The organism is Cyanothece sp. BG0011, from assembly GCF_003013815.1.
GTDB lineage: Bacteria > Cyanobacteriota > Cyanobacteriia > Cyanobacteriales > Microcystaceae > Crocosphaera.
Genome location: NZ_PRLH01000049.1, coordinates 1 through 54,038 on the forward strand (window position 1 = coordinate 1; position 54,038 = coordinate 54,038).

Annotated in this window: 47 protein-coding genes and 2 pseudogenes; 32 read left to right on the forward strand and 17 right to left on the reverse strand. The window is 36.8% G+C overall.

What is annotated here, in order from left to right; all coding sequences use genetic code 11:
- From C4E06_RS28650 to galE, 3 genes and pseudogenes are all read left to right on the forward strand, one after another.
- Nucleotides 1-292 (forward strand): annotated as a pseudogene (locus C4E06_RS28650) (glycosyltransferase family 2 protein); the annotation flags it as partial.
- 179 nt (nucleotides 293-471) lie between these two features.
- Nucleotides 472-1,371, forward strand: a complete 900-nt coding sequence (locus tag C4E06_RS06755) for a sulfotransferase (RefSeq protein ID WP_107667367.1) — start codon at nucleotides 472-474, stop codon at nucleotides 1,369-1,371.
- Nucleotides 1,372-1,470: 99 nt separating this feature from the next.
- The gene (gene galE, locus C4E06_RS06760; RefSeq protein ID WP_107667368.1) at nucleotides 1,471-2,472 is read left to right on the forward strand and encodes a UDP-glucose 4-epimerase GalE; all 1,002 of its coding nucleotides are present in this window, start codon (nucleotides 1,471-1,473) and stop codon (nucleotides 2,470-2,472) included.
- A 52-nt stretch (nucleotides 2,473-2,524) separates the two neighbouring features.
- Here the strand turns inward: galE and C4E06_RS06765 are convergent, their stop codons facing one another.
- The 7 genes from C4E06_RS06765 to C4E06_RS06795 form a co-directional block, all read right to left on the reverse strand.
- Nucleotides 2,525-2,878, reverse strand: a complete 354-nt coding sequence (locus C4E06_RS06765; protein ID WP_107667369.1) for a hypothetical protein — start codon at nucleotides 2,876-2,878, stop codon at nucleotides 2,525-2,527.
- 53 nt (nucleotides 2,879-2,931) lie between these two features.
- On the reverse strand, nucleotides 2,932-3,867 hold the full coding sequence (locus C4E06_RS06770; RefSeq protein WP_107667370.1) for a DNA cytosine methyltransferase: 936 nt from the start codon (nucleotides 3,865-3,867) through the stop codon (nucleotides 2,932-2,934).
- A 28-nt stretch (nucleotides 3,868-3,895) separates the two neighbouring features.
- Nucleotides 3,896-5,107, reverse strand: coding sequence for a 2'-O-glycosyltransferase CruG (gene cruG / locus C4E06_RS06775; RefSeq protein ID WP_107667371.1), 1,212 nt, complete (start codon nucleotides 5,105-5,107; stop codon nucleotides 3,896-3,898).
- Nucleotides 5,108-5,120: 13 nt separating this feature from the next.
- Nucleotides 5,121-6,011 (reverse strand): gamma-carotene 1'-hydroxylase CruF, encoded by an 891-nt coding sequence (gene cruF, locus C4E06_RS06780; RefSeq protein WP_107667372.1) that lies wholly within the window; start codon nucleotides 6,009-6,011, stop codon nucleotides 5,121-5,123.
- Nucleotides 6,012-6,141: 130 nt separating this feature from the next.
- Complete coding sequence (locus C4E06_RS06785) at nucleotides 6,142-6,747, reverse strand: RDD family protein (RefSeq protein ID WP_107667373.1); 606 nt, start codon at nucleotides 6,745-6,747, stop codon at nucleotides 6,142-6,144.
- An 11-nt stretch (nucleotides 6,748-6,758) separates the two neighbouring features.
- On the reverse strand, nucleotides 6,759-7,427 hold the full coding sequence (locus C4E06_RS06790) for an N-acetylmannosamine-6-phosphate 2-epimerase (RefSeq protein WP_107667374.1): 669 nt from the start codon (nucleotides 7,425-7,427) through the stop codon (nucleotides 6,759-6,761).
- Nucleotides 7,428-7,459: 32 nt separating this feature from the next.
- Entirely contained in the window at nucleotides 7,460-9,709 is a 2,250-nt protein-coding gene (locus C4E06_RS06795) for an ATP-binding protein (protein ID WP_107667375.1), read from the reverse strand.
- Between the two features lie 107 nt (nucleotides 9,710-9,816).
- Here C4E06_RS06795 and cobN point away from each other — a divergent pair, with 107 nt between their 5' ends.
- The 5 genes from cobN to C4E06_RS06820 all read left to right on the forward strand — a co-directional run bounded on the left by cobN (nucleotide 9,817) and on the right by C4E06_RS06820 (nucleotide 17,008).
- Nucleotides 9,817-13,572 (forward strand): cobaltochelatase subunit CobN, encoded by a 3,756-nt coding sequence (gene cobN, locus C4E06_RS06800; RefSeq protein ID WP_107667376.1) that lies wholly within the window; start codon nucleotides 9,817-9,819, stop codon nucleotides 13,570-13,572.
- Between the two features lie 420 nt (nucleotides 13,573-13,992).
- A complete protein-coding gene (locus tag C4E06_RS06805) occupies nucleotides 13,993-14,565 on the forward strand; it encodes a Uma2 family endonuclease (protein ID WP_107667377.1) in 573 nt (190 codons plus the stop codon).
- A gap of 2 nt (nucleotides 14,566-14,567) precedes the next feature.
- Nucleotides 14,568-15,065 carry a TIGR00725 family protein gene (locus tag C4E06_RS06810; RefSeq protein WP_198648385.1) on the forward strand — a complete coding sequence of 166 codons (498 nt, stop codon included), beginning with the start codon at nucleotides 14,568-14,570 and terminating at the stop codon, nucleotides 15,063-15,065.
- A gap of 356 nt (nucleotides 15,066-15,421) precedes the next feature.
- On the forward strand, nucleotides 15,422-16,024 hold the full coding sequence (locus C4E06_RS06815; RefSeq protein WP_107667379.1) for a superoxide dismutase: 603 nt from the start codon (nucleotides 15,422-15,424) through the stop codon (nucleotides 16,022-16,024).
- A 126-nt stretch (nucleotides 16,025-16,150) separates the two neighbouring features.
- Entirely contained in the window at nucleotides 16,151-17,008 is an 858-nt protein-coding gene (locus C4E06_RS06820; protein ID WP_107667380.1) for a 3'(2'),5'-bisphosphate nucleotidase CysQ, read from the forward strand.
- A 158-nt stretch (nucleotides 17,009-17,166) separates the two neighbouring features.
- Here the strand turns inward: C4E06_RS06820 and cobM are convergent, their stop codons facing one another.
- Nucleotides 17,167-17,967, reverse strand: coding sequence for a precorrin-4 C(11)-methyltransferase (gene cobM, locus C4E06_RS06825; protein WP_107667381.1), 801 nt, complete (start codon nucleotides 17,965-17,967; stop codon nucleotides 17,167-17,169).
- A complete protein-coding gene (locus C4E06_RS06830; RefSeq protein ID WP_107667382.1) occupies nucleotides 17,960-19,687 on the reverse strand; it encodes an alpha/beta hydrolase in 1,728 nt (575 codons plus the stop codon). The genes cobM and C4E06_RS06830 overlap by 8 nt, the downstream gene beginning before the upstream one ends.
- Nucleotides 19,688-19,912: 225 nt before the next feature.
- Here C4E06_RS06830 and C4E06_RS06835 point away from each other — a divergent pair, with 225 nt between their 5' ends.
- A complete protein-coding gene (locus C4E06_RS06835; RefSeq protein WP_107667383.1) occupies nucleotides 19,913-21,259 on the forward strand; it encodes a glycosyltransferase family 39 protein in 1,347 nt (448 codons plus the stop codon).
- A gap of 12 nt (nucleotides 21,260-21,271) precedes the next feature.
- Here C4E06_RS06835 and C4E06_RS06840 read toward each other — a convergent pair whose 3' ends face one another.
- Nucleotides 21,272-21,928, reverse strand: coding sequence for a type IV pilin-like G/H family protein (locus C4E06_RS06840; RefSeq protein WP_107667384.1), 657 nt, complete (start codon nucleotides 21,926-21,928; stop codon nucleotides 21,272-21,274).
- Between the two features lie 282 nt (nucleotides 21,929-22,210).
- On the opposite strand from C4E06_RS06840, the gene C4E06_RS06845 reads away from it, so the two are divergent.
- Nucleotides 22,211-22,819 carry a hypothetical protein gene (locus C4E06_RS06845; RefSeq protein ID WP_107667410.1) on the forward strand — a complete coding sequence of 203 codons (609 nt, stop codon included), beginning with the start codon at nucleotides 22,211-22,213 and terminating at the stop codon, nucleotides 22,817-22,819.
- A gap of 84 nt (nucleotides 22,820-22,903) precedes the next feature.
- Here C4E06_RS06845 and C4E06_RS06850 read toward each other — a convergent pair whose 3' ends face one another.
- The 3 genes from C4E06_RS06850 to C4E06_RS06860 form a co-directional block, all read right to left on the reverse strand.
- Nucleotides 22,904-24,529, reverse strand: a complete 1,626-nt coding sequence (locus C4E06_RS06850) for an NADP-dependent glyceraldehyde-3-phosphate dehydrogenase (RefSeq protein WP_107667385.1) — start codon at nucleotides 24,527-24,529, stop codon at nucleotides 22,904-22,906.
- A 71-nt stretch (nucleotides 24,530-24,600) separates the two neighbouring features.
- Nucleotides 24,601-25,596 (reverse strand): L-lactate dehydrogenase, encoded by a 996-nt coding sequence (locus tag C4E06_RS06855; RefSeq protein WP_107667386.1) that lies wholly within the window; start codon nucleotides 25,594-25,596, stop codon nucleotides 24,601-24,603.
- A gap of 74 nt (nucleotides 25,597-25,670) precedes the next feature.
- Nucleotides 25,671-28,193 carry a glycogen/starch/alpha-glucan phosphorylase gene (locus C4E06_RS06860; RefSeq protein ID WP_107667411.1) on the reverse strand — a complete coding sequence of 841 codons (2,523 nt, stop codon included), beginning with the start codon at nucleotides 28,191-28,193 and terminating at the stop codon, nucleotides 25,671-25,673.
- Nucleotides 28,194-28,662: 469 nt separating this feature from the next.
- Here C4E06_RS06860 and C4E06_RS06865 point away from each other — a divergent pair, with 469 nt between their 5' ends.
- From C4E06_RS06865 to C4E06_RS06920, 12 genes are all read left to right on the forward strand, one after another.
- Nucleotides 28,663-29,871 (forward strand): bifunctional sterol desaturase/short chain dehydrogenase, encoded by a 1,209-nt coding sequence (locus C4E06_RS06865; RefSeq protein ID WP_107667387.1) that lies wholly within the window; start codon nucleotides 28,663-28,665, stop codon nucleotides 29,869-29,871.
- A gap of 3 nt (nucleotides 29,872-29,874) precedes the next feature.
- Nucleotides 29,875-30,387, forward strand: a complete 513-nt coding sequence (locus C4E06_RS06870; RefSeq protein WP_107667388.1) for an adenylate kinase — start codon at nucleotides 29,875-29,877, stop codon at nucleotides 30,385-30,387.
- Between the two features lie 193 nt (nucleotides 30,388-30,580).
- Entirely contained in the window at nucleotides 30,581-30,970 is a 390-nt protein-coding gene (locus C4E06_RS06875) for a DUF1351 domain-containing protein (RefSeq protein ID WP_107667389.1), read from the forward strand.
- Nucleotides 30,971-31,078: 108 nt separating this feature from the next.
- Nucleotides 31,079-31,654 (forward strand): bis(5'-nucleosyl)-tetraphosphatase (symmetrical) YqeK, encoded by a 576-nt coding sequence (yqeK, locus tag C4E06_RS06880; RefSeq protein WP_107667390.1) that lies wholly within the window; start codon nucleotides 31,079-31,081, stop codon nucleotides 31,652-31,654.
- An 85-nt stretch (nucleotides 31,655-31,739) separates the two neighbouring features.
- Nucleotides 31,740-32,642, forward strand: coding sequence for a hypothetical protein (locus C4E06_RS06885; protein WP_107667391.1), 903 nt, complete (start codon nucleotides 31,740-31,742; stop codon nucleotides 32,640-32,642).
- Between the two features lie 16 nt (nucleotides 32,643-32,658).
- On the forward strand, nucleotides 32,659-33,156 hold the full coding sequence (locus C4E06_RS06890; RefSeq protein ID WP_107667392.1) for a gluconokinase: 498 nt from the start codon (nucleotides 32,659-32,661) through the stop codon (nucleotides 33,154-33,156).
- An 11-nt stretch (nucleotides 33,157-33,167) separates the two neighbouring features.
- Nucleotides 33,168-33,911, forward strand: a complete 744-nt coding sequence (locus C4E06_RS06895) for a Uma2 family endonuclease (RefSeq protein ID WP_107667393.1) — start codon at nucleotides 33,168-33,170, stop codon at nucleotides 33,909-33,911.
- Between the two features lie 301 nt (nucleotides 33,912-34,212).
- On the forward strand, nucleotides 34,213-36,495 hold the full coding sequence (locus tag C4E06_RS06900) for an ATP-binding protein (protein ID WP_107667394.1): 2,283 nt from the start codon (nucleotides 34,213-34,215) through the stop codon (nucleotides 36,493-36,495).
- Nucleotides 36,467-36,913 carry a response regulator gene (locus C4E06_RS06905; protein ID WP_107667395.1) on the forward strand — a complete coding sequence of 149 codons (447 nt, stop codon included), beginning with the start codon at nucleotides 36,467-36,469 and terminating at the stop codon, nucleotides 36,911-36,913. The genes C4E06_RS06900 and C4E06_RS06905 overlap by 29 nt, the downstream gene beginning before the upstream one ends.
- Nucleotides 36,914-36,934: 21 nt before the next feature.
- The gene (locus tag C4E06_RS06910; protein ID WP_198648381.1) at nucleotides 36,935-37,120 is read left to right on the forward strand and encodes an element excision factor XisH family protein; all 186 of its coding nucleotides are present in this window, start codon (nucleotides 36,935-36,937) and stop codon (nucleotides 37,118-37,120) included.
- Nucleotides 37,108-37,443 carry a XisI protein gene (locus C4E06_RS06915; RefSeq protein WP_107667397.1) on the forward strand — a complete coding sequence of 112 codons (336 nt, stop codon included), beginning with the start codon at nucleotides 37,108-37,110 and terminating at the stop codon, nucleotides 37,441-37,443. The genes C4E06_RS06910 and C4E06_RS06915 overlap by 13 nt, the downstream gene beginning before the upstream one ends.
- Before the next feature lie 338 nt (nucleotides 37,444-37,781).
- The gene (locus tag C4E06_RS06920; RefSeq protein WP_107667398.1) at nucleotides 37,782-38,966 is read left to right on the forward strand and encodes an aspartate aminotransferase; all 1,185 of its coding nucleotides are present in this window, start codon (nucleotides 37,782-37,784) and stop codon (nucleotides 38,964-38,966) included.
- Nucleotides 38,967-38,968: 2 nt separating this feature from the next.
- Here C4E06_RS06920 and C4E06_RS06925 read toward each other — a convergent pair whose 3' ends face one another.
- Together C4E06_RS06925 and C4E06_RS06930 are read right to left on the reverse strand one after the other, a co-directional pair.
- Entirely contained in the window at nucleotides 38,969-39,805 is an 837-nt protein-coding gene (locus tag C4E06_RS06925; protein WP_107667399.1) for a hypothetical protein, read from the reverse strand.
- 53 nt (nucleotides 39,806-39,858) lie between these two features.
- Nucleotides 39,859-40,950, reverse strand: coding sequence for a hypothetical protein (locus tag C4E06_RS06930; RefSeq protein WP_107667400.1), 1,092 nt, complete (start codon nucleotides 40,948-40,950; stop codon nucleotides 39,859-39,861).
- Between the two features lie 48 nt (nucleotides 40,951-40,998).
- Here C4E06_RS06930 and C4E06_RS06935 point away from each other — a divergent pair, with 48 nt between their 5' ends.
- The 5 genes from C4E06_RS06935 (at nucleotide 40,999) to C4E06_RS06955 (ending at nucleotide 44,872) form a co-directional block, all read left to right on the forward strand.
- On the forward strand, nucleotides 40,999-41,745 hold the full coding sequence (locus tag C4E06_RS06935; RefSeq protein ID WP_198648382.1) for a hypothetical protein: 747 nt from the start codon (nucleotides 40,999-41,001) through the stop codon (nucleotides 41,743-41,745).
- Nucleotides 41,746-41,926: 181 nt separating this feature from the next.
- Nucleotides 41,927-42,175 carry a hypothetical protein gene (locus tag C4E06_RS06940; RefSeq protein ID WP_107667401.1) on the forward strand — a complete coding sequence of 83 codons (249 nt, stop codon included), beginning with the start codon at nucleotides 41,927-41,929 and terminating at the stop codon, nucleotides 42,173-42,175.
- Complete coding sequence (locus C4E06_RS06945; protein WP_107667402.1) at nucleotides 42,172-42,585, forward strand: TIGR02281 family clan AA aspartic protease; 414 nt, start codon at nucleotides 42,172-42,174, stop codon at nucleotides 42,583-42,585. The genes C4E06_RS06940 and C4E06_RS06945 overlap by 4 nt, the downstream gene beginning before the upstream one ends.
- 145 nt (nucleotides 42,586-42,730) lie before the next feature.
- The gene (locus C4E06_RS06950) at nucleotides 42,731-43,849 is read left to right on the forward strand and encodes an alanine--glyoxylate aminotransferase family protein (protein WP_107667403.1); all 1,119 of its coding nucleotides are present in this window, start codon (nucleotides 42,731-42,733) and stop codon (nucleotides 43,847-43,849) included.
- A 156-nt stretch (nucleotides 43,850-44,005) separates the two neighbouring features.
- Nucleotides 44,006-44,872: a tRNA (5-methylaminomethyl-2-thiouridine)(34)-methyltransferase MnmD gene (locus tag C4E06_RS06955; RefSeq protein WP_107667404.1), complete on the forward strand. Its 867-nt coding sequence runs from the start codon at nucleotides 44,006-44,008 to the stop codon at nucleotides 44,870-44,872.
- Nucleotides 44,873-44,894: 22 nt separating this feature from the next.
- On the opposite strand, the gene C4E06_RS06960 is transcribed toward C4E06_RS06955, so the two are convergent.
- A complete protein-coding gene (locus C4E06_RS06960; RefSeq protein ID WP_107667405.1) occupies nucleotides 44,895-45,335 on the reverse strand; it encodes a hypothetical protein in 441 nt (146 codons plus the stop codon).
- A gap of 342 nt (nucleotides 45,336-45,677) precedes the next feature.
- Between C4E06_RS06960 and C4E06_RS06965 the strand changes: the two genes are divergently transcribed.
- The 5 genes and pseudogenes from C4E06_RS06965 (at nucleotide 45,678) to C4E06_RS06985 (ending at nucleotide 53,043) form a co-directional block, all read left to right on the forward strand.
- Nucleotides 45,678-46,706, forward strand: coding sequence for a hypothetical protein (locus tag C4E06_RS06965; RefSeq protein WP_198648383.1), 1,029 nt, complete (start codon nucleotides 45,678-45,680; stop codon nucleotides 46,704-46,706).
- A gap of 63 nt (nucleotides 46,707-46,769) precedes the next feature.
- The gene (glsA, locus tag C4E06_RS06970) at nucleotides 46,770-48,629 is read left to right on the forward strand and encodes a glutaminase A (protein ID WP_107667406.1); all 1,860 of its coding nucleotides are present in this window, start codon (nucleotides 46,770-46,772) and stop codon (nucleotides 48,627-48,629) included.
- 538 nt (nucleotides 48,630-49,167) lie between these two features.
- Nucleotides 49,168-49,917: a DUF928 domain-containing protein gene (locus tag C4E06_RS06975; protein ID WP_107667407.1), complete on the forward strand. Its 750-nt coding sequence runs from the start codon at nucleotides 49,168-49,170 to the stop codon at nucleotides 49,915-49,917.
- Between the two features lie 51 nt (nucleotides 49,918-49,968).
- Nucleotides 49,969-52,211 (forward strand): annotated as a pseudogene (locus C4E06_RS06980) (CHASE2 domain-containing protein).
- 64 nt (nucleotides 52,212-52,275) lie between these two features.
- Nucleotides 52,276-53,043: an MBL fold metallo-hydrolase gene (locus tag C4E06_RS06985; RefSeq protein ID WP_107667408.1), complete on the forward strand. Its 768-nt coding sequence runs from the start codon at nucleotides 52,276-52,278 to the stop codon at nucleotides 53,041-53,043.
- Between the two features lie 311 nt (nucleotides 53,044-53,354).
- On the opposite strand, the gene C4E06_RS06990 is transcribed toward C4E06_RS06985, so the two are convergent.
- Nucleotides 53,355-53,891, reverse strand: a complete 537-nt coding sequence (locus C4E06_RS06990) for a tetratricopeptide repeat protein (RefSeq protein ID WP_107667409.1) — start codon at nucleotides 53,889-53,891, stop codon at nucleotides 53,355-53,357.
- Nucleotides 53,892-54,038: the final 147 nt, after the last annotated feature.

Consider the following 54,038-nt stretch of genomic DNA (forward strand, 5'->3'; position numbering starts at 1 on the left):
TTGCATAATTCTAAATTTTGTGTCAAATAATTTTAAGGTTATTACTGAGAGACAAAAATCTAGTTATTTCAGTTTAACTAAAAGCTGGAGCAATATAATATCATTATTAGATTTTCTGAGAGTTAATTTTTGGAAACTAATTTATTATCATTTAAAAAATGAACCATCATCACTTACGCATGGAAATTTAATGTCAACAAATATAATCAAAAATACTAAAGTTGATTTGAAAGAAATTCTAAGAATAAATCAACATAATATTAAGTCTACTAAACAAAAAATTAACCCATGAAATGTCTATAAGTTAGAGTACCTAGTATATTCTCTATTCCTTCTTTTTATCTACTATTAGTAAAACGAGATTGTATTCTTCACTCTCCTAGAAAAATATTGACGTTTAAGTTTCACCTATTTTATTTTATAATAACAAACAAGAAGATTTTCCCTTAAAAAGTTATTTATATAAAAATTATGTCCTTTGTTGATTTTATGATTATTGGAGCGATGAAAAGTGGCACGACAACTCTAAGTCAGATTTTATCTCAACATCCTGATGTTTATTTTTGTCACGAAAAAGAACCACATTTTTTTAGTAAAAATCCTAATTGGGAGACTAATCTTAATAACTATCGCGCCCTTTATTCTCCTAAAAATCACCAAATTTGTGGAGAAGCCTCGACTACTTATACCTGTTATCCTGAATTCAATCAAGATATCTGGAATTCCCTTTATAAATTTAATCCTAATTTAAAACTAATTTATATTATGAGAGATCCTGTAGATAGGATAGTTTCTCATTGGATGCATATGTATTTGCGAGGATATACATCAGAAGCTTTGGAAAACAGTATTTTTAAAGATCCTTCTTATATTAATAGAACAAGATATTATCTGCAAATTAGACCCTATTTAGAAAAATTTGGTCATGAACAAGTTTTACTATTGACTTTCGAGGAATTTATCAATAATCAAGCTACAGTATGCCAAAGAATTGCTGATTTTTTATCTATTGACTATCCTTTTCAAAAGGAAAACAAAATAATTCATGCTAATATTTCTGTGGGAAAATCAAAAGAAAATATCATTATTGATCAAATCAAAAGTAATCAAAGTTTCCAATTAATTAAAAATTTACTTCCTAATAATTTTAAGACTTGGGCTTACCGAAATATACGTAATTTAACCAATAAAAAAATAGATCAGCGTCCAGTTATTTCTGAAAATTATAAAGAAATAATTTGGAATTTATTATATTTAGATGTAGAAAATATTGAAAAAGTCATGGGCAGAAAGTTGATTGAGTGGCAATCTCAGAATCAGCAAAATATATCCGATTTATCTTTACCTCAGTCCTCAGTAGATTCTCTTTAAAATAGCGGGAGATCGAGCTTTTTTCAAATCTTTATGATATAAAGATAATATAAATTTTATAATCTGACTCAATACTAATACTCAATTCAAACAACAATTATGTCATCTAATCAAAGTCAAATTTTAGTAACAGGAGGAGCCGGATATATCGGTTCTCATGCTGTTTTAGCCCTCAAAAAAGCGGGTTATGATGTGATTATTCTCGATAACTTAATCTATGGTCATCAAGATTTAGTGGAAACGGTTTTAAAAGTAGAATTAATAGTAGGTGATCTTGGCGATCGCTCCCTACTTGATGATCTATTTAAACGGTATTCTATTGATGCGGTTATGCACTTCGCAGCCTTTGCTTATGTGGGAGAATCGATTAAAGAACCTCAAAAATATTACCGTAATAATGTTGCTAATACCCTCACTTTATTAGAGGCGATGAAAGCAGCTTCTATTAATAAATTAGTCTTTTCTTCTACTTGTGCTACCTATGGAGTTGCTCAATTTTCTCCCATAACAGAAAAACATCCCCAAAACCCCATTAATCCTTATGGTGCTAGTAAATTAATGGTAGAACAAATCTTACAAGATTTCTCAAAAGCTTATGACTTAAACTATGTTTGTTTCCGCTATTTTAACGCAGCTGGAGCGCATCCAGACGGGTTATTAGGGGAAGATCATGATCCTGAACCCCATTTAATTCCTTTAGTGCTTTTCACCGCCTTAGAAAAACGGAAATTTATTTCCATTTTTGGCACAGATTATCCGACTCCTGATGGGACTTGTATCCGTGATTATATTCATGTTCTTGATATTGCTCAAGCTCATCTTTTAGGATTAAACTATTTACGACAAGGCGGAAAATCTGATGTTTTTAACTTAGGAAATGGTAACGGATTCTCGATTCAAGAAGTCATTGATACCGCGATAAAAGTAACCCAAAAAGACATTAATGTTAAAATTGGCGATCGCCGTCCAGGTGATCCCCCTATTTTAGTAGGAAGTGGCGAAAAAGCTACTAAAGTTTTAGGCTGGAATCCTCAATATTCTAGTTTAGAAGATATTCTTTCCCACGCTTGGAAATGGCATCAAAAAAGACATATTGAGTAATTAATAATTGAATAATTTAACTGAAACATATGGGTAAGTTTAGTTATTAAATTTAAGGTCTAGGTAGATACTGAAAGACTATTTTATTATCCATAACTACAATTATTATCGGAGGGTTAAAGCTCGTTACATATCCAACGTTTCCAATCTCCTGGCCATCGGACTTAACAGCAATAGAACCTTCCCCTGTATTTGAAACAGCAAAAGTCGTCAAATTTCTAGGCTGTATGTTTGCCTTTGTTGATTCTCCCGAAGGAAAAGTAAGCTCAATTATTTTATCTTCCTCAGTCCCATTAATTACGTGACAATAACCATTATAAAACTTTAAGTCATCGTATACGCCTCTTGCAAACCACGATCCGATAACAGCTACTGTTGTTAAAATGACATATTTTTTTTTGCTCATAGATACCTATATGTATATATAAGTTGATTTCTTTTATCACTTCCTACATAATCTCAAAATATAGGTAAGCATAACTGTTGAACTTGGATAATATTGGATGTAGCAAAATAATCAAGAATAGCATTAGCTACATATTCAGCTAATCTAACAGGGACTGCATTACCTATCATTTGTTCTAAATTTGTTTTTGAACCTTCCCAAATAAAGTTATTAGGAAAGGTTTGAAGATAACTTCTTTCCTGAGTGGTTAGAGGACGAACATTTGAGGATAAAGGAACAACATCACCAGGATGTTTTTGATAGGTTTTAGGAATTGGTCGATTAACACCTCGTATAGTTGGACTAGGTTCGTCAATACTAAAAATTCCCCGTCTTTTATAACTTCTAGGATGTCTATAATAATAATCTATTCCCAAACTATCCCCTAAATAGTCTCTAACTGTCATGGATTTTTTAGATAGATTTTTTTCTAAGTAGGGAATCAGTTCCTTATCTTCTCCTTGATAAATTCCTATCCAAAAAAAACGCTTCCTTTTTTGAGGAACACCGCATAAACTAGCGTCTAAAATTTTTTCTGTGATTCCATATCCTGATTGTTTTAAAATATTTTTAGTTTCTATATATTTATTAGTTTTGTTAAAACGCCCTACATTTTCTAAGACAAAAACTTTAGGTAAAATATAGGTTATAATTTGAGCAAAAGCAATGGTTAAATCGCCTCTGCCTAAATTTTCATCACGTTTTCCTGCGCTTGAAAAATCTTGACAAGGAGGCCCTCCCATAATTAAATCAGGATTTAAACTTTTAAACTTTTCTAAATATAATTCATAGTCACTGAGATCCCATCGATAAATTGGATGTTTAAAATTTTTGCCATAAACATTAACAGCAGGTTCCCAGTTATCGCAAGCAGCAAGTATGGTATATCCTGCATTTTGAAATCCTAATGAGAGTCCACCACATCCTGCAAATAAATCAATTACTTTCATGTATAACAAACTTAATTACATACTCTATCTATCTATAGCTTCTACCTCGCCATTGTTTCGGTGTTTGTAAAGAGGATAAAAAGATTCTTAAAACCGCTAAAGGATCAGCTAAAGGCGATAACCAAAAGAATAATGATTTGCCTAGCGAAGACTTATCTTTGTAATAGGAAGGAAAAACAGCAAACAGTAACGCAAACCGAATAATAACTAAAATAAGATTTAAAGCGATCGCCAATTCTAAACTCAGGAAACTATAACCAACGAACCAAAAACCAACAAAAATAATTAACAAAAATAAAGGTAACCCTTGAGTCAATAATAATAAAGCTAAATCACCCCAAACTTGAGGAGTCGAAGCAGCATCTTTAAGATCCAGCGATCGCCCCCATTCGTTCCAGGTTTCTGTGATCCCTTCGTACATCCTCACCCGAATCAGGTTCTTACCGTCTAAAAAACCCACCTTAAAGCCCTGTTTAGCGGCTTCACGGGCCAGAGTGACATCATCACAAAAAGAACCAGCAGCGCAGCTATATCCGTCCAATGCTTCTAAAACAGAACGACGAGACAAGAAACATTGACCATTGGCCATCACCCGATCGGGGGTTTGGTTTCTCACGCCAGCCGAATCAAACCGATACAATAAGGTCATTAATAAAGCAGGTTGTAACCACCACTCTCCGGCATCTTTGAGGATAAACTGAGGGGATAACGAGACCATATCATAACCCTCTTCCTCGGCCGCTTTCACTAAACTCGCCACTAACCCCGGTTGGGGTTGGGTATCGGCATCAATGCCCAATACCCATTGACTGCGAGGAGAAGTGTTTAAAAATCCATTATGGAGGGCCCAGGGACGGCCAACCCATCCCGAAGGCAAAGGATCATCGGTGATCAGGCGAAAACGGGGATCGTGTAATCCTGCGGTTTTTACCAATTCTTGGGTTCCATCTTGAGAATGACTATCAACGACAATAATTTCTCGAACTTCATAACTTTGTTGTCCTAACCCTTGTAAACAAGGCGTAATTCGTTCTGCTTCATTGAGGGTAGGAACGACCACACTCACGTTACCCAACATTTCAGGATCAGGTAATTGGGGTTTTAAGGGGGGGCGACGCTTAGCCCCTTTGAGCAGACGAGACAACAAAATAAGGGTTGCTGTTCCTTGAGACAGTAACACAGACAGAGAAATAAGGCCGATAACCGTATCATTCAACAAAATAGACACTCCGTGATCCATAATCCATTGTCAATTATCCATTATTAAAAGACACCTTGACGAGATTTTCAGGAATATCAGCCTCTGTTGGGGTATCAGCGAGACGATACAATACCAAGACAGGAATTAAACCAACTATTAACCCTAACAAAACTGGAATATAAATTCCGGCCGCTAAACTCATAATCATGGCAAAAGCAAAATTGCTGACATAGATGGCGAAAGGTAGTCCTAAGTTATGTTGAGGAAAATTCAAGGGTTTAACTTTCCAAATTAAGGTAGCAACCGTCATAAAGATTGCCCCGGTACCGAACCAACCGGCAAAATTTTGATAAGGCATTCCAAAAAATGCCCCCGGTTGATCCCAAACCCAAAATGGCATGGTGGTTTGACTCATGGCGGGATCTAAAACAAAATCCCAAGCCGTTAAGAAAATGGAACCAAGGACTATAGAAGCGACTATTTTAAGCCAATTTTGAGAAATTTTATTATTTAATCCGGCGCGGGCAATTAAATAAGCACTAAATCCTAAATAGAACCAAGATAAGGGGATGGTAAAGGGAACTAACCCGGCAATTTTATAACCTAATCCTGTTAAATAGCGATAGTGACCAAAGGGGAACCCGGTACTGGTTCCGAGTAATTCACTGGTTAGGGAAATGGCTAAAGCCGGTAACATAAAGCCTAACCAATGCCACACCCCAAGGGTCCGATAAGCATAGACGGTTACGGCCGCCATTCCTAACAACATATACATCACACCACCGCCGGCCATGGACCAAGCAAAGGCAGTTTTACCAATGGGGGGTAAACTGGCAACAAAATCAGGATTAGGCAACACTAACAATAATCCTGCTAAACCAAAAGCCATAGAGAAAATGTGGCCGATGACAAGAATGCGTTCTACGCGCATAAGGGTATTCATGAGTTTTTATCGATAGTCTGTGGGTTAAATTCTAGTTTACAAAACTTTATAAAAAAAGATAATAGTTTTCCTTGGGGTTCGGGGTTCGGTGTTCGGAGTTATGATTTAAGACTGGTCACTGATAACTGGTTTAATATCGATCATTGTAGTCGTCGTAATCATCATAGTCATCATCTTGATAATTCTTTCGTTTATTTTGACGACTTTGTATTTTTGCTTTGATAATTTTCCATAATTTCTTTAAGCGTAAATCTAAGGAAAAGCCCCTTTCGGTTTGAATAACAATGGTGTTGCCTACTCTATCATGAAACGCTTGATTATATTCTTCATCTCCGATAGCAATCCCACAATCGATAATTAAAGGGGTAATAAAGATTAACATCGATAATCCATTTTTAAAATTGATATTTAATCCCACCATAGCTAACATAGCAGCAAATCCTAAAATGGCTTCTCGTTTAGCTAATGCTTGTAAACCGGGAATCCTTAAAAATCGAAGGTCAATTACTTTAATATCAAACGCCCAACTCCCTAAACTTTGTCCTTTATTTTTTCCCACAATAATGATTCGTAAAATTAGCCAAATTCCTAAAAATACTAGGTCTTTAACCAATCCTTGAAAAAAAGAACTCAGAAACCATACTGTTACAAAGTCTAATAAAAAAGCATAAGCACGACGATCAAGAGGAACTTTAGGAAAGCGTCGATCACTGGGTGGTAATTGATTAGAATACATATATTTTTTGCTTATTTAAACATCCCTTGAAAGGCTTTTACTTTTAAATCAATCCCTGTAATGGCCGTTCCCACAACAACAGAATAAGCCCCATAATTCAAGGCTTTTTTGGCATCTTCTGGAGTAGAAATTCCTCCCTCTGCAATAATAGGAACGGTTAATTTTTGACTCATTTCTTCTAATAATGAAAACCCTGGTGGCTGGAAATTTTCAGTTTCTTTAGTATAGCCATAAAGAGTGGTTCCCACAAAATCTGCCCCTGCTTGGGCTGAAGCGATCGCATTTTCTATGGTGTCTACATCAGCCATCACTAATTTTCCTAATTTTTGGTGAATATTGTTAATTAAATCCGCTAATGTTTCTCCTTGGGGACGGTTTCTTAAGGTTCCATCAATGGCAATAATATCAGCCCCGGCCTCAGCGATGGCAACGGCATCATGATAACAGGGCGTAATATAAATATCATACCCTGAATAGTCCTGTTTCCACAGCCCAATAAGAGGAATATTGGGTAATTCTTGTCTCACTTGTTTAACATGATTCGGGGTATTAATTCTTATCCCTTTTGCCCCTTGATTAACGGCCGCTTTGGCCATAGCAGCAATAATTTTAGGGTCAAATAATGGAGAGTCAACCGGTGCTTGACAAGAAACAATTAAGCTGGATTTTGGTATAATCATAAGGCAAAATTAAACTAATAACTGATGAGTAATTACTCATTTTCCGAGTCATTATTACTAAAGATTAAAGCATTAACTCGCTTAAGTAAAAGATTAGGCTGAATGGGTTTGATTAAATAGTCATCAATTCCCATTTGAGAAATTTCCGTCCATTCTTTTGAGGTTATTTCATCTCTTAATACTAACACTTTAGTCCCTTGAGTTTCTGGCAATTGTTTTAAGGATTCATTGATTTTTAATACCTCTGATAAATCTTGATCTAAAATAACGGCTGATGGTTCCAATAATTGCAATTTTTTAATAACTTTGGCTCCATCCATTAACCAGATAAAATGATAGTTTGCTGCGGTTAATAATTCCCCGATCAAAGTAGCAATTTCTTCATTACTTTCGACTAAAATAATCGTTTTATTTTTAGTAAATAATGCTCTATTCTTGTCTAAATGATTTAAAGATTTGTATTGATTTTGAGGCTGATTAGGAAGTCTGACAATAAAACTAGACCCTTGACTAACAATAGATTCAACTTCAATAGTTCCTCCGTGAAGTTCTACTAATTGTTTCGTTAAAGCTAATCCTAATCCTGTTCCTCCATACATCCGTCTTCGAGAATTTTCTAACTGTTGAAATGACTCAAATAATAACGGAATTTGTTCTTCTTTTATCCCTATTCCTGTGTCTTCTACTTCTAGAGAAACCTCATTTTTTTCTCGCCAAACTCTTAAGGTAACTGTCCCATTTTCAGGGGTGAATTTTAAAGCATTATTCAGTAAATGGTAAAGAATTTGTTGAACCCTTTCTGCATCAGCATAAAAGCTATCTTCTTGCTCATTAATTTGTAAATCGAGTTCTAAACTAATGCGACGATGTTCCGCTTCATCACTGACTCTTTGGATAACATTTTTAGCGACTTTGGTTAAAGAAAATTCTCGAACCGCTAACACATACTTTCCTGATTGTAAGTTAGAATATTCGAGAATTTCATTGATCATATCTAACAAATGCTTACCACTATTTTGAATGGTTTGTAAATACTTTTGTTGTTTATCTAAGGGTAAGTTTGTGCTTTCTTGTGACCAATGTAATAAAGTTCCTGATAAGCCAATAATACAAGTTAAGGGCGTTCGTAATTCATGACTCATATTCCCTAAAAATTCACTTTTAGAATGATTCGCTGCTTGAGAAGCCACTAAAGTATCTCTAAGTTCTTGAGTTCTTTCTATGACTCGCTGTTCAAAGGTATTTTTTTGTTCTTGTACTTGAGCATATAATTGGGCCTGATAAATAGCAACCGCTAAATGTTCCCCTATTTGTCCTAAAAATGCTTTTTCACTCTCTAACCATTGTCGTTTTTTAAAGCATTGATGAGCCACTAATAATCCCCATAATTTACCATTGACGACAATGGGAGCAATTAATTTAGAAAGGACCCAATATTTTTCAAGAAATCCACTGAGACATAAAGAAGCTGCGTATCTCATTTCTACATCGTCAATGGCCACAATTTGCCCTTGACGATATTTATGTTTATATTGAGGAATATTGGTAAAACAAGTGTCTTCTGCAACAACATTTAATAAAGAAGGAATACTTTGAGAAACCCGTGACTCGTAGGTGACTAAACTGGACGTTTTTTCTTTAAATTCATAAATAACTAAACGATCAACCTGTAAAAAACTGCGTAATTCCCTAACCGCTGTTTCTAAAATAGCTGATAATTCTAAACTTTGACGAATTTGACCCACCACTTGATTTAAGAGTCTTTCTTGGGCTACTTGTTGACGTAACGCCTCTTCAACCGGTTGGCACACCCTAAGTCCTTCATACATCACTTCTGAAGTCTCGGAGAATTCAGGGACTAAAATATTCCATAAGCGACCGTTAAAATGAGATTGTAGGGGGTTGAATGGGGGTAAATGAACACAATTATAGGGAGCTAAGCGATCGTGCCAAGGAGAGTTAGGATCGAGGTGCTGCTGTAACCTATGGGTAAACTCGGCGATCGCTTGGGGTTCACAAGTAATGGTAACCTGATAAGATAAGGATGAGGCGTTGAGAGTGCCTTGTAATAAAGCACATAACTGGGATGATAACAGCAGATAAAAAGTTTTAGCTCCCAAAATCTCAGAAACATTTCCTATTTCTGAAGAAATGATGGAATCGTTCAGTAATATTGCTCTAGAACCTTCAATCTCCACTAGCTCTCGCCACAGAGAACAAAGTTCCTCAAATATACTGATAGGTAAAGTTCGACGTAAAATAGATTTTGAAATAGAATTCATTACATTGGAGAAGGCTAGAAAAAAAGAGACATAATCCTTAAATAGAATCTCTCCATTGTCCTATCCTATCCTGAAACTTCATTTTATTTAAATGTTAAGGAGTTTTAATGCACCGAATAGCGGCTACCCCTGGAGGTTGGAATGCTCAACAAGAGGGTGTTATTTTTATTGAACAAAATTCAGCACCTATCGTCTTTTTAAGCGCGGCGGATACGGATATTCAAAGTTTAGCTGCTTGTTTACCTTTTTTAGGCGATCATTTCCCGAAAATACGGGCAACCAATATTTTACAATTACAACAACAATTGAGTATTGATACTTATGCTGACACAGTATTATGTAATGCTAAAGTAATTATTTTAAGGTTATTGGGGGGTCAATCTTATTGGCCCTATGGGTTAGAAGTAATTAAAGAAATTGCTGAATTAAATGATATTACTCTCTTTATTTTACCGGGGGATGACCACTTAGATGAAACTTTAATGAGTCATTCGACTGTTACTTTTTCTCACAGTCATAAATTATGGCGTTATTTAAGCCAAGGAGGACAAGAAAATTGGCTGAATGGCTTAAAATTTATCTCGGATATTTGTTGGCAGACTAATTATAATCCTGTTGAACCGAATATTGTTCCTGATTTTGGTATTTATCAGAATAATGTAGACAATAATAATATTTTTCCTAACGCTCTTATTCTCTTTTATCGTTCTCATTATTTGGCAGGAAATTTACACCCCATTGATGCTCTATGTCAAAGTTTATTAGATAAAAAAATAAATACCATACCTATTTTTGTTTCTTCTTTACGTGATCCTGATATTCAAAATCAATTAATTCATTATTGTCAATCTTATTCTAAGCATCCAATACAATTAATCTTAAATACAACCAGTTTCTCCTTAGGTAAAATTGATGATAATACTTGTAGCACTTTATGGCAAACCTTAGATATTCCTATTTTACAAGTTATCTTAAGTAGTGGAACAGTTGAACAGTGGGAAAATAGCTTTCAAGGATTAAATCCTAGGGATGTGGCCATGAATGTTGCTTTACCCGAAGTGGATGGTAAAATTATCACTCGAGCTGTTTCTTTTAAGTCAGTAAAAACCTGGAATGAAAAGTTAGAAACTGATGTGATTGTTTATGAACCGGCATCAGATAGAATCAATTTTGTAACTGAATTAACAGCTAATTTTATTAAGCTGCAAAATACCCCTATTCACGAAAGAAAAATTGCTTTAATTTTAGCTAATTATCCGAATAAAGATGGCAGAATAGCCAATGGTGTGGGTTTAGATACCCCTGAAAGTTGTATCAAAATTCTACAAGCATTACAACAAGAAGGTTACACCATTCAAGATATTCCAAAAACAGGAGATGAACTGATACAACAGTTAACTAAAGGTATCACTAATGATCCTGAAAGTCAAGAAATTCGTCCCATTAATCAATCTCTTTCTTGTTCAGAATATGAACAATATTTCCAAACTTTACCCTTAGAAACTCAACAACAAATTCAACAGCGTTGGAGTCATATCGAAGCCTTAAATAAGGTTACTTCTTATCCCATTTCTGGTATTCAATTAGGCAATATTTTTATTGGGATTCAACCCTCTAGAGGCTATGATTTTGACCCTAGTTTAAACTATCATGCACCTGACTTAGAACCCACTCCTCATTATTTAGCTTATTATTATTGGTTAAAACATCATTTTCAAGCATCTGCTATTATCCATGTCGGAAAACATGGTAACTTAGAATGGTTACCCGGAAAAAGTTTGGCATTATCATCAACTTGTTATCCAGAAATAGCATTAGAAAGTATCCCTAATTTTTATCCTTTTATTGTTAATGATCCGGGGGAAGGTTCCCAGGCAAAACGTCGTTCCCATGCTATTATTTTAGACCATTTAACACCCCCCTTAACTCGAGCAGAATTATATGGTGATTTACAACAATTAGAAACCTTAATTGATGAATATTACGAAGCCCAAACCTTAGATCCTAAACGGTTAAAAATAATCGGCGATCGCATTACAAAATTAGTCACAGAAACCAACTTAAATCAAGACTTAGGTATCAATGACATAAATAATGATAGTTTATCTCAATTTCTAACCCTTGCAGATGGTTATTTATGTGAACTAAAAGAAGCACAAATAAGAGACGGTTTACATATCTTAGGAACTTGTCCCCAAAATACACAATTACGGGATTTAATTATCTCTATTACCCGTTATCCTAGTTTCGATAGAATGGGATTAATTACAGCAATGGCGACAGATTTTAACTTAGATATCAATCCTTTAACGGATAACTTAGAGCAATCTTTTTCTTGTTCAAACTTGTCTCAAGTAATCCCCAAAGAAATTACTTTAAACTTAAAACAATGTCGTATCATTGGGGATGTTATCGAAGTCTTAGAAATCTATGCACAAACCCTAGTTGAAAGTATAATTAATAGTGATAATATTGAACAATTTAATCACTTACCTTATACCCAAAAAGAGCTAAATTGGCTCAAAACTTTTTTACTCCCCAAACTCTATCAAACCCCCCAAGAAATCACTAACTTATTGAGAGGTCTAAACGGAAATTATGTTCCTAGTGGTGCATCTGGCGCACCCACCAGAGGTAGACCAGATGTTCTACCCACCGGACGTAACTTCTATTCTGTGGATATCCGCGCGATACCCACCCAAACTGCTTGGGATGTGGGCAGAAAGGCAGCAGAAGCCCTCATTGAACGTTATACTCAAGATAATGGAGAATACCCCCAAACCCTCGCCATTTCCATCTGGGGAACCTCTACCATGCGAACCGGAGGAGACGATATTGCCCAGGTGTTAGCCTTATTAGGAGTACAACCGATCTGGGATGGCTTATCTCGTCGGGTGGTTGATTATGAAATCCTTAAACCATCAGTGTTAGGGCGACCCCGTGTGGATGTGACGATACGGGTATCGGGATTTTTTAGAGATAGTTTCCCCAACCTACTACAACTACTATACAAAGTGATCAAAGATGTGTCAAGTCTCCCAGAATCAAAAAGTATCAATCCCTTAGCAGCAAAAGTACAAGAAGAAGAGACATTTTGGCGACAACAAGGGTTAACAGAAGAACAAGCAAAATTGAAGTCAGGTTATCGAATTTTTGGGTCAAAACCTGGGTCTTATGGGGCTGGTTTACAAGGATTAATTGAAGCACAAAATTGGGAAAATGAGCAAGATTTAGCCAAAGCTTACATTAATTGGAGTTGTTACGCTTATGATCAAAATGGAGTAGGTCACGGGGTTCCAGAAGTATTTGAAAAACGCTTAAAACAGTTACAAATTGTCTTACATAACCAAGATAATCGAGAACATGATCTCTTAGATTCCGATGATTATTATCAGTTTCAAGGAGGCTTAACCGTTGCGGTGAAAGGGTTGACGGGGAATAATCCTGAGACTTATTTTGGCGATAATGCTATTGCTGCTAATCCGAAAGTGAGACGATTAAAAGAAGAAATTGCAAGGGTTTATCGTTCTCGTGTTGTTAACCCCAAATGGATAAAAGGAGTAATGAGACATGGTTATAAAGGGGCGTTTGAAATGTCAGCAACCGTCGATTATTTATTTGCTTACGATGCAACAGCAAACTGTGTGGAAGATTTTATGTATCAAGGAGTCGCAGAAGCCTACTTATTTGATGAGACAATACAACAATTTATTCAAGACAAAAACCCTTGGGCATTGCGAGATATGGCCGAAAGATTATTAGAAGCAAATCAACGAGGGTTATGGCAAGATGTTGATAGTAATACCATCGATAAATTAAGGAATATTGTGCATCATGCAGAAGGAAAAATTGAGGAAAAATAAAGCTTATGTAGGGGCTTCATAATATTAAGCCCATAAAAAAAGATATTATTAACAAACAAAACCACGTAGGCCGATGCACTGTCCACCTTACAGTCCTTTTATAATCTTTCTTTGTGCTGCTATAGTAATTGTTTTAATTGATTATCAGCTTGATTAGAATTACGAAGTTGATCCAGATAAATTTTAGAGTTACTATTATTTTTTATTACTTTAAGTCTGTATATAAGGAGACGTGAGGTGGGCAATATCTACAATAGTTTCTGAAAGATTTTGTCAGCTTTTTCTTGATATTGCCCACCCTACAGCTTATGTACTTTTATAATATTAAGCCCTCACTGATCTTGTCATAGATATAATAAATATAGAGTACAATTAATGTAGATGGGTACTCAAGGAATAGTCAATATTAAAACATAGATCATGGTAACAAATAATCAATACTTTTATATCTCTCCAGAAACCTATTTAGAAGGAGAAAGAGTAAGTCCTATCAAACATGAATACCGAAAGGGACAAGTTTATGCGATGGTAGGGGCAAAAAAGCCTCATATTGTTTTAGGTGCAAATTTAACAACCTTATTGAATATTCATCTTACAGATAGTCCCTGTCTTGTTTTAAATTCAGATATTAAGGTTAGGTTAGAAGAGGCAAATTGTTATTATTATCCAGATATTGCCGTTGTTTGTGATGAAAGGGAAATTAATAACACCGATGATTTTATTCTTTATCCTATGCTTTTAATAGAAGTGTTATCAAAATCAACAGAAGCATTTGATCGAGGTCAAAAATTCAGTGATTATCAAACTTGTCCCACTTTAAAAGAGTATATTCTTATTCATCAAAATGAAATGAAAATTGAATATTATTATCGTAATCAGTCAGGAAACTGGACAGAAAAAATATATCAAGTAGGGGATGAAGTAGAATTTTTTAGTATTAATTATCGTGGTTCAATTGAAGCTATCTATCGTAAAGTTCCTGGGTTAACCTAATGATGAGAAAAATTATGATTGGAGTCATGGGTCCTGGAGACTCAGCAACAGAAATAGACATTAAAAACGCCTACGAGTTAGGAAAATTAATCGCACAAGAAGGCTGGATATTATTAACAGGAGGGAGTAATGTTGGGGTAATGGATGCAGCCAATAAAGGGGCAAAAGAAGCAGGAGGATTAACTATCGGTATCTTACCATCCAACCATACGAATAATATTTCTGATGCTGTTGATGTTGCCATTCTAACTGATGTAGGAAACGCTAGAAATAATATCAATGTTTTATCTTCTGATGTTATTGTTGCCTGTGGAATAGGGTTAGGAACTATATCAGAAATCGCTTTAGCATTGAAGAATAAAAAACCCGTTATTTTATTAAGTGGCCATCCAGAAAGTCAACAATTATTTAAAAATTTATCTCCTAACTTAACTTTTGTAGCAGTGGATATTCAGGAAACAATTAAACGAATACATAATCTACTCAAAAATGCAAAGTAAAATCATTGAGGTATATATACTTAATTCAAAGGATAGAATATTTTAAAGTGTGGATAAATAGGCCTTCGATTAATGATAAAATCTGAGGGCGAAGGTGACTTGACGTCATATGTCTTTCATATAAACAATAAGACAGTGTGTGGTTCTTAAGGTGCATTTAACCCAACCTTTCTAAAAATCCACCAACCAACCAAACAGATTTATTTGATTTGGATTCCGTCACCTTTTAAGTTAAAATTTAAGTGTTAAGTTTTATTGCAATGACTCAAAACTGCCCTTAATCTGGCAAGTTTAGGTCATAATCTTGCAAACTTAATCAAGATCCATCGCAGCAATCGATAGAGGATAGAATACTTATGGGATACGAACTACCTAAATTACCTTACGACTATACTGCATTAGAGCCTCACATTAGTAAGAGTACCTTAGAATTCCACCACGATAAGCACCATGCTTCCTACGTGAGCAAGTACAATGCAGCCGTAGAAGGCACAGATCATGATTCTAAACCCATTGAAGAAGTTATTAAAGCGATCGCTGGTGATGCTTCTAAACAAGGTTTATTTAACAATGCTGCCCAAGCGTGGAATCACTCTTTCTATTGGAATTGTATGAAACCCGGTGGCGGTGGTCAACCCACTGGTGCCTTAGCTGATAAAATTAACGCTGATTTTGGTAGCTTTGACAAATTTGTTGAAGAATTTAAAAATGCAGGTGCAACTCAATTTGGTAGCGGTTGGGCTTGGTTAGTGCTTGATAATGGCACTTTAAAAGTAGTTAAAACCCTCAACGCAGAAAACCCCATCACTTCCGGACAAACCCCCTTATTAACCATGGATGTCTGGGAACACGCCTATTATTTAGACTATCAAAATAGCCGTCCTGGTTACATTGATACGTTTATTAATAACTTAATTAACTGGGACTTTGTTGCTGACAATATGTCTAAAGCTTCCTAAGTTTACCTGTTAACAACTTTTATCAGTTTAGGGATAGCAAATAACTATCCCTATTTTTATTGTTAATAACGGCCATAACTGACCTAAAATTAAAAACAGTGTAACCAGCAAGGGATTAATTCAACCATGACACAAACCCAAAAATTAGAAGAAATCGAAGTGATTGCCCGCTCTGTGGGTTGGGGGGCTGCTAATATCCTCAGTTCCTATTATCGAGGAGAAGGGGATTTAAAGGTTAACGAAGATAAAAAAGATGGGCCGGTAACTGCTGCTGATCTTGCTGCCAATCGTTACATTTTAGAAAAATTAAAGGCGGTTTTTCATGAAGATCAATTTGGTTATTTGAGTGAAGAAACCCATAAAGGAAGTGAACCCATTCCTCAAGACTGGGTTTGGATTATTGATCCCCTTGATGGAACCAGAGATTTTATCGATAAAACCGGTGAATATGCCTTACATATAGCCCTAGCATATCAAGGCCGTCCAGTGGTGGCCGTCGTTGCTATTCCTGAAGCGCAAAAAATTTATTATGCGAGTAAAGGACATGGTACTTTTGTTGAAACCAAAGACGGTAAAATTACCCCTATTAAAGTATCAGAACGCAATAAATTAGAAGATTTATATTTAGTGGTGAGTCGGACCCATAGAGACGATCGCTTTCAAGCTTTAATTGAAGCGTTACCCTTAAAAGATCGCATTTATATGGGCAGTGTTGGGGGGAAAATTTCCACGTTATTAGAAAAAACTTCCGATATTTATATCTCTCTTTCTGGTAAATCTGCGGCCAAAGATTGGGACTTTGCAGCACCTGAATTAATCTTAACCGAAGCAGGAGGAAAATTTACCCATGAAAACGGCGATCCCCTCATTTATAATCGGGGAGATGTGCGTCAATGGGGGTGTTTAATCGCCAGTAATGGTCATTGTCACGAAGAATTGTGTCAAAAAGCCACCGAACTTTTAGCTAAAATTGATAACCAATAATTAATAATTAAATTATCCGTAGGGTGGGCAATATCTAAAATAGTTTCTCTATGAGGTTTCTCGGCTTTTTAATTGCCCACCTTCCGTTTGCCACCCCCTCTAACTCCCCCTTTTGTGAGGGGGAGAACCCTTGCCACCCCCTCTAACTCCCCCTTTGGTTAGGGGGAGAACCCCTGCCTATTCCCTGTTTCCTTTGGTCTAAATAAATGACTATGTTGAGGATGATAAAGTTGAGAACGATAATTTTGTTGCGTATTTAAAGCTGGACTAATTAAATATAAAGTGGTTCTAATTAAGTTTTCTGCTTCTGTCACTTCTGCCATTTTTTCTAAAGGAACAATGTGTATTTTTTCATCCGGCCAACCAATACGAAAACAAATAGCAACAGGGGTATGAGAAGGATAATATTGTAGTAATTTTTCTTGAGACTTTTTCACATGACGGGCAGCTAAATATAAACATAAACTGGCCTGATGGGCTGCTAAACTTTCTAATTTTTCAGCATCAGGAACTTGAGAGGCACTACCACTAACACGGGTTAAAATAATGGTCTGAACTAAATCAGGAATGGTCAATTCTGCCCCTATTTTCGCTGCTGCTGCTTGAAATGCACTAATTCCTGGTATTAATTCAAAGTCAATATTTTCTTTTAAAAGAATCGAAATTTGTTCATGAATGGCACTATACAGCGTTAAATCTCCTGAATGAAGACGGACGACAGATTGATTATTTTTGACCCGATGGATCATTATTTTCATAATATCTTCTAGGGTTTTATTCCCTGTCGGAATTAAATCACAATCATCACGAACATCTTTTAAAACTTGTTTAGGAACCAAAGAATCAGCGTACAAAATAACATCAGCTTGGCTAATAATTTTGTACGCTTTTAACGTTAATAAGTCTGGATCACCGGGGCCAGCACCAATAAAATAGACACAAGGGTTTAAATTAGTCATGATTAGGAATAAAATTACGGGGATAAATAGCTGGAATTCTTGAAGTTCTTCTACTATTAAATAACTCACTTAAGGGAAATTCGGCCTCATTTCCTACGAGATACATCGGATTAGGTTGTCGACTAATATAATTACCATAACTAGCCGTTAAAAAAGAACGATATTTCTCATTCTTAGCCGTATGAACTTCAGCAAAAGCCACTAATAAAGCATTGCCATAGGTGTCAAGAATTTGCTGTTTAGGCAACTTCAAATCCGGTAAAGAATCTAATACCGCTTGCATTTGACCATCCAATTGAGAAAAGTTAACATGGGCCTGTCCTTCCACTAAGACAAAATATTTATCATCCGTATTAATCCAAACAAACGCTTTTAATTGTTCAATGGCCGCAGGGGTTGCCGGATCACTACTTCCAGCCCCTAACATAACAGGAATGGTCACATTAGAGAGGCCTTCAGCCCCAAAAACCGCGCTAGTGACAGGATTAATCACCAAAACAGAAGTGACTCGTTCATCTCGAAAATTATAGTCTTTTCGAGGTAATTCTAACGCCCGACATTGTAATAGTAAAGAAAGATTAGGTCCCCAAATATCTTGATTACAAGTCTCTTCTAAAGTAGCAAAATTTAGAGAAGCACCGGCAACCGCTAGGGCATTATATCCCCCAAAAGAATGACCCATCACCCCCACATTATTTAAGTCTAATCTTCCTCCAAATTCTCTGCTATTTCTTCTTTCTAATTCATCGATAACATAACTAACATCTTTTGGACGATCAATAAATTCATTAACTTTAAAAACCTCCCGAGAAAAGCCTTGTAACATTGCTTGTAACTGATTAAAATCGCTACCGGGATGTTGAGGTAACGCCACCACAAAACCATAAGAAGCCAACTGTTTAGCCCGTTGTTCAAAATCTTCTGGACGAGAAGCCAACCCATGAGACAAGATAACAACAGGGGTTTTGCCTTCTCGCCATCGTTGTGGTTGCACCAACAACAGATTAAACTCCCGTTGACGACTTTCATCGAATAATCGAAGTTGACGGGTGGGAGCAACCCCATAACTTCCTTGTTGGCGAATATCTCCTAGTGTAGAAAAATCAGGAACCGTCTCCAGTTGTGCTTGTTGAGAAGATAATACTTTCATTTCAGCAACAATAGCATTGGTTCCCTCTCCCAAACGTTCGAGGAGACTGGCGGCTTCAAACACTTCTAAGAGGTTAAACTGCATATTAACCGCTAAATGACGGAGAAAATTAAGCAAGGTTAATCCTTCTTTTTCGTCAAAAGCAGCTTGAACCATTGCCCCTCTCATGGCATATTTACCATTGCGTCCCCCTTGAATAGAAAATAACTTACCCACACGGGTTAACAGTTCTTCTCCCATAGGCGTATTGAAGAAACGGGAGACTTCTACTGGGTCGAGATCGGCTTTTTTCAATAATGCTTGTCGAAAGGCTTCTTTTTGCGCTTCATTGACCCCTGCTAAATTCATATAAAAGGCTAACTCATTATTTACCAATCCTTCCTTGGCAAACAGTTCTAATGAATCAATCCCCAAGGATAAATTAAGAGGAGGATAAATGAAAACAAGTCTTGTTAGTCTTGATTGTGCATAGACAGGCAAAACCACTAAACTCGCTGCAAGGGTTGCTAAGGTAAAATACTTTACCTTTTTATTAAAAACACACTTAAAAGAAGCAATAAAACCAAACATCTTTTTTGACAGAGGCCATCGCCTTAATCTATAGGTACTTTAATATAGCATTCTGTTTTCTCGTCTAGGGATTAAGATTTTTCAAAATTGACAGTGCAGTTTTTGAAGGAGTAGATTAAGATTTTTATAGAGTGGGGTTAGGGTTTCATCCTCTTGCACTTCCTCAATAACAGTGACTAAAAGTAACCTATCTTTAAATTATATTGATAACCTATTCCCGTCCCTATGAACTCGAAAACATTTACTTGGCATCCCTTAAAATCGTTACATCCCCATAGTGAGACTTGGCGTAGTCTGGGTTCTTGGGTCGGTTTATTGGCCATGGCACTTATTTTGTTAGGCTCTAACCTCGATAGTTCCCCCTTATTAGACTCAGAACGCATTATTGGCCAATTGGTTCAAGAAACAGCACAAAAGTCCTTTTTATCAGGAGACTGGCTGTTTCCTACCTTGGCAGGTCAACCCTATCATCAGCATCCCGTTTTAGGCTTATTTTTATTGACCCTAGCTGGTGTTAAAGACGAGATTACCCCAGGAAGTCTTCGTTTCATAGGAGCGATATTTGCTGCCGTCTCTGTGCCATTATTGTACGCCGTAGCACGAGACATTTTTGTCCTCTGGCGACCGGCTGTGTTGAGTGCTTTAGTTTACTTAATGCTCTTTCCCGTGGTCCGTTGGGGCCGTTTAGCGATGTTAGACGGAATTGTCCTGTTTTGGTCAATTCTGACCCTGTTATGTGTATTGCGATCGCGTCGTGATTTTCGTTGGTCTTTAGGGGTTGGTTTAAGTTTAAGTGGGTTATTCTTGACCCAAGGGTTAATTGGCTGTTTAATGACCGTTTTATTAATCATTTTTTTGGCTTGGGATACCCCTAGACTGTTAAGTTCTGTCTATTTTTGGGTAGGGGTTAGTCTTGGGGTATTACCGGCTTTAACCTGGTATTGGATGGAATGGTTAGTTTATGGACAACCTTTTTTAAATGAAATTTTTTTGCACTCATTACAGAGGGGTTGGCATAACTTTTTTGTCTCTTTGACTGATTATCCTTTGGCTATTATTAAATATTCTTGGCCCTGGCTAATTTTTGCGATTTATGGTGTCCGATTAGCTTGTCAATCTCTCAACTGGGGATGGGCTAAATTAATCCTGGTTTGGGGTGGTTTTTATGGAGGAATTATCTTTATTCTTCCTTTGGATACAATGAGTTATCTTTTGCCGTTTTATCCTGCTGTAGCTTTGGCTAGTGGCGTGATGTTAAGTGAAGTCAATAACTGGCCTGGCGATCGCCCTTATCCTCAATCCTGGCCAGTGATTCTCTTAAGCTTATCGGGAGTCATTAGTATCATTAACCTTGGTATTTTTTTTAATTTTCCGTTTGATTTTACCTTACTATCTGATCGCTTTCTCTTAATCTTAACTTTAATGGCGATCGCTTTGACTTGGGCTGTCACTTCAGCTTTAATTATTCGACGGAATCCTCAATTTATTACCGTTTTACTCTGGGGAATGTATGTCAGTTTACTGTTAGTCATTAGTTCCCCTTATTGGACAGGTAATAATGTTTATTTCTAATCAAGAGTCTAGTTATCTCAATTCTTCGACTGTTTCGACTCCGGCACTTTGAACACATTGAGCATTTGTTCCTCCAATTACACCACCAACTCTTCCTGTTCCAAGTGTGGTATCTTGCGATCGTAAACGATTAATTTGATAGTTACTAGCCTGAGAAATGGAACGACAAACAACAGTTTTATAAGTTCTCTCAATCGGATCATAACTCACTGCTGCAGAATAATCGCGGGTTCCATTTGTTGCATTATCTATCCCCTTGGCTCCTTGTAAACCGCCCTGGGTGAAATCATTATTAGAATCCACAAATACAAGGTAATATTTTTCGTTACCAACGGGAACCTCTAACTCTACAGCACTTCGAGCAAAGGTAGCTTTTTCATTAAAATAAGCCTGTTGAGCGCGATTCATTGCCCCTATCAAACTTCTGGCTTCTGATTCTCTACTGCGTCCAATAATTTGTAACATTTGGGGTAGGGCGATGGCACTCAAAACCCCCAAAATAATAATAACCACTAATAATTCAATTAAGGTAAAGCCTTTATTTTGTGAGCGCTGAGGCAAGAGACGTAGCGTATTTTTTAAGACTTGAGTCAATAGTCCTTGTGAGCAGGGTTGATCAGGGGGATATCGAGAGGATAAGTTTTGGGGATATAAGTTGGAGTGGGACATCAGAGGAAACAGTAGAGAATAGAGACCTTCTCCTACAAGATACCCAGATTCATCCTATTTGATATCATATGACTTTAAAGCGATCGTAGTTGCTCCTCCTATGAAAAAAATTCAGAATTGAAGATTTTTTTGTTTAATTTCTGCTCAATATTCGAGAAAACATAAAATTAACTCTCTCGTCTTAATTAGGATGTTGGTGAACCGAAGTTTCCCACAAATGTTAAGATATCTCACAGATTGCTCAAAGTCTCCTTTTATCTTTTTGTTTTATTTAGTCATATCATGTTAAAATCTCGCCTTTTTAGCCTTAGTTTACCTAGTATAATTGCCATTTCTTCTGTTCTAGGGATGGGTGCATTAAGCTCTGTTTCTGCCCAAATAGTCGCCCAGGAGGGTATGCCAGAAGCCACAGAAGTGCCTGACGATGATCCGTCTGATCCCAATAATCTCCGCCCTCTGACTCAAGGAGATAGTCTCTTGAGTTTACAGGGAGGAGAAAAATTAATGAATGAAGCCACCGAAGCCATTAACCAAGAAAATTATGACTTAGCGGTTAATAAATTGCAACAAGCTCGTAAAGTCTTTAACCAGTTATCCAACTTTCATCTACAACTGGCTAATAGCTTTTCTGGTATTAATACCGAGGTTTATGATGCTCAACGGGCCAGTGCGTTGAAAACAGGGGAAATGAGAGACACCGCTACCTATCAGTTAGCCTTAGTCCATCGGGCCCAAGATCAACCGGAATTGGCCGTTCCTCTGTTAGTGCAGATCATCCGTTCTCAAAATCCTACCACCGATTTAGGTAAAAAATCTTATCAACAATTGTATGAATTAGGCTTTGTGGATGTTCCCTTTGCTGATGAGGCACAAGCCGCTACCTCGAATTAAACATCGATTAAGGGTTAAAGGCGATCGCATCAACTGACGTGAACCAACCTCAAACGCGATCGCCCCATTTTAAACCCCCAGAACTTAGAGAATAAAATCTGTTGAGAGAAAGTTAGACTGATGCTCTCTAACAATTTCGGTGATCAGTCGCTTATTAAGAGGAAGTTCTTTAGCGGCGACTAGGGTGCGAATAGAAAAGGCTCGCAGCGCATCATGCACCGATAAGGTTCCTTCTGCTGAGTCTTTTCTGCCGGTAAAGGGAAAGGTATCGGGTCCCCGTTGACATTGACTATTGAGGTTAACGCGACAAACTTGATTGACTAATGGATCAACCAATTGAGAAATGGCTTCTGTATTTTGTCCAAAAATGCTCACTTGTTGACCATAATCAGAATTAACCAAATAGTTGATAGGGGTTTCGATATCGTCAAAGGGAACAATGGGAACCACCGGACCAAATTGCTCAACGGAATAGATTTTCATTTTCTCATTAACAGGGTAGAGAATAGCGGGATAAAAGAAGGTTTCATTAATAGTGCCACCCCCTTCGTTAATGACTTCTGCACCGTGATTTTTTGCGTCTTCTACTAATTCTTGAAGGTAGTCGGGTTTACCCGGTTCTGCAATGGGGGTTAAGAAAACATCGTCCTCCCAAGGCATTCCAAATTTAAGCTGACTAACGGCTGCGGTAAACTTGTCTAAAAATGTATCAATGACGGACCGATGCACAAAAATAATTTTAATGGCAGTACAACGTTGTCCATTATAAGAAAGGGTTCCTAAAATACATTCTTTGACCGTTAAATCTAAGTCAGCGTGGGGTAAAACAATCCCTGGATTTTTGGCTTCTAATCCTAAAATAGAACGCAAGCGATGGGATTTTGGATGTTGTTTTTTGAGATTATTGGCTGCGTGGCTGCTACCAATAAAGGCTAAAGCATCGATTTTTCCGGATTCCATTAAGGGTGGCGTAATGGTTCTTCCTTTACCATAAACGGTATTAACCACCCCTGGGGGAAAAGAGTCTTTAAATGCTTCTAATAAAGGATAATTTAATAACACACCAGGCCGTGGGGCTTTAACAATAACAGTATTGCCCATAATTAAGGCAGGAATTAAGGTGGTAAAGGTTTCATTTAAGGGATAATTAGCCGGTCCCATACTTAGCACTACCCCTAAAGGAGCGCGACGAATTTGGCCAATAACCCCTTGTGAAATTTCAAAACGAGAGGAAACGCGATCGAGATTTTTTAAAGCATCAATGGTGTCTTGAATATAGTTAACCGTACGGTCAAATTCTTTACAAGAATCGGTGTAAGATTTGCCAATTTCCCACATTAATAACTTCACAACCAGGCTGCGCTTTTCTTTCATGCGATAGGCAAATTCTTGGACACATTCAATCCGTTGACCCACTGACATGGTTGGCCATTTTCCTCGACCGTTATTATAGGCTGTAACGGCGGCTTCTAGGGCAGATAAGGCGGCTTCTTGGTTGAGGGATGGAAATTTTCCAATGGTTTTACGGGTTAATTCTTGTTCTGTTTTTAGGTAAATGGGAGAAAGACTTTCTTCTGTGTCTCCTTCCCAAGTTTCCAATTTTCCATTCACTAAATATTCTGTTTGGTTAATGACATGATTGAGTTGAAATTCACTGGGAATAGAATCAAGGGAAGGGAAAATGTTTTGAATTTTGCTGGTAATATTCATGGTTAATGCGATCCAAAAAAGTGGGTAAACAATGCTACAAACGATAGAGTTGATCAATTCTGATCTAAAGATTAGAGATCAAGTTTCTCATAGACTTCTTTCAGCACTTTAGCCGAATGAATCAATTTATTTTTCTCGGTTTCATTGAGAGATAAATTGACAGTTTTTAGGACACCTCGTTCATTAATAACGGTGGGAATACTTAAACAAATATCATTGATACCATAGAGTCCTTTAATTAAGGTACTAACGGTTAAAATTCGCTCTTGAGAACGAATAATCGCTTTAACAATATCCGTCACAGCTAAACCAATGGCATAAGACGTATAGCCTTTTAATCTAATAATTTCATAGGCGGCATTTTTAACTTGACTAAACAGAGAATCTAATTCATCTTTGTCATTTTGAGATAAACTTTCCCAGGTATCAGGAATGATTTTGGCTCCCCCAATATTAGCCATACTCCACACAGGAAATTCACTATCTCCATGTTCTCCCATAATATAAGCATGAACACTTCGAGAATCAATATTAAGTTTTTTCCCAATTAAAGAACGAAATCTAGCTGTGTCTAAAACCGTTCCTGAACCCATCACCCGTGAACTGGGAAATCCTGTGATTTTTAAAGTAACATAGGTCATTATATCCACAGGATTACTAACAATTAATAAAATAGAATTAGGGCAATATTTAATTACATCGTCTAAAATATGACGAAAAATCTTCACATTCTTATCCACTAAGTCTAAGCGAGTTTCCCCTGGTTTTTGGGATGCCCCGGCGGTAATAATCACAACATCAGCATCTTTTCCCTCATCCGCTACTGTACCTCCTTTTAATTCTGTGGGAGGAAGAAAAGGCATTCCATGTAATAAGTCCATGATTTCCCCTTCAACCTTTTCTGTGGCAATATCTTGTAGAATTAACTCATCAAAACAATCTTGAATTAAAAGAGAATAAGCACAGGCCATTCCTACTTGTCCCACGCCAATAATAACCCCTTTTCGAGGACGAATGGGTGTGGGTTTTTCAGCTTCGGGGTTAGGCTTAAAAATTTCTTCAAACACGAAAAAAGTACCTCAATTTAGATTAGTTTAACAATCAGAATTTTTATGGACAAAAAATTGACTACCAACCCTGATTAAATGTTATTAACACTGAGTTGTACTGCTTTTTGAACGTACTCTTTAAGTTTAATAGAAACCGATTGGACATTCCAAATGTTATTACAATAGTCTTGGATGGAGCGATCGCTGGAAAATTTTCCCATCCTGGCTACATTTAAAATCGACATTTTACTCCACTTTTCTGGATCTTTATAAGCTTGAGAAATCTTATTTTGACAGTCAATATAAGATTTGTAATCCGCCAATAAAAGGTAGGGATCATCATAAAGTAAATTATCGACAATGGGCTTAAATAATTCGGGATCTCCGTGGGAAAAGAAACCAGAAGTAATTAAGTCGAAAACCCCTTTTAATTCAGGAATCGATTGATAGTAACGGCGAGGAACATATTCTTGGGCTTTTAAGTTCAAAACCTCTGGGGTAGTTAACCCAAATAAGAAGAAATTTTCGTCTCCCACTTCTTGGCGAATTTCTATATTTGCCCCGTCTAATGTCCCGATAGTTAAGGCCCCATTCATGGAAAATTTCATATTTCCGGTTCCTGACGCTTCTTTTCCTGCCATAGAAATTTGTTCGGATAAATCAGCCGCCGGATAGACTTTTTGTCCTAAACTAACATTGTAGTCGGGTAAGAAAATAACCTTTAAGCGATCGCCGATATCTCTATCATTATTAACCACATCTCCTACCGCCGTAATAAATTTAATGATATGTTTGGCCATCAAATAACCAGGGGCTGCTTTACCGCCAAAAATGAAAGTACGGGGAGGTACATCTAAATTCGGATTACTCTTCATTTGCTTATACAGAGTAATAATGTGTAAGACATTGAGATGTTGCCGTTTATATTCATGAATGCGTTTTACTTGGATATCAAATAGGGATTGGGGGTTAACCGTAATGCCTACTTTTTTTTGAATATAGTTCGCTAAATCTTGTTTAACCGCTTGTTTAGCTTCTCTCCATTGTTGACGGAATGTTTTATCTTCTGCATAAGTTTCTAATTGCTTTAATTGTTGTAAATTCTTAATCCATCCATCGCCAATTTTTGAGGTAATTAATTCACTTAAACGGGGGTTACTTTGAACCATCCACCGACGAGGGGTGACTCCATTGGTAACATTGGTAAATTTTCTTGGCCAAAGAAGATAAAAGTCGTGCAAAATTGTATCTTTAACTAATTGAGAATGTAACTCCGCTACCCCATTAATATGATGGGAACCAATACAAGCTAAATGGGCCATTCTCACGTATCTTTCCCCACTTTCATCAATAATAGAAAGACGAGACATCTTACTATCATCATTAGGAAATTTAATGCGTACTTGTTCTAAGAAACGTCGGTTAATTTCATAGATAATTTCTAACACACGGGGTAATAAATGACCAAAGATTTCTATGGGCCATTTTTCTAAGGCTTCAGGTAATAAAGTATGATTGGTATAAGCAAAGGTTTTCTCAACAATATTCCAAGCTTTACCCCATTCGTATTCGTGAATATCCACTAATAAACGCATTAATTCAGCCACACCTACTGCCGGGTGAGTATCATTTAATTGCACTGCCCATTGTTCATGAAAATTGTCTAAATTTGGATTATTTAATAAATGAATACGAATCATATCTTGAAGGGAACAAGACACAAAAAAGTATTGTTGTTTTAATCTTAATTCTTTTCCTTGAAGGGGTTCATCGTTAGGATAAAGGACTTTTGTTAGGTTTTCTGATCTAACTTTATCATTGACTGCCCCGTAATAATCTCCTGAATTAAAACGTTGAAAATCAAAGGATTCACAAGCTTCTGAACGCCATAATCTTAGGGTATTGACAGTATTAACTCTATAACCAGTAATAGGGGTATCATAAGGAATTCCTTTGACCACATATTCAGGAACCCAACGCACATGAAAGTTATCATATCCATCGACATATTGTTCAGTATAGCCGCCAAAATTAACGGTAACAGAAGCTTCCGGGCGGCAAATTTCCCAAGGGTTACCATATTGTAACCATTTATCGGTTATTTCTACTTGCCAACCGTCTTGAATTTCTTGATCAAAAATACCAAATTCATAGCGTATTCCATAACCAATAGCAGGAACTTCTAAAGTAGATAAAGAGTCCAGATAACAAGCCGCTAAACGCCCTAAACCGCCATTACCTAGTCCGGGTTCTTCTTCAGTTTCAATTAATTCTTTGATATTTAATCCTGATTCTGTGACAGCTTGTGTGACTTTTTCGGCAATGCCTAAATTAATTAAATTATTTTCTAAATGAGGTCCGACTAAAAATTCGGCCGATAAGTAACCCACTTTTTTAACATCTTTTTTTATCTGGGTTTGTAGGGTGTTTAACCATCGTTGCAACAGACGATCTCGGATGGTATAAGCTAAGGCTAAATAAAAGTCATTTTTGGTGGCAATTTCAGGAAATTTACCTTGAATATAGAAGAGATTATCTAATAATGCTCGTCTTAAAGTTTGTATGTCTAATCCTGTGCGATCGTCTTCAATTTTGATGGGATTTTTCCTGACCATATTTCCCTCCATTTCTGTTTATTTTTAGAGAGTAATAATTTTCTCGTTTTTAAATTATAAAATCTTTTATAAGAGACGCTTTAAAACTTTGAATATTTTTAATATTTTTCTTTTCTTGCTTAAAAAAATCTTAATAGTCAATTAATTTTTAGCTAAAAAAGCTTTTGATCTAAACCATGAAGCTTAATCTCATTTTCAATAATAATTAATTTAAACTTAATAAACTGTGGCGATGGAAAGGGATATGATCATTAAAGGCAAAATGTAACATTAGCTACAAAAAAAATTGAGATAACTTAAAATCCCTCATCCTAGTTTAAACGTACTGTAAAAACCCTGATGACACTAGAGTATGCTAAAAGTGGCTCTATTGATTGTGATTAATGGTTGCAGATAAGTTAAACTAAATGAAGTTTGAAAGGACTTTTATTGTTTATTTTAGTTATAAAAACCAAAAATTAGCTGATTTATGGTAAATAATCTCACCGTTGCTATTATCCTTAGCTTAAGTACCATTCTCTGGGTGGAAATCGTTCGGGACTGTTATCATGTCCTTTCTCATTATTGGCAACCCTTATACCGTCTTCATGGTTGGCATCATAAGGTATTTCGTCCCGACTTAACCCCTGTCAGCGAAGAAATTTATCGTAAGGCCCATTGGTATAATGACGTACCAGAAGCCTTGGTTATGCTCACCTTAAGCCTGATTCCTGGGGTTATCTGTTATTACTATAACGTTCCTTTTGGTTGGTTAGCTTGGTCGGGGTCAATTTATACCTTAACCTTTTTAGGGGGTGCGATCGCTCGTGGTGCCGGGGTTCCCTACGTCGACGAGTTAACCGATATTACTCACCGCCCTGGTAATTTTACCACACTTCCTAACCCTTGGTTTGTCAATCGTCCTTATCATTGGCGACATCATTTCGATAACCAAAAGGCTTATTATTGTGGCACATTAATGTTAGTTGATAAGATTATGGGAACCGCTTTATCATTAAAAGGAAAGACAGTTGCAGTGACTGGTGCATCGGGAACATTAGGATTAGCTTTGTTAAAAGAATTACACTTAAATGGGGCAAAGGTTGTTGCTTTCACCTCGAAAAATCAAGAAATTATTTTAGAAAACTCACCTATTAAAACGTTAACTTGGCAAGTTGGAAAAGAAGCAGAGTTGATAGATGAATTAGCAAAAATAGACATTTTAATTATTAATCATGGCATTAATGTTCATGAGAGAAGAGACGAAAACGCTATTTTGGCCTCCTATGAAGTGAATACCTTTTCAGGGTGGCGGTTAATGGAAAATTTCTTTAAAACGGTGAAAACCAATAAGGATAAAGTCTGTAAAGAAGTTTGGATCAATACTTCAGAAGCAGAAGTTAACCCCGCTATTAGTCCCCTTTATGAACTCAGTAAAAGAACTTGGGGCGACTTAATTACCTTGCGTCGTTTAGATGCTCCTTGTGTGGTCAGAAAACTAATTTTAGGGCCGTTTAAAAGTAATTTGAATCCCATTGGTGTCATGTCAGCAGATTGGGTGGCCAGACAAATTATCAAAGGGGCAAAATCAGACATCCGTAATATTATTGTTACCATTAATCCTATTACTTTCATTGCCTTTCCTATTAAAGAATTTTGTCAGAGTCTATACTTTAAAATGTTTACAAAATCATCATAAAACATGAAAAAAGTAGCCGTATTTGGTAACGCTGGTGGGGGTAAATCGACCTTGAGTCGAAAGTTATCTGAAATGACAAATTTACCCCTTTATGTCTTAGATAAAATTCAATATAAACCTGGAGGGGTTCCCATTTCTTATGAAGATTATAAACAAATTCATGAGGAAATTATCAGCAAAGATGAATGGGTAATTGATGGGTTTGGTTCTTTTGAAACCGTATGGTTACGATTGGAAAAAGCAGATACATTGGTTTATGTTGATTTACCTTTAACTGTTCATTTTTGGTGGATAACAAAACGGTTGCTTACAGGTTTTTTTGTTCCCCCGAAAGGTTGGCCAGAAAATAGTCCTTTGTGGAAAAGTTCTATGAATAGTTATAACAATCTTTGGTTATGTCATCAACGGTTAACCCCTAGATATCGTGACTATGTTTTAGAAGTAGGAAAGAGTAAAAAAGTGTATCATCTAAAATCTACAAAAGACATCAAAGATTTTTACAAATTAATCCCTTAATTAAGGAACTTTTGACTTTTGCCTAGCGGTAATAATTTTTATGAAGTATTTAGAGAATTCCACTATATTTTTAAATCACTTTGAGCAATGTTTTGTTTAAAATATTTCACTTGTTCTGAATGACTAATATTTTTGATTTCTATTGCATCTGGTAAAATTAAGATAGTAAACAACATTATTAGGTGAACAACCTATGAGTGACCCCTCCACCGTTACCTATACTACCGCAGAAATCCTTAAACGTATTGAGGATAAGATAGACAGCAACCATAAAGAGATTAGACAAGAGATTAAAGAAATCAATCAGAAAATAGATAGCAACTACAAAGAGGTTAATGATAAAATAGATAGTAACCATAAAGAGATTAAAGAAGAAATTAAAGAATTCCAGAAAGATGTTGATAAACGTCTCAACAATTTAGAAGTTGGACAAGGAACTTTAACCGAGAAAGTTGAGAGTATCGATAAACGACTACAAAATGTAGAAGGAACCCAAAAAAATCAAATTTGGGCATTAATTGTTATCGTTGCTGGTGCTATAATTACCAGTGGAGCAAAGTTATTTTTTACAGCTAATCCTTAATGAAGTCAGAACTCAAAAGTTCCTAAATATAACAGGTAATACACAGTCAACCGACACCACTTGTGTCTTACAATGAAAACTGCGGTAAGTGCTATTTTTTAAATTGTTATGAGAGAAAAAGTTATTGCTTGGTTAAAAGAGAATGTTTCTGAACATCGCTTGCAACACATTTTAGGGGTTGAAAAAATGTGTGAAGACTTAGCAATTCACCATAAAATTGACCCCAAAAAAGCTGCACAAGCAGGATTAATGCACGACTTAGCCAAGTTTTTTCCGCCTCCTAAACTATTAGAAATGGCAAAAAAAGAATACAATGAAATTGATCCAGTTTGTCTAGCAAATCCTCATCTTTTACACGCTGATGTGAGTGCAATAGTAGCTAGAGACACTTTTAATATCACCGATGAAGACATTTTAAATGCGATTCGTCACCATACTTTAGGGAATCCTGAAATGAGTGATCTTAGTTGTCTTGTCTTTATTGCTGATGCGTTAGAACCCAATAGAGGGAATACACCAGAATTAGAAAAAATGCGTAAAATAAGTTATAAAAATCTTCATAAAAGTGTTCAAAAAACTTGTGAATATTCCTTACAATATCTAATAAAAAATAGTAAAACCATTCATCCTAGAGCTATTTTAACCCGTAATTGGGCATTACATCAAGTTAAAGCAAGGAGTTAAAATATTTTCGTTTTTCCCTTGCCTATCGTGACTGACTAATGTAGGATAGGTTAACATTATTTTTATTCTAATTCACTCAACAAAAATGGCAAAAAAAAGCTTTTGTATTCTCGAACAAGGAAAGATAGTTAACGAACCTTGTACCATAGAAAAACGAAAGATGTTTACAACAGAGTTCAGTGATTTCTATCGTCTTAATTGGAATACACCAGACGATCCTAACGCATTCATTCACGAAAAGGGAGTTACTTGGAGTGAAGGAAGAAGCTTATTATATGAGAAAGTTCCTAAAGATTACGACTATTATATTTTTATCGATGATGACGTTCTTTTTCAAGCAGATGAAGGGGTTGATATTCCTAAAAAAATCAAAGAACTATTAGAAGAATATAACCCCATTGCAGGAACCTTTTACGATCATAAATCATGGTGTTTTATTCCTTTAAATGCGACAGATGAAGAATTAAACCGTCGTAAATCTTTTCCCATCGCAGGATACGACGCAGAATCTCAAATTGTTTCAAAAAGCTTTGCTGACATTATGTTTCCTGCTATTTATCACGGGGCCCATCGAACAGACTGGTATCTTCAATGGGTGTGTCATCAAACCTTTCCCTTAAAACAAATGGCTTTTTATGATATTAGATTACTTAATCTTCGTAGTGGTGGCCATAGTAAATTTACAAAACCTCAACATTGTGAACCAACAGAAGCAACCTTTTTATTCAATCGTCATGTTAAGGATAAATCATCCATTCTAAAAACGAAAAATGATGTTATTCAAAATAACATTGATATTTTTAAAGAAACCGTTGACAAAACTCCGATAAACTTTACTATAGAAGACCTCAAAAAAGTTTATAATATCAATAACATTGATTTTAAAATCAGAAAACCTTTAGCCAGTCGTTCCTATTTATATAGAAGACCTTGGAATCGTTTCTGGTGGAAAGTGACACGAAAATTAACTGGTGAATATAGATATTAAAAACTATTGATGACTAATGATTTATTTAATTATGGGAGTATCGGGTTCAGGAAAGTCAACAATTGGTAAAGCATTAAGTCAAGAATTAGGCTATGCTTTCTATGATGCTGATGACTTTCACCCTCCAGAAAATATTGCTAAAATGAGTCAAGGTATTCCTTTAAATGATAGCGATCGCTTACCTTGGTTACTCGCTATAAAATCCCTAATTAATGAACATAACAATGCTGTTATAACTTGTTCTGCGTTAAAACAATCATACCGAGACTTATTAGAAGAAAATACCACAAATATTATCTGGATCTATTTAAAAGGAAGTTACGAAACTTTTTTAAAAAGATTACAACAACGTTCAGAACATTTCATGAAAGAAAATATGTTAATCTCTCAATTTGAAACATTAGAAGAACCCGAAAATGCTATTATTATTGATGTTAATTTATCCGTTGCAGAAATTGTACAAGAAATTATTAATCAAACTTACGCTAAAATAGACAATAATCAGAAATCATAAACGCTATTCTAATGATTACCACTTCAAACCCATCTCAACCAACAGAACAAAACCATGAGATAATTTTTCCTCAAGGAGAATTTTGGAGTGATGAACCCCCTTTGGAAACTTATTTACACCTAACTCAAATTATCTTATTACTGAAATCTTTGGAATGGTTATGGCAAGATAGAGAAGATTATTTTGCAGCAGGAAACTTAACCATTTATTATAGTCCTAAACAGAAAAAATCAGAATTTTTTAGAGGACCCGACTTTTTTGTAGTTTTAGGAACCCCTAGAAACCCGAACCGAAAAAGTTGGGTTGTCTGGGAAGAAGAGGGTAAATATCCTAATGTAATTATAGAAGTTTTATCCGATAGTACCGCAGAAACAGACAGGGTCGAAAAGAAACAAATTTATCAAGATATCTTTAGAACACCAGATTATTTTTGGTTTGATCCGTATACATTAGAGTTTCAAGGGTTTACTTTAATTAGTGGAAACTATCAACCCATTGAATTCAATGATCAAGGATGGTTATGGAGTGAACAGTTACAATTATATTTAGGGATATATGAAGATAAATTACGATACTTTACAGCAGAAGGGGAGTTAGTACCCAGTCCCGAAGAAGCAGCGAGTCAAGCTGAAAATAGACTGATTCAAGAAAGACAACAAAAAGAATATGAACAACGACAAAAAGAATTAGCTTTGCAAAAAATTGAACAATTACAGGAGAAATTAAGAGAATTAGGGGTTAACCCAGAAGAATAGAAAAAGGGGTTAATACCAACATTCTCGTAGGGGCCAACTCTTACACTAATTTAATAAAAAAAATATAATAAAAACCTTAAGATTTCCTCTTTACATTTCATTTTAATTCTTAACCGTTTATCACCTCGATAATATCAATCGTGCGTTATACTAAATTTAATTTGGAGTAAACTGATACAAGATTTTAGTTAAACTATATTCATAAGTAATTAGACCGTTTCAAGCTAGTTTCTATCAGTAATTTACACGCTTTAGATTGAAAATAATTAACTCATTAACCCAGTAAATTGAGGAAAACTTGATGATTAGTCATGTTAAAACCAGTCAAGATATTAATCTGCAAAAATTAGAAGAATTACAAATCCATTTATGGGGAAAAATTCAACCTCACGGAGTCTTATTTGTTCTTGATGAGTCTAGTCTCAAAATTGTGCAAACGAGTAACAACACAAAGCAATTTTTTGGCATTACCCCAGAAGAAATTATTAACTTAACGTTAGATGATATTTTTGATAGTTTCCAAATTGAACAGTTAAAAACAGGATTAGAAAGTAATAACTTAGATTTTATTAATCCTACCAAACTTTGGGCAAGGGTTGATGGAGATAACTATGTGATTTTTGATGGGGTTTTTCATCGCAATATTGAAGGATTCTTGATTTTAGAATTAGAACCAGCCATTTCTCAAGAAAATATTCCTTTTTTAAGTTTTTATCACTTAGCTAAAGCTTCTATTAACCAGTTACAAAGCAATGCCAATTTAACAGACTTTTGTCAAATTATTGTGAAAGAAGTCCGTAAGATGACTGGATTCGATCGAGTCATGTTATACCAGTTTGATGAAGATGATCACGGGGAGGTCATCGCTGAGGATAAACTAGAACAATTAGAACCCTATTTAGGTCTGCATTATCCCGCTTCTGATATTCCTTTACCAGCAAGAAGACTATTTAGTTCTAACTATATCCGTTTAATTCCCGATGCAAAAGCAACTGGAGTCGATTTATTTCCTAAGTTGCATCCTCTTAATGATACAGCCTTAAATTTAACCCACTCTATCCTCAGAAGTGCCTCCCCTTGTCATCTTGAATATCTTCATAATATGGGAGTAGGTGCATCTTTAACTATTTCTTTAATTGACGACGGAAAATTATGGGGACTGATCGCTTGTCATCATTTAACCCCGAAATATGTTCCTTATGAATTAAGAAAAGCTTGCGAATTTTTAGGTCAAGTGGTTTTTGCTGAAATTTCGGCTAAAGAGGAAACCAAAGACTATGATTACCGCATGAAATTAACGGGTATTCAAGGGGGTTTAATTGAATCAATGACCCAAGCAGATAACTTTATTGAAGGGTTATTTAAAAGTAATCAAAATCTGCTAGACTTAACCAGTTCCCAAGGGGTTGCTGTTTGTGTGGGAGATGACTATTCTTTAATCGGAAAAACTCCGAAGGAAGATGACGTTAAATATTTACTACAATGGTTAAAGAAAGAAATTAATGAAGAAGTGTTTTCTACCCCTTCTTTACCTAATTTATATGCAGATGCACGAAACTTTAAAGACGTGGCCAGTGGGTTGTTAGCGGTTAAAATTTCCCAACGTAACTATATCCTATGGTTCCGTCCTGAAGTGATCCAAACGGTTAATTGGGGCGGAGATCCGTCAAAAGCTTACGAAATGGAGAATATTGAGGGAAATTTGAAGCTATGTCCCCGAAAATCCTTTGAATTGTGGAAAGAAACTGTTCGTTTAACTTCTTTATCCTGGAAACCCGTAGAAATTAAAGCAGCATTAGGGTTAAAAGAAGCGATTGTTAACATTATTCTACGACAAGCCGACGAATTAGCCCAATTAGCCCATGATTTGGAACTTTCTAACGCAGAATTAAAGAAATTTGCTTACGTAGCATCCCATGACTTACAAGAACCCTTGAACCAAGTTTCTAACTATGTGCAACTGTTGGAAATGCGTTACGATGAGGCACTAGATGAAGATGCCAAAGAATTCATCAATTTTGCCGTAGAAGGGGTCAGCTTGATGCAAACCCTGATAGATGATGTGTTAGCCTATTCTAAGGTGGATATGCGGGATATCGAGTTTCAACTCACCGAATCCGAAACCGCACTAGAAAAAGCGATCGCTAATCTTCGGGGACGCATTGCAGATAGTAATGCTATCATTACCCATGATCCTCTACCCACCGTCATGGCCGATGGCACCCAATTAATACAATTGTTCCTAAATTTGATTTCCAATGCGATCAAATTCCGTGGTGAAGATACCCCAGAAATTCATATCAAAGCGCAACGGTTAGAAGATGAATGGTTATTCTCGGTCCAAGATAACGGGATGGGGATCGATCCCAGGTTTAGCGATCGCATCTTTATTATCTTCCAACGGTTACACACCCGTGACGAATATCCAGGTACCGGTATGGGTTTGGCCATTTGTAAGAAAATAATGGAGTGTCATCGCGGTAAAATTTGGGTAGAGTCAGAAGTAGGTCAAGGTGCAACATTCTATTTCACCATACCAGTAGGAGGTCAACAACGTGATCGCAAGAGAGGGTCAACAAGATAAAATTATCCTCTTAGTAGAAGATTCTAAGGCAGATATTCGTCTGGTTCAAGAAGTGCTAAAAACCAGTACCGTTCCCCATCAATTAATGATCGTTAGGAATGGAATGGATGCAATGGCCTACTTGCGAAAGGAAGGGGAGTTTAATGAGTCTCCCCGACCTAATTTAATTATTCTTGATTTGAATTTACCTCGCAAGGATGGGAGGGAAGTCTTAGCAGAAATTAAAAGCGATCCTAATCTTAAACGAATTCCGGTTATTGTGTTAACAACATCGAGTAATGATGAGGATATTAAAGAAAGTTATGATCTTTATGTTAACTGTTATATTACTAAATCTCGTAATTTAAAAGACTTGTTTAAATTAGTCAAAGGAATTGAATCATTTTGGTTAGATACCGTTACTTTACCCGATAGTTAGTAAGAAAGAATCAGGTTAAAATTGGCCAGAGACTTAGTACATCAAGCAGTCAAAAAAGCTTTACTCATATCTTTTTTAGCTGTTCCTAGTTTTACTTATGATACTTTTTTATCCTTAGAATTTACTCAGTTAATGATCAAAGAAAATCAATTAAAAATTATTATTTTTGATCCTGATCAGGAGGTTATTATATCATGGATAAATTAACTAAATATCGTCAATTGGTGAAAAATATTTTCTTAGAATATACTCATTATAAATCAGATTCTAATAATTTAGAAATTCAGACAATTTTTGATGAAGAAAGAGAACATTATCAAGTCGTTACTTTTGGATGGGAAGGACAAAAATATGTACATTATTGTCTCATCCATATTGATTTAAAAGCAGATAAAATTTGGATTCAATGGAATATGACAGAACAAGATATTGCTGAAGATTTAGTTAAATTAGGAGTTTCTGCAAAAGATATTGTTATTGGTTTTCATCCTCCTACTTTGCGTAAACTAACTGATTATGCGATCGGGTAAAAATTATGTTTTAAACCCTTGCTTTTCTTGACTTGACATGATATTATAAGGAAGATGGAAAAGGTGTGCGCTTGTAACTTCACTTTGAAAGGATGTCATGTATTGTTTTGATACAATCAGATTTCGGCATCATTTTTTAACGGAATTAATCAATAATGAATAGAAGATTTACAACTATTATCTATTAAGTGCCTAAATTACCTAGAACGAATTTATGAACCCTATGAACATAATATTATATTATTTATCTTCGTAGTTATTAATTAGCAAAATTTGCAGCCGTTTGTAAACTTTGCTAAAATGGAAGTTTACTTACAATTTGTAAAACCCCCGTGACTATGAGTTTGAGTTGGATGCGTCGCGCCGATCGCTTAAAAGCTTTACCTCCCTACGTTTTCGCTAGATTAGATGAACTCAAAGCCAAGGCGAGACAACAGGGATTAGATTTGATAGACTTAGGCATGGGGAACCCTGACGGAATGGCACCGCAACCCGTCATAGAAGGAGCGATCGCCGCCTTACAAAAGCCTCAAACCCACGGTTATCCGCCCTTTGAAGGAACCGCCAGTTTTCGTCAAGCCATTACCGCATGGTATCATCGCTGTTATCGAGTGGATTTAGATCCCAGTAGCGAAGCTTTACCTTTAATTGGTTCAAAAGAAGGGTTAGGCCATTTAGCCTTAGCTTACATCAATCCGGGGGATGTGGTTTTAGTTCCCAGTCCCTCTTATCCGGCACATTTTAGGGGTCCTTTAATTGCCGGGGCTAATCTTTATCCCCTTATTTTATCAGAAGAAAAAGACTGGTTAATTGATCTCAATTCTATCCCCGAAAATGTTGCGAAAGCCGCCAAAATTTTATACTTTAATTATCCCAATAATCCCACCACCGCCACTGCACCAAGAGCCTTTTTTGAAGAAATAATTAAATGGGCAAACCATTACGAAATCATGTTAGTTCATGATCTATGTTATGCCGAATTAGCCTTTGATGGCTATCAACCCACTAGCTTATTAGAAATTCCTGGAGGTAAAAATATCGGTGTAGAATTTCATACCCTGTCTAAAACCTATAATATGGCCGGTTGGCGTGTAGGTTTTGTAGTAGGAAATGCAGAAATCATTCAAGGGTTAAGAACCTTAAAAACCAATCTAGATTATGGTATTTTTTCGGCTGTCCAAGCAGCAGCAGAAACCGCTTTAAACTTACCCGATACTTATATTACAAAAGTTCAACAAAGGTATCAAACAAGACGAGATTTTCTCATCAAAGGGTTAGGAGAATTAGGTTGGAAGATTAAACCCTCTCAAGCAACTATGTATCTTTGGGTTAAATGTCCAACTAATACCAATTCCACCGATTTTGCCCTTGATGTGTTGCAAAAAACAGGGATTGTTTTTACCCCAGGAAATGCCTTTGGAGAAGGGGGAGAAGGGTATGTAAGAATTAGTTTAATTGCGGATTGCGATCGCTTAGGAGAAGCCTTAAACCGTCTTAAACAAGCAGGAATTTGCTATCAATAAGATTAGTAAGGAGCTTGTTTATATTCAAATTGATAGTCATTAAAATCATGAAGTAACTTAGGTTCACTTAGTTGATTAAAACTTTCAATTTTTATTTGATAAAGGCAACCTTTTTCTGCATAATAAATGGACTTATCCCACCATTCTGCCCATTCCCAGTCTGGACTAATTAATGATTTCCCTGTTTGATTGTAAACAATATGTTCATCCCAATAACACCCTTTTCCTGGGGGCGAATCGATTTGTGCATGGCATATTTTTTGTAAAATCCATTGTCGAGATAGCGTTTTTTCAAAGATAGTTTCGCTGTCTAAGTATACCTTTTTTGATCTTTCAATTAGTTGCCAACCGTCCCGTTGTAGTCGATTATAATAAACATTGAGACACTCGCCTCCATAATAATTAGGGGGACGATAAGTTAGATTTCTTTTTACTTCTTTACTATCAAAAGATGACTGATGATTATCAATATAACCCCCATTTAACCAATAGGAATCATCCTCTAAAAATAAACCTCCACCAAACCAACAGTCATTTTTAGGAAAGAAAGCGATCGCTTTTAACCAGGGGACTCTGGCAATAGCAGTCCATGATCCTATATTAGAATATCCTTTACCATTCATTGCAAAATATATCCAATATTTCCCAGACGGAGATATATCGCAACGTCTTTCGTAAATACGTCCTTTTAACCATTGAGACAGTTGAAAAACATGACTTTTTCGATCCCAACCAATCACACAAGTTTGTTTTGACGGGCCTCTTCTAATAATGATAGCTTGGTCGCTATTTCTGGCAATGAGAATATGAAGTCTAGCAGGAAATTTTTCTGGTTTCATTATTATAAAATTGGGTAGACGGGGTCTACCCAAGATCATAAATTAAGCGATCGCTAAATAAGACTACTTTCTGTTGAAGTAGCAAGACCAGTCATTTCAGAAGCAATGGCACCAAAATCGGTAATTGTTTCACTGAGACTATCACTTTGGGAGCCATTTCCTCCACCCATACCGCCACCTTCCCGTTCTAAGATACGGATGTCAATATAGGTAAGATTGTTGACAACGTCAAGCACGGCATTACCACCACCATCCGGAGAACTACCACCGTCATCAGATTCTTCTAACGTGGTTAGGGTTTCAGTTTCTTCTTCTAAAGGAAGGGCGATCTGGGTCAAATCATCAAAAAACGTATTCAGTCCGGTTGGCGCCCCCGTAAGTTCATCATCAAAACTAAAAGTTAGACGATAATAACCAGGGCCTTCATTAAGTTCGCGCACATTCCAGGTATAACCATAGATAATCCGACCTTTTACGTTAATTTCAGCCGAATAATAGCCAGGTCCATCCCCACCTTCATAAACAGCACCATTAAAGATGGCGGGGTTAATTAAATCATCTGCCCCTGATTCTATCCATCCCTCTCCAGGAGACCAAACTAAACTTTCTAATAAAGGACTATCACGGTCAACATTGAGTTTTTGGATGGTAAAACGAGCATTATTTGAGTAAACTGTGGCCTGTGTTCCTTCTCCTAAGATAGGATCACCTCTTTGAGAGACACCGAGGCCGTGGACTTCATCGATTCCCCAACCAGAAGTATGACGCATCTCATAGTCTAAAACCGATGTTGTGAGATTCTTGAAAAGAACCACTTCCGTCCTAACTTGCGATCGCGTATACCAATCCACCGATTCTAGGTTATCACCCCAATCAATGGTATCAATGACCACTTCACCCAAGCCAAACTGATCGGGGGTTCCATTGGTTGCTTGCCAGATGTTGTCGGGATCTTTTTGTAAATAGGCTTTGACCCATCCTGCTCCTGGTGCATTATTGCTGTCAAAGGCACCGTCAACCCCATCATCAAAGAAAGCGTTATTATCAGGATCAGGGGGTTTCGATACATATTCTTCGATCTCGGCTGTATGGGGATCATCTCCTTCCCACCAGTACCACCATTCCCCATTTAATACGGGTTTCATACCAGGATCACCCCTTAACACCTAAGTATTGGGGGATTAGCGGATTTAGTGCCAGGGGGTTTAAAATCTATTGGAGAAGGATTATCTTTTGATGGTAAGTCGGTGGCCTTTTGGGGAGACTGGGGAGACGAAACCTTTACTCAAATTGTCACTTGTCCCGAAGAAGGCAATCGAAACCGGATACAATTCTGTTTAGAAGAGTCGGATAACCCGGATAATCCCAATGGTATCGGTAACGGGATGTTTGAGTTTGATGTCTCGGTAAATCAAGGGATTTTTGTCACCGATATTGATACGATGGAAACTCGTTTAATTGCAGAAACAGGGGATGATTTTTCTAGTTTTGTCTTTTGGAATTTTTCAGGCCGGGTTCCGGGTTCAGAAAATGAGGAAGATGGGGAACTGGCCAGATGGCGTTCTTCTGCCTTTTTAGGGGTGAGTGGTTCTCAAGTGGCCTTTAAAGGGACAACCGGACCAGATGTGGACACAGGAGAAGATGGGATCTATATTCAATTAGGACGTAATTTACCTTTAACCACGGTGGTAGAAACGGGGATGGATGGCAGTATATTGGACCCAGATGCAGCCGGTTTACCCATTACGTCTTTAGCTATCGAACGAGAAGGGTTACGGAACGGATGGTTAAGTATTGCTGCCAGTATGGGGAACGAGGAAGAAAGTTGGGCAGGTATTTATGTGACTCGAACGACCCCAGAACCCTCGGTAAAAGTGGCTTTATTAGCTATCAGTTTATGGGGTTTGGGTGCTATCATTTCTCGGCGCAAACATAATTAACTCTCATCTATTTTGAGATAGTTCGGAGCAACAAAATTCACTAACTAAACTTAATGATACTTCTTAAAAGTTGAGGCGATCGCATTTACTCTTTTGTGAATGATGAAGCGATCGCTTTTTGATTTGATCATTAGAATTGAGATAAGATTACAGCAATCCTATTGATAGAATAAAATTAAAAATGGTTAACACACAAAAGTTCACTCAAGTCATGACAATTGACGAAATTCGAGCAACTTATCCTAATCAATGGGTAATTATTGCCGATACAGAATCCGATGAAGATTTTAATGTTATCAAAGGAAAAGTTCTCGCTCATTCTTCCGAACGAGATAAAATTGATCAAGCCTTAATGGACTATGCTCAAATGCCATCCCTAGCTATTGAATATACAGGTTCAATTCCCGAAGATTATGCTGTAATGCTATGACAAAAGAGAAAATTTATCGCTTATCTCCTTATGGTAACTGTTTAGTGGTTAATGGGGTTGTGGGTGGCAATAATAATCAGATTCGGAAAATTAAGTTATTAGTAGATACAGGTTCAAGTTATACAGTTATTCGCTCAAGTCTTATTAACTCTATCGGATATGCTACTCAACAAAGTTTATCTTCTGTGAAAATTGCTACAGCAGGAGGAATTCTTAATGCTCCTATGACTAGGGTATCTTGGTTTAGTTGTTTAGGACAACAAATTAATAATTGTGCTGTTGTAGCTTACAATTTACCTTCTATTACCTATATGGAAGGTTTGTTAGGCATGGATTTTATGAACAATTTCCCGATGATAATTTACCCTCAAAAAGCTGAAATAAGAGTTAAATTATTTAATCAAGAATAGTAAATTTTTATCTTACTTTTAAGTCCATTTAAGGCGATCACATTTACGCTTCTGTAAATAATTAAGCGATCGCTATTTGAGTTTGACTATGAAAAAATTATCAATTCTTTGGTAAAATACCCCTATTCTTGAGCCATAACTGATCATGACTATTCCTTCTCAACCCCAACCCTTAACCATTCCCCCTCGCTTATTAATGGGTCCTGGCCCGTCTAATGCGAACCCCCGTATTTTATCGGCCATGAGTTTACCTGCAATCGGTCATCTTGATCCATTTTATCTAGAAATGATGGATCAGATCCAAGATTTATTACGGTATGTATGGCAAACTGAAAATGAGTTAACCATTTCTATTAGTGGCACAGGAAGCGCAGGAATGGAGGCCAGTTTAGCCAATGTAGTCGAACCTGGGGATGTGGTATTAATAGGGGTTATGGGCTATTTTGGCCACCGTTTAGTGGATATGGCCACCCGTTATGGTGCAGATGTTAAAACAATAAGTAAACCTTGGGGTGAAAATTTTAGTTTAGCAGAATTAAAAGAAGCGATTGAAACCCATAAACCGGCTGTTTTAGGGTTAGTTAATGCGGAAACTTCTACGGGGGTAAGACAACCCTTAGAAGGGGTAGGAGAGTTGTGTCGAGACCATAATTGTTTATTATTAGTAGATGCTGTCACCAGTTTAGGGGGAGTTCCTTTTTATGCTGATCAATGGGGTGTGGATTTAGCCTATAGTTGTAGTCAAAAAGGGTTAGGGTGTCCTCCCGGACTGTCTCCCTTTACAATGAGCGATCGCGCTTTAGAAAAGTTGCAAAAACGCACAACTTCTGTGTCTAATTGGTATTTAGATATGAACCTCTTAAGTCAATATTGGGGAGAACCCAGAAAATATCATCATACTGCCCCTTGTAATATGAATTATGGTTTAAGAGAAGCGTTAGCGTTAATTGTAGAAGAAGGGTTAGAAAATTGTTGGCAACGACATCAACAAAATGCAGAATTATTATGGGAAGGGTTAGAAAAATTAGGGTTAGTTTGTCATGTGGAAAAAGCGTTTCGTTTACCCACTTTAACCACTGTTCGTATTCCTGAAGGGGTTAATGGTAAAGCAGTTTCTAGTTATCTTTTAAAAGAGTATAATATCGAAATTGGTGGCGGTTTAGGTGAATTAGCTGGTAAGGTTTGGCGTATTGGTTTAATGGGTTATAATTCTCGTCCTGAGAATGTTTTATTATTGTTAGAAGCTTTGAGAAAAGTTTTATAAATGTAGTTATAAAATATAAGCATGGTAGGGTGGGTAAATGAAAAACGTATCTTAGCTATTAATAATAGATGCAATGTTGCCCACCCTACAAAAATATCATAGATATGAGTAATTTGATAGAAGTACATTAGAAAAATACATAAAAAATAATGATAAATGATAGAAAATAAATTGACACCGAAAATAACCGATGATGGTTCTTATACCTTCTTTTCTGATGAATTTGAGGAATTATTTCACTCCCATTCAGGAGCAAAACAAGAAGCACAATATAAGTTTATTGAACCCTGTCAAATCAAAGAAAAAATAACCATTAAAAATACGATAAAAATCCTTGATGTTTGTTACGGATTAGGGTATAATACAGCAACTTGCTTAGAAACAATTTGGGCGATTAATCCGAATATAAAAATAGAATTGTTTGCCTTAGAAAATGATATAAATGTCCCATTACAAGCGATAGATGCAAATTTATTAAATAATTTTTCTCCATCTGTTATTGATGTATTAACAAGCTTAGCCAATAATTATAAAATTGAAACTAAAATCTTTAAAGGACAGTTATTACAAGGAGATGCAAGACAAACGATCCAAACAGTCATTAATCAAAACTTTCAAGCAGACGCGATTTTTTTAGATCCCTTTTCTCCTCCAAAATGTCCCCAACTCTGGACAGTAGAATTTATAAAATTAGTGTCTCAATGTTTAGGAAAAGAAGGATATTTAGCCACTTATTCCTGTGCAGCTTCAGTGAGAACTGCCCTACAATTAACAGGGTTAAAAATAGGCGCAACCCGAAGCATTGGCAGGCGATCGCCTGGTACCCTTGCAAACTGGAATAGTAATAATTTATCCCCTTTATCCCAACAAGAAACAGAACATCTACAAACCCGTGCAGCCATTCCCTATCGAGATCCAACCCTAAAAGATACTGCCCAAAGTATTAAAAAAAGAAGACAAAAAGAACAAGATTGTAGTTCCTTAGAACCCAGTAGTCATTGGAAAAAAAGATGGTTTAATTAATTAATAATTATCCCGATTTTAACTACAATGAAAAACGACGATTATTGTGATCGAACAGTTCAAAAACTTGACGGCAAAAACACTTAAATTTTTCAGCGATATCCGTAGCCGGTTGATAGTTACCTTCCAACTGCCAATTTTCCACTGTTGACAACCGCCATGCTTGTCCCTGATGATTAAAAGTAGTAATTTCTAATCCGATCAATTTTTGGGTTTTATCCACAGGATCTTTATGGAACCTAATCTGCACTAATATACTACGACCTTGAAAACGAGGACTCCACCCAGGCAAATGAAAGCCAATATCAATGGAGTTGGGATCAACCCCTTCAAGGGTATCAGGGTCATTATTCCAGGGTCTAAGATCGGCTTTAGCATCAGGAAAATGGGTTTTAAATAAATGAACGATCGATGCAATTTTTGTTGATATCTCCAAACCTTGGGCTTTTTCTGATGCGTTCATGTTGAGTATCCTCCTCGTTATGGGTCAAAACTGCCGAAATTTCGGCATTATGCGTTACGCTATGACAATATTTTAGTCAGTTTTTCGATTACACAAGATAGCAAACTTGACAGTTTCGTGTATTTTTAGTTTAATAAATCCTTTTTTTCTTTTCAGCAAGGCAAGTCAGACTCAGTCCTGTTATGAAGTAGATAGTAAAGAAAAGCAGGGAGTAGGGAGCAGGGAGTAGGGAGAGAAGGATTACTTTACTATCAAAAGTGGATTGGGTATCAATCGTGATTCTGAAATTCGCACTAACATGATGCTAGGTGTACAGAGCTATGATTGTTAGAGTCTTAAAAAATGATGTTGCGTCGTTTCTTGATTGTCCTCATAGGGTTAATTGTCCTTGCATTGGCTTTACCGGCTTTAACCCTTGATAATACTTCATCACAGAAAACCACCTTTGTGGCCTATGGTGATCTGCCTTATCGGGTGACTTTACCTGATGGTAGAACCGATGAAGACGTTCTTAAAGAAGATATTATACCTACTATTCAACAACGAGAAGATGTGGCCTTTGTGATTCATGTCGGGGATCTCAGTCGTCCTGAATATGCGTGTCATGACGAGTTTCTCTACGAAGTTAAGGATCTTTGGGAAAACGAGATTCAAAAACCCGTTTTTTATACCCCAGGGGATAACGACTGGACCGACTGCGATCGCTCATATCTCCCCAACCCTCAAAGCGAGATAGAAAGACTCGCAGCCATTCGTCAGATATTCTTCAGTGAACCGAAATCCTTAGATCCTCAGTGGCAATATGAACAAAACAGCGATCTCCCTGAAGACGAACTTTGGATTTATAACGGCGTTCTCTTTGTCACAGAACACATGGTGAGTACGGATAATGGTCGAGATGAGATTCTCATCGATGATCCTCAAACCGTTTTAGGGTTAGTTGAAAAACGAGATCAAGCCAATAAACAATGGTTAGATCATGGGTTTGAAATAGCGAAAAGTAAGGAGATTAAAGCAGTTGTAATTGCCAGTCAGTTAGATCCTTTTGGTCCCGAAGATGGAGAAAATACTGCGTTTACTCGATGTACTAATAATGCCGCTTATAAAGGATTTTGTGAACAGGTGCAAACCTTTGCTATCAATGTAAAGAAACCCATGTTATTCGTTCATGGAGACACCAACGCCTATTGTTATGATCAACCCTTTGATGTAGAATTAGCCCCTAATATTTGGCGATTAAATGCCCCTGGAGACTTCAAATACATTGATGCTTCTCTTATTACTTATGACCCGGCCAACCCAGAAAAACCGTTTGAGGTGACTGGGTTACTCTCAGGAGAATCTCCCCCAGATGTTTGTGACTATAATTAACCTAAAACAAAGACTTATAAGTTGATCACCCAAAGTCCTCAGATAATACAAACAATTAAATCCATGAATCATATAAAACTTGATCACTTCAGTCAAGAAAATTCTCCTATTCTCACTTGTATTAAAGATATTTATGAACGCTATCAGCCTATCAATGACGGCAATGTAGCAACTTATATCCCAGAATTAGCTAAAGCGAACCCTGATCTTTTTGGCATTTGTATCACCACTCCCGATGGCCAAATTTATCAAGTGGGTGAGTCTCAAGATTGTTTTACCATTCAGTCCATTTCTAAACCCTTTGTCTATGGGTTAGCGTTAGCGGATCATGGAGTGGATAAAATCATGAGTAAAGTAGGGGTTGAACCCACCGGAGAAGCGTTTAACTCCATTGTCTTTGATGAAGAAAATAACCGTCCCTATAATCCGATGGTCAATGCAGGGGCGATCGCAACTACCGCTTTAGTTAAAGGGGACGGGTATGAACATCGATTTAACCGCATTTTAACCATGTTTGAAGGGTTCGCCGGCCGTTCTTTAACCGTCGATGAAGCGGTGTTTCAGTCCGAAAAGTCAACAGGCCACCGTAACCGGGCGATCGCCTATTTAGAGTTAAATGCAGGGATGTTAGAGGGCAACCTAGAGGAACATTTAGACCTCTATTTTCGCCAATGTTCTATCCTAGTAACGGCCCAAGATTTAGGGATTATGGCCGCCACGTTAGCCAATAATGGCATTAACCCTATCACAAAACAACAAGCGGTTAACCCAGAAGAAGTTCGCGCTATTCTCAGCGTCATGGCCAGTTGTGGAATGTATGATTTTTCGGGAGAATGGCTTTATCGCATCGGTTTACCAGCGAAAAGTGGAGTGGGAGGCGGTATTATTGCCGTTTTACCGGGTCAGTTTGGCATTGGAACTTTTTCCCCCCTTTTAGATCCTAGAGGAAATAGTGTGCGCGGGATTAAAGTTTGCGAGGAACTCTCCCAACGCTTCAAGTTTCATTTATTTGATAGTCATCCGGTGTCTCAAACCTGCGTTAGTCGCACCTATACCGGGGCGATGGTATCCTCAAAACGACAAAGACGAGGGTTACAAAGGGATTTTTTAGACCAAGAAGGGGAGAAAATTTTAGTTTATGAACTGAAAGGGGATCTTTATTTTGCCACCCTAGAAAAGCTAACTCGTCAGTTACAAAGTAATCAACAAACGGCTCAATTTATTATTCTAGATGGCCGCCGGGTGGGTAATGTTAATAGTAGCGCCATTACGTTACTATCAGAAATTAAACAATGGGGTTTAAGTCAAGAAATTGCTTTGATGTTAACAGGATTTGAACATAAAACCATAGTACGTCTTCAAGACAATGGTTGGACAGATGAGATGTTTGTAGACAATATTGATACGGCCTTAGAATGGTGTGAAAATTGTTTATTATCAGAACAGTATTACCAAGATATAACAGTTAAAGATAAGCTTTCATTAGAGGAGATGGATATTTTTAAAGCCTTTACTCCAGAAGAAATGACCGTACTTGCCCCTTTATTTTCTGAGGTTTCTTATCAAGCTAATGACTTTATTATTCGGGAAGGGGAAAAAAGCGATCGCCTATTTCTTTTAGCCAAAGGAATGGCAACGGTTTCTTTGCGACTGTCTCAAACCGAACAAAGAAAACGCTTAACCACTTATATTCCTGGGATTGCTTTTGGCGAATTAGCCCTTTTTGATATTAATGTCAGTCAAAGAACGGCTGATATTGTCGCAGATACGGAAGTCATTTGTTATGTTTTAGAATTTGATAAGCTGAAAACTTTATTGAAGACAAAACCTGAAGTTTATATCAAGTTATTACAAACCTTTGGTAAAACCCTGGTTAATACTATTAAACGGGCAACCTTAGAAATTCGTAGTTTATCAGTCTAATAATGATTGATTATAGTTGGTAGGGGCATAATATATTATGCCCCTACACCCTATTATATTAAGTCGAAAAGTTCTGTATAGGTTATAGTAATCCTTAAATCTAAAATAATAAATCAAATTAAAGTAGCGATTATAATCATCATAATTCTTCTAATCAAACCAACAATATTAATCAAACCCTAAGTACCTGGACAAAAATAAACGTGACTGTCAAGTGAGCAGGGGAGCAGGGAGCAAAAGGAGCAGGGAGAGGTGCGACCCAAGGTGAGGTTCCCTCGCCATTGGAAAGCGCACCTTAAGGGGTGACAGCTTGTTTATATTTCTTCTCTACAGTTGATTATATTTATGTCCGACTACTTACCTAAGTTAGAAACAACGTCTCGACTGAATGTGCTACTAAAAAAATAAGCTACTTTCATGATTTATCTGATTTAGAGTTACGTCAACTCATTGAGGTAGGATATTGAATTTTTGTTAAAAAAATTGACTTTTAAAAGAAACCTACTTATCTTATAGGGAGTCATTATAATTGTTAAATATGAAAAAAAAATCAACGTTAACCTCTTCAAAAAAACTTAGTTTACTCCTATCTGTGATAAATTTAGGGGTTTTGTCTCCTTTATTACCGGTTTTATCTTCTCCTTTATTCAATGAGGTTATGATTAGTTTAGAATTTCCTGATACGGGGAATCGAGGCGCGCCGAAAAAAAGTGCAGGGGGAGGAACCCGAAGCGATGATCAAAATTGTTTAACCAATGAAGAAAATGAACCCCCTTTAGTCGCTTTGATGCCTAACCGAGAAAATAAGGCAAAAACAGCCAGCGATACCCCCACTTTTTATGGTTATATCCCCACCACCAACGCCACAGAAGGGGAATTTGTTTTAGTCGATGCTGATGGTAACGAAGTGTATTATACACAGTTTGATTTACCCTCAACCCCAGGCATTATTACATTAGAAATTCCTCAAACAGTGGCTTTAAAACCGGGCAATTACACATGGTCATTGATGGTTATTTGTGATTCTCGTTATCGAAATCGAGATAAATATGTAGAGGGTTCTTTAGAATATGTTGTCCTTACCGAAGACTTAGAAAATCAAATAAAAGATAAACCGTCCCTAGAAAAAGCCCAAGTTTACGCTGAGGAAAGTCTCTGGTTAGAAACCCTCGATACGGTAGCCAAAATCAAACAAGAAAACCCTCAAGAATGGCAGCAACTGTTAACTTCTGTGGGGTTAGAAATGTTAACAGAAATCCCCGTAGTTGAAACAGTTAACCGTGACTGAAAATCGGTAACTATTTTAAAATAAGCTAACAATTATCACATCAGTTTCAATATGTGGGAAGGGTTAAAACATTTTTTCTGGCAAACCCGTGGGGTGTGGGTGACAACGCCAACGGTGGCAGGGTTCGTGATACTATTGCGTTTCGCAGGGGTATTACAAGGATGGGAATGGGACCTATTTGATTTTTACATGAAATCTCGTCCCCCCGAACCGAATGACCCTCGCATCGCCATTGTCGGTATTAATGAAAATGACTTACATCGACGCAATGAGTCCATTATTAGCGATGAAGTGTTAGGGAAATTACTCAATAAATTAAAAACCCAAAACCCTCGTGCCATTGGCTTAGATATCTATCGAGACTTACCCGTACCCCCAGGCCATGAAACGTTAATGCAAGTATTCGAGACAACCCCTAATCTTGTGGGTATCCAAAAAGTAGCCGGGGAAGTGGGATGGGAAACCGTGGCACCGCCTCCTATTTTAAAAGAAAAGGGTCAAGTGGGGGCCAATGACCTAATTTTTGATGGCGATAACCGAGTGAGACGGGGGTTAATTTCCTTAGATACTCAAGAAGGGGAAACCGTCTATAGTTTTAGTCTGCATCTGGCCTTACATTACCTTAATAAAGAAGGGATCGGCCCAGAAATGATAGAAGGAAGTGAGCAATGGAAACTGGGAAAAACCCTTTTTTCTCCCCTCACCCCAACGATGGAGGTTATGTTCGCACGGATGCAGGGGGTTATCAACTGTTGATTAATTATCGGGGAGGGAATGGCACCTTTGAAACTGTTTCAATGACCGATATTCTGGAAAATAAAGTGCCATCGGACTGGGCCAGCGATCGCATTATTATTATTGGTAAAGTGGGCGAAAGTTTTAAAGACCTCTTTTTTACCCCCTATAGTAGCGGTTTAATCGGCCTACCGGAACCCGTGGCCGGGGCCGAAATTCACGCTAATTTAGTCAGTCAAATCATTAGTGGGGCCTTAGAGGGTCGTCCTTTATTTAAAACTTGGCCAGACCCCGTAGAATGGCTGTGGATCGTCTTTTGGGCAGGAACGGGGGCCACCCTAACCTGGAGGTTTCGCTACCAGCAAGGGGCAAAAAACGCCTCCCTGAAGCGATGGGGAATCATTGTCGGGGCCGGCGTTATTTTAATGGGTAGTACCTATCTGGCCTTCCTTGAGGGGTGGTGGCTTCCCGTTGTTCCGCCCTTTTTGGCCTTTTTGGGGTCAACCATGGCCATCACTGCTTATATTGCCCGTACGGCGGCCGATATTCGTAAAACCTTTGGTCGTTATTTAACGGATCAAGTGGTGGCCAATTTATTAGAAAATCCTGCCGGTTTATCATTAGGAGGACAACGAAAAAAGATTACTATTTTGACTTCAGATTTGCGAGGATTTACGGCAACCTCTGAACGATTACCCCCTGAAGAAGTGGTCAAAATTCTTAACTTTTATTTAGGGAAAATGGCTGATGTGATTACAGACTATGAGGGGACAATTGATGAGTTTATGGGGGATGGTATTTTAGTGTTATTTGGGGCGCCCACTTCAAAAAAAAATGATGCAGAGAGAGCGATCGCTTGTGGGGTTGCTATGCAGTTAGCCATGAAATCCGTTAACGAACAGATGAAACAATGGGAATTACCAGTTTTAGAGATGGGAATTGGTATTAATACAGGGGAGGTAGTTGTCGGTAATATTGGCTCGGAAAAACGGACAAAATACGGGGTGGTGGGGTCTCAAGTTAATTTAACCTATCGCGTAGAATCTTATACCCTCGGCGGACAAATTTTAATCTCTGAGGCCACGTTAAAAGAAGCAGAATCAATCATTGTTATTGAATCAGAAAAACAAGTAACACCCAAAGGGGTTAAAGAACCCATTTCTATTTATGAAGTTGGGGGAATTCAGGGAAATTTTAATTTATTTTTAGAGAAAAAAACAGAAATTTTACTTAAAATTCCTCAGCCTTTATTGCTTGAATACAGTATCTTAGACGGAAAAAATATTGCAGACAATAAATATCAAGGCCAGTTGATAGAATTATCAGAAAATGGGGGAATAATTAATTATAATCATAATGATCCTCAAGGGTTTATTTCAGGAATGACTAATATTAAGTGTAATTTATTAAGTACAGAGACCTCCCAATCAGTTAGTGAGGATATTTATGCTAAAGTTTTAGAGCAATCTAATAATAATGGAGGGTTTTATATTCGTTTTACTGCTAAACCCCCTCAAGTGACTAAACAACTAGAAGAACTTTATCAAAGTCTTGTTTAATGATTTAATTATTATTAGACATTTTATGCTTTCAACACCATTTTAACTTAGTTTATATCCAAGGATGGCTCACTTACTTTTTTTAGGTTCAGGTTCAGCATTTACCGTCGGGGGTGATAATTTTCATTCTAATATGTTTCTCATTACTGAAACAGGGAAAAAATTATTAATAGATTGTGGTTCTGATCTTCGTTTTTCTTTGTATAAAGAAGGATTTTCTCATCGAGATATTACCGATATTTATATTAGTCACTTACATTCTGATCATGCTGGAGGGTTAGAATATGTAGGATTAACCACTAAATTTGATCCCCAATGTGATCAACCGAATTTATATTTAAGTTATGAGATTGCCACTGAGATTTGGGAGCATACCCTATCAGGAGGAATGGGATCAGTCGAAGGAGAAATTACCAATTTAGAGAGCTTTTTTAATGTACATTCTATTGATAATAACCGACATTTTGTTTGGGAAACGATTAACTTTGAATTAGTAAAAACTATTCATATTAATAACGGAACCTATGTAATGCCAAGCTATGGATTATTTTTTTCAGTTAATAATCAGAAAATTTTTATCACAAGTGATACTCAATTATGTTACGAAAAATTACAGAAATATTATCAAGAAGCAGATATAATTTTTCATGATTGTGAAATCTCAAAGTATCCTACCCCCGTTCATTCTCATTATCAACAATTAGTGAAGTTACCTGATAATATTAAACAAAAAATATGGTTATATGGTTATCAACCCAGAGAACTTCCTAATGCAAAAGCAGATGGATTTTTAGGTTTTGTTAAAAGAGGTGATCAATTTTTAATTAATTAATAGTATTCTAAATAAAATCTTTTGGCTCTTAAATTATCCTATTATTAGTTTAGGAAAGCAAGGCATTTCTATTAATTTAATCCTGCAAATAATCATTACTTTTATCATTGAAGAATTAGAACAACGTCAAAAGCAACTCAGAGAAATGGGTTTAATTAGTGAAGAAGAAGACGATGTAAATTTAGTTCATTGGATGAAAAAACGATTTTATAAACTGTTTTCTGTTTAACTGTGGGGTGTGGATTGTCGGGTGTCGGGTATGGGGAAAAACCATAAGTTTTTATTCCCAACCTCTAACACCGAACTCATATCTAGTTAGAATTAGGATTACTATCAGAAGGGAATAAAGGGTTAGAATTTTCTTCAGGATTTAATAGAGGATTGGATTCTTCTTGCGCTTCTGGAATAATGAGGGGAGGGAGTTCTTCAGACTCAGGGTTAGTCCCTTCGGGTTGGTTAGGAGGGGGGGCCGTTTGAGCTTGTTGTTTAGCTTGTTTCATTTGTTGGAGAATCTCTTGATACTGCTCATTTTCAGGGTCTAAAGCGGTTAATTTTTCCATTGAGATTAGGGCCTGCTCTAAGTTTCCCTCTTGTGCTTGTGTTACAATAAAGGCCTCTAGAGCTTGCTGTAATCCTTGTTTAGCAGTAGCATTATCCGGTTCTCTTTCTAGAACTGTCTCATAGCCTTCAATCATAGATTTTAGCCTTTCCTCTGGAGAAACGGCTCCCGAATTAGCTTCAGGAGAAGAAGAAGGACTTTGCCGAAAAGAAAAACCCGCAACAGTCATACTGATAAGCAAGGCAAAACCCGATACGATAACGATAATTTTTTGATAGGATTTCTTCATATTACTGGTATCTATAGCATTTATTGTAAGTTCTTTTAGTGTATCGTATTTCCTTGCGAAAACCGAAAACAGCTAACCGAAAGCATTTGATAAATTTGTGTGTCAAGGCTTAATTTTGGGAACAATAAAATATATGCAATTAGAACT

What these genes read in the sequence shown, in the direction of transcription:
- C4E06_RS06820 (WP_107667380.1), top strand. Translation starts at nt 16,151, where the DNA reads ATGACACAAACCCAAAAATTAGAAGAAATCGAAGTGATTGCCCGCTCT.
- C4E06_RS06845 (WP_107667410.1), top strand. Translation starts at nt 22,211, where the DNA reads ATGTTAAAATCTCGCCTTTTTAGCCTTAGTTTACCTAGTATAATTGCC.
- C4E06_RS06930 (WP_107667400.1), bottom strand. Translation starts at nt 40,950, where the DNA reads ATGAAACCCGTATTAAATGGGGAATGGTGGTACTGGTGGGAAGGAGAT.
- C4E06_RS06915 (WP_107667397.1), top strand. Translation starts at nt 37,108, where the DNA reads ATGGATAAATTAACTAAATATCGTCAATTGGTGAAAAATATTTTCTTA.
- C4E06_RS06870 (WP_107667388.1), top strand. Translation starts at nt 29,875, where the DNA reads ATGAAAAAAGTAGCCGTATTTGGTAACGCTGGTGGGGGTAAATCGACC.
- C4E06_RS06850 (WP_107667385.1), bottom strand. Translation starts at nt 24,529, where the DNA reads ATGAATATTACCAGCAAAATTCAAAACATTTTCCCTTCCCTTGATTCT.
- cobN (WP_107667376.1), top strand. Translation starts at nt 9,817, where the DNA reads ATGCACCGAATAGCGGCTACCCCTGGAGGTTGGAATGCTCAACAAGAG.
- C4E06_RS06890 (WP_107667392.1), top strand. Translation starts at nt 32,659, where the DNA reads ATGATTTATTTAATTATGGGAGTATCGGGTTCAGGAAAGTCAACAATT.
- C4E06_RS06840 (WP_107667384.1), bottom strand. Translation starts at nt 21,928, where the DNA reads ATGTCCCACTCCAACTTATATCCCCAAAACTTATCCTCTCGATATCCC.
- C4E06_RS06830 (WP_107667382.1), bottom strand. Translation starts at nt 19,687, where the DNA reads ATGTTTGGTTTTATTGCTTCTTTTAAGTGTGTTTTTAATAAAAAGGTA.
- yqeK (WP_107667390.1), top strand. Translation starts at nt 31,079, where the DNA reads ATGAGAGAAAAAGTTATTGCTTGGTTAAAAGAGAATGTTTCTGAACAT.
- C4E06_RS06815 (WP_107667379.1), top strand. Translation starts at nt 15,422, where the DNA reads ATGGGATACGAACTACCTAAATTACCTTACGACTATACTGCATTAGAG.
- cruG (WP_107667371.1), bottom strand. Translation starts at nt 5,107, where the DNA reads ATGGATCACGGAGTGTCTATTTTGTTGAATGATACGGTTATCGGCCTT.
- C4E06_RS06975 (WP_107667407.1), top strand. Translation starts at nt 49,168, where the DNA reads ATGAAAAAAAAATCAACGTTAACCTCTTCAAAAAAACTTAGTTTACTC.
- C4E06_RS06955 (WP_107667404.1), top strand. Translation starts at nt 44,006, where the DNA reads ATGATAGAAAATAAATTGACACCGAAAATAACCGATGATGGTTCTTAT.
- C4E06_RS06950 (WP_107667403.1), top strand. Translation starts at nt 42,731, where the DNA reads ATGACTATTCCTTCTCAACCCCAACCCTTAACCATTCCCCCTCGCTTA.
- C4E06_RS06875 (WP_107667389.1), top strand. Translation starts at nt 30,581, where the DNA reads ATGAGTGACCCCTCCACCGTTACCTATACTACCGCAGAAATCCTTAAA.
- C4E06_RS06960 (WP_107667405.1), bottom strand. Translation starts at nt 45,335, where the DNA reads ATGAACGCATCAGAAAAAGCCCAAGGTTTGGAGATATCAACAAAAATT.
- glsA (WP_107667406.1), top strand. Translation starts at nt 46,770, where the DNA reads ATGAATCATATAAAACTTGATCACTTCAGTCAAGAAAATTCTCCTATT.
- cruF (WP_107667372.1), bottom strand. Translation starts at nt 6,011, where the DNA reads ATGAATACCCTTATGCGCGTAGAACGCATTCTTGTCATCGGCCACATT.
- C4E06_RS06945 (WP_107667402.1), top strand. Translation starts at nt 42,172, where the DNA reads ATGACAAAAGAGAAAATTTATCGCTTATCTCCTTATGGTAACTGTTTA.
- C4E06_RS06885 (WP_107667391.1), top strand. Translation starts at nt 31,740, where the DNA reads ATGGCAAAAAAAAGCTTTTGTATTCTCGAACAAGGAAAGATAGTTAAC.
- C4E06_RS06860 (WP_107667411.1), bottom strand. Translation starts at nt 28,193, where the DNA reads ATGGTCAGGAAAAATCCCATCAAAATTGAAGACGATCGCACAGGATTA.
- C4E06_RS06805 (WP_107667377.1), top strand. Translation starts at nt 13,993, where the DNA reads ATGGTAACAAATAATCAATACTTTTATATCTCTCCAGAAACCTATTTA.
- C4E06_RS06925 (WP_107667399.1), bottom strand. Translation starts at nt 39,805, where the DNA reads ATGAAACCAGAAAAATTTCCTGCTAGACTTCATATTCTCATTGCCAGA.
- galE (WP_107667368.1), top strand. Translation starts at nt 1,471, where the DNA reads ATGTCATCTAATCAAAGTCAAATTTTAGTAACAGGAGGAGCCGGATAT.
- C4E06_RS06790 (WP_107667374.1), bottom strand. Translation starts at nt 7,427, where the DNA reads ATGATTATACCAAAATCCAGCTTAATTGTTTCTTGTCAAGCACCGGTT.
- C4E06_RS06865 (WP_107667387.1), top strand. Translation starts at nt 28,663, where the DNA reads ATGGTAAATAATCTCACCGTTGCTATTATCCTTAGCTTAAGTACCATT.
- cobM (WP_107667381.1), bottom strand. Translation starts at nt 17,967, where the DNA reads ATGACTAATTTAAACCCTTGTGTCTATTTTATTGGTGCTGGCCCCGGT.
- C4E06_RS06920 (WP_107667398.1), top strand. Translation starts at nt 37,782, where the DNA reads ATGAGTTTGAGTTGGATGCGTCGCGCCGATCGCTTAAAAGCTTTACCT.
- C4E06_RS06985 (WP_107667408.1), top strand. Translation starts at nt 52,276, where the DNA reads ATGGCTCACTTACTTTTTTTAGGTTCAGGTTCAGCATTTACCGTCGGG.
- C4E06_RS06770 (WP_107667370.1), bottom strand. Translation starts at nt 3,867, where the DNA reads ATGAAAGTAATTGATTTATTTGCAGGATGTGGTGGACTCTCATTAGGA.
- C4E06_RS06765 (WP_107667369.1), bottom strand. Translation starts at nt 2,878, where the DNA reads ATGAGCAAAAAAAAATATGTCATTTTAACAACAGTAGCTGTTATCGGA.
- C4E06_RS06895 (WP_107667393.1), top strand. Translation starts at nt 33,168, where the DNA reads ATGATTACCACTTCAAACCCATCTCAACCAACAGAACAAAACCATGAG.
- C4E06_RS06940 (WP_107667401.1), top strand. Translation starts at nt 41,927, where the DNA reads ATGGTTAACACACAAAAGTTCACTCAAGTCATGACAATTGACGAAATT.
- C4E06_RS06990 (WP_107667409.1), bottom strand. Translation starts at nt 53,891, where the DNA reads ATGAAGAAATCCTATCAAAAAATTATCGTTATCGTATCGGGTTTTGCC.
- C4E06_RS06795 (WP_107667375.1), bottom strand. Translation starts at nt 9,709, where the DNA reads ATGAATTCTATTTCAAAATCTATTTTACGTCGAACTTTACCTATCAGT.
- C4E06_RS06810 (WP_198648385.1), top strand. Translation starts at nt 14,568, where the DNA reads ATGAGAAAAATTATGATTGGAGTCATGGGTCCTGGAGACTCAGCAACA.
- C4E06_RS06900 (WP_107667394.1), top strand. Translation starts at nt 34,213, where the DNA reads ATGATTAGTCATGTTAAAACCAGTCAAGATATTAATCTGCAAAAATTA.
- C4E06_RS06755 (WP_107667367.1), top strand. Translation starts at nt 472, where the DNA reads ATGTCCTTTGTTGATTTTATGATTATTGGAGCGATGAAAAGTGGCACG.
- C4E06_RS06785 (WP_107667373.1), bottom strand. Translation starts at nt 6,747, where the DNA reads ATGTATTCTAATCAATTACCACCCAGTGATCGACGCTTTCCTAAAGTT.
- C4E06_RS06965 (WP_198648383.1), top strand. Translation starts at nt 45,678, where the DNA reads ATGATGTTGCGTCGTTTCTTGATTGTCCTCATAGGGTTAATTGTCCTT.
- C4E06_RS06835 (WP_107667383.1), top strand. Translation starts at nt 19,913, where the DNA reads ATGAACTCGAAAACATTTACTTGGCATCCCTTAAAATCGTTACATCCC.